The sequence below is a fragment of the Stenotrophomonas sp. STEN038 genome (genome assembly GCF_056759895.1).
Genome location: NZ_JBRRDW010000008.1, coordinates 57,672 through 115,342 on the forward strand (window position 1 = coordinate 57,672; position 57,671 = coordinate 115,342).

Sequence of the window (57,671 nt, forward strand, 5' to 3'; positions counted from 1 at the left end):
CCGCCCGGAGCCGGTGGCGCGCATCGACCTGCAGGCGTTGCGGCTGGCATGGTTCGACCATGTACTGAAAGGCGCCGCCAAACCCGCGTTACTCAGCGATCGGGTCAACTGGCAGGTAATGGGCAGCAACCGCTGGCGGCATGCGGCAACGCTGGATGCCATGCCAACGCGGCAACAGCGCCTCTACCTGGTGCCGGGAAGCGATAGCACTCAACAGCTGGCCGCGGAAGCTGCACCGGTACGCAGCAGCCTGCAGCGCGTCGATTTTCGCGACCGCAGCGATGCGGGTTGGCAAGCGCCACGCGACGTCATCAACCGGACGCTTGACCCGCATGCCGGGCTGGTCTTCCGCGGTGAGCCGCTGATGCGGGAAACCGAACTGGCAGGCGCGTTCAGCGGCATGCTCGATTTCAGCCTCAACAAGCGCGATGCCGATGTGGCGCTTGCCATCTACGAGCTCACCGCCGATGGCCGGTATCTCGATCTCGCGTACTGGCTGCAGCGGCTCAGCCATGCGCAGGACCCGAGCCAACGCCAGCTTCTGAAACCCTCGCAACGTCATCGCGTACGCATCAGTGATAGCCGCCTGATCGGCCGCAGACTCGCTGCGGGGAGTCGCGTGGTGGTCACCTTGGGAGTGATCAAACAACCGGACCGGCAGCTCAACCTCGGCAGTGGCAAGGATCCCAGTGACGAAACGCTGGCCGATGCCGGTGCGCCACTGGAGATACGCTGGTATGGCAGCAGCCATATCGACCTGCCCGTTCGTGATTGAATATCAACGCTGTCAGCAAGCGCCGCGCGAAAAGTGCGGACATTCGCAGCAATTGCCACAGATGTTCAGATGATTCCTGTAGCCAAAGCGCAGGAGTGGGTCCCGACGATTGCTGAATGAGCTCAGCCAGGGCTGGTCCATTCCAGACCTGCAACCGGCCTCTACATTCTCTTGCCCATCGCCGGGCTAGAATCGGCCGGTAACCCACAATGAGATTTGCCATGCTGGATCAGGATGCCCTGCTGGCCCCGATTGACGGACACGCTGCGACCGGTGAAGACCTGTCGTTCTCTGTCGAGTTCGATCGGATCATCGAAAACCGTCGCGCCGACGACCCTACCCTGGATCAAGGGGCGTGGCAGACCGACATCAAGTACGCCGACTGGGGCAGCGTGCTGCGCGACTGCAACCAGTTGCTGCAGACTCGTACCAAGGACCTGCGACTGGCCGGCTGGCTGTGCGAAGCGGCAACCCAACAGGATGGCTTCAACGGACTTGCTGCGGGCTTCCGGGTTACCGCAGGCCTGTGCGATCGCTATTGGGATGAGGTGCATCCCGTGGCGCACGACGGCGACTACGAAGAACGCATTGGCAACCTGAGCTGGTTGCTGACCAATACCTCGCAGTGGCTGCGTGCAATCCCTATTGCCGTCGCGCCGCAGGGTCGTTTCAGTCTGGCTGATTTCGAGCATGCGCATGCCAGCAACGGCGACCATTCCGATGGCCGCCCAAGCCTCGACGTTCTTGAAGCAGCGCGACGCAGCACGTCGCACGATGTCTATCGGCAACTGGTTGCCGCCCTGCCCGACTGCAGCCAGGCGCTGGATGAGCTGCAGGCCGCCGTCGATAGCCGCCTGGGCATGGATGGCCCCAGCTTCAGCGCGGTACGCGAACAGCTGGACCATCTGCAGCGCACGGTCCGGCGCTTTGCCCGCGAAGCCGGCATGTTGCTGGATGGCGAAGTGGATGATCCCGCTGATGATGTTGGCGACACGTTCAACGCGTCCACCGCTGCTACCGAGCCAACAGTGAACAGCGCCGCGCCACGTGGCCCAGCAGGTGCCCCGACCAGCCGCAAGGAAGCCTTGGCTCAGTTGCGTCAGGTGGCCGAGTTCTTCCGCCGCACCGAGCCGCACAGCCCTGTCGCCTATCTGGCCGAGAAGGCCGCAAGTTGGGGCGAGATGCCGCTGCATGTCTGGCTGAAGCGCGTCATCAAGGACCACACAACACTCGAGCAGATGGAAGAAATGCTCGATGTCAAAAACGAAAACGACGGGCTTTAAGCCCGTCGTTTCCTTTCATAACTGACAAAGCGCAGTTACTGGATCTTGAACTCGATACGACGGTTGCGCGCGCGGCCGTCATTGCTGGTGTTGTCCGCCACCGGCTCATCCGGCCCCTTGCCCAGCACATCCATATGCGTGCTGGGAATACCCTTGGACATCATGTAGCTCTTCACCGCCGCAGCACGCGCATGGCTCAAGGACAGATTGGATTCGCGTTGGCCGACGTTGTCGGTATGACCGATGATCAGGAAGCGGCTGTCCGGCATCTGCGCCATCTTGGCAACCATCTCGTCGAGGATGCTCATACCGAATGGCGTCAACCGGGCGCTGCCGCTCTGGAACTCGATGATGCGGTTGGCCAGCGTCTGATCGAGAACACCCTGCTGTGAGCCTACCTTCAAGGCATTGCTGACCGTGTAGCTGGTGTTGCTGGCCAGACTGAGATCACTGGCCACCTGCTGACGCAGGGCTTCATTGGCCACCTCGCCGGTGACGCGCACAGATTGGCCGTTGACCTCGAGCTTGCCCGGCGACACGCGCTTGAGCCCAGGATTGATCATCCCGGCAACGTAGTCACCCCAATTTGGCGGCGTGGCGATGCTCTCGACTTGGATGCGATCCACCACACGCTCTGCACCGTAAACCGCGCGCAGATTGTTGAGTAGCTTGGCCTTGGTGGCCTGATCCGACACCACGCCCTCAATCACCACGGGACGCTCGGCCGCAGCCGAGCTGGCCGCGGACGCGGCGGTCTGCGCGAACACAGGCGTGGCCACCAACATCAACGCGGCAATATAGCTAACTTTGAACAAATGCATCGTCAGGTTCCCAGGAAGGTCTCGCCAAACAGCCGACGCGCAGTGACCAATGCAAGGTCATCACGTTCGAGGAAGCTGCCGAAGCGGTTCAAGTTGTAGTCGCCGTGCAGGTAGTCATCCACCCACTCCGAATGCTGCAGGTGAATCAGATAGTCGCCAGCTTCGGACGGATCCAAGGCCGCGCGCAGTACCATGCGATCGGCGCCGTTGAAGCCGATCACCATGTTCGGCTTGGCATCGTTGCGGATCAGCACCGCCAGCTCGAAGTCACCCCGGCTGACGAAGCTGGACACCAGGTCCAGCCAGAACGCGGCCACCAGCGGCCGGTAGGCCGGGTCGCGCACCAGCGGCAGCACCAGTGCCTTGTCGATGTTCACTTCGCCACCGCTCAACACGGGCTGCAACAGCAGACCCAATGCCGGCAGCATCTGCCGCAACGAAACCTCACCATGCCCTGCCTCACGCAGGCGCTGTTCGAAGCTGGCGATGGTGGTGCCTTCGAGGAAGTCCTGGAAGCTGGCGTTGTAGTCGGCCGGATCGGTGCTGATGCTGAAGCGAGCATCAGCCAGCTGGCTCAGCGCCTGCGTTGCATCGGCATCTTCGTTGGCCTGCCGTGCCAAACGGGCAAGTCCCGACCATGCATTGGACAGTGCCAAGGGGCTGCGGCCGATGAACGGCAGTGGCTCAGGTGCCTCCAGCCGCAATGCGGACAGCAGCGGGAAGCGCCGTTCAGAGGCATCGCGACTGGCCAGAAAGTGGCCGCACACAAGCATCTTGCTACGCGAGCCGAGGAAGGCGTAATTAATCTCTGGTGCCTCGTCGTAACGCTGCTTCCAGTCCGGGCTTTGGCTCAACAGCTCCAAGGATTCGCCAGCCCAGCGATCAAGCCAGCCAAGCAATTGGTGATTGTCGGCAGCGCGCACGAAGTCACCGCGCGACGGGACTTTTCCGAAGTAGGAAACTCCGGCACTGACGACGCGGCTCATCGTGCGCCTCCCGCAGCCTGCTGTGGCGCCGCTGGCGCGCTCGCAGGCGCCTGCCCTTCCGGTACAACCGGAGCAGCAGCGGCAACCGGTGCACCACCAGCCACACGCTCTGGAAGCTGCAGACCGCGCTGCCAATCGGCGCCATCGGAACCCGTGCCAGCGCGCCGCACCACGCGCATTTCCACGGTCACGGCAACACCGCTGCCTTCCCAGGTGATACGGCTGGAATCATCAAGCCGTTCGTACTGGCCTTCGGACATCAGACGCTTGAAGCCATTTGAGCCCGGTGCATTGAACACCTCCACCGTGCGGCCATCACCCGTAACCGCCGAAATCTTCACGCCAGGAATCTGGCCTGCGTTCGGGTATTGCATGGTCGTCCACTGCGGTGGCGTGTTGCGATAGCGCAGCTGCTGGCCATCAATCTCGATGGTGTATTCCACCGCACCGGTTGCAGGCGACGGCAACAACTCAAAGATAGTCGTGTCCTGGGCAGCACCTGCACCCGCGCCACTTACCCAATTGCCATAGTTGGCGACCAGTTCGGAAGACAAGTTGATACCGATACCTGCCCAACGGCGTGCTTCAAGCAAAGGACCACGCTGGATGACCAAAGCCCCCATCGCATCCTTGTTGAAGGTGGCGATGCTCCCGCTGGCACCGAAGATGGCAGCGATGTCGCTGGCCGCAGCATCCACATCCGAGTTCAGGTTGAACGGATACTGCTGGCCGATGCGCGCCTTGAAGGGATCATAGACCTGGGCCTTCCAGGTCTTGTTGACCTCATCCTCGGTCGGCAACACCAGGGCTGCAAAGGTCTGCGTCAACGGACGCAACAACAACGGACGCAATGCCTCGCGCTGCTTCTCGTCCAGCCCGTTCAATACCTGCTCGTCGACCAGCGCCAAGGCGACGCTCAGCTCGGAGCCCTCATTACTGAAGGTGTCCTGCATCAGCTTGCGTGCACCAACGCCAACGTCGCCTTGCGACTTGATGGCGTTCAAGCGTGCCCGCAGCTTGCCCAACGTATCAAAGTAGGCCGCGATCACCGCCGGTTGATCACCGCGCGGCATGGTCAGCCGTGCGATGCCTTCAAACGCCTTGCCAATCGGTCCCACCGGCGCGGCAGCGGCGGCCGCCGCCGGGTCCTTGCGCAGGATTGTGCGCTGGAACCAGGCCACGAAGCCCTTGCCGGACTTGCTCGAACGCGCCTGTGCAGGCGGGTTGTCCCAGATGGTTTCCTCGTTGATCTTCTCGAGCAAAGTACGCAGCGGCGAGTTACTGGCATCACCAAGGCGGTTGATGCGCGCCGTGGCCTCGTCGAAGGTATTGAACTCGGCAACACTCAAGCCGGCAACGAACTTGCCCCACTCGCGTGCGTATTCCTGCTTGTACATCGTGACCAGCTCACGCGACACGTGTTCCGGGCTGCCGGCCAGCGACAGGTCGCTTTGCTCGGTCGTACCCAGCACCCAGTCGGTGGTGCTCAGCTGGGTATTGGCCGCTTCCTTGATCGCGTCCTGCACATAGTCTTCCCAGGCCTTGCGGCTGAAGGCGCCGGAGATGGCATAGCTGCCGTTGATCAGGCGCGCATTGCGCTCTTCGCCCACCAGGCCATCCACCGTCACCGTGCCAAAGCGCGCGCCAGCACGCGCCTTGATCTGCGCGAACACGCGCTCCATCGCCGGCTGTCCCTTCATCACCTGCGACAAGGCCTGGCGTGAATCGGTAACCAGCGTCACCTTGTTCTGCACCTGCGGCCAGCCCGGTTTACCGGCCTGCGCCACATAGAAGGTCATCAGCTTTTCGGCGGCCCGCACCATTTCCTCGCGGCTCATCTGGCCACGGTTGGCTTCGAGCCAGTTGCGCCAGAACAGCGTCAGTTGCTGCGACAGATGTGCGCCTTCCACGTACTTGGGATTGCCCAGCATCAAGTAGGTCTTGAGCGCGTTGTAGGCGTCGTTGGTGCTGGTCGGCGATGCGTTCTGGTACAGCGTCTCGCTCTCCGCAGCGCCTGCGTTGGCCTGGCCGAGCTTGTCGCGTTCGGCAACCACTTGCCCAAGATAGTTCTCGAGGTTGGAAACGGTGGGCGCCAGCATTACCTGCTGCATGCCGTGGTTGTACTCACGCAGCAGCTTCTCGCGGATCGCGTCGCCCTGGTACAGACCGAGGCTGGTGGTGATTCCGCCTTCCTTCTTGTAGCGGTCCAGCTGTTCCATGCGGTCCTGCAACAGCAGCAGCGCATCGACGCGGGACTTCAGATCCATGCGGTCCTTCTGCACGCGCACGGCCTGGTCCAGATCCTTGGTGGCATTGGCTACCAGCTGCGCATTGGTGGTGTAGGACCAGGTCCACAGGCCAAGCCCAAGCGCGAGCACACCGACGGCGCCCAGAAACACGCCGTAGCGCAGGCGATTCTGGTGCGGACTTGCGTACTGCCGCACCAGATCGCGGTCAGCAAAGATCACCTTGCGGAACAGGTCCTTCAGGAAGAAGGCGGTCTGCCCGCTTGGTGCCTCGTCCACGTTCGAACCGCGTTGCAGGCCAAACTGCCTGCCCACGCGCTCGGACGCGTGATGCACTGAGCGCCCCTCCTGCAGCGCACTGCTGAAGTAGAAGCCACGGAACACCGGCTTGAACTGATAGGGATTGTCTTCGAACAGCGTGGCGATGAAGGTCCGCAGCGCAGGTTTGATGCCAACAAACTCCAGCGGCAAGGACAACAGGCCCGGCGATACCTCGCGTCCGCGCTGCATCGCCATGTGGGTCAGGCTCATTTCCTTGATGCCGTCGGCCAACTCGTCGAAATGCTTGTCGAAGGCCGTCAGTGAATCACCCTGCTGCTGCACATCCGCCGGCAATGTGGCGCCCCAGACGTTCTCGCGTTCGCCCGGATCCAGATTGCCAAAGAATTCGCTGAAACCGGCAATCAGGTCGGCCTTGGTGAACAACACATACACCGGCGCGAACACTTCCAGCTGCTCGGTGACTTCCTGCACACGCTGGCGCAGGTTCTTGGCCAGCTCCATCGCAAACTCGGGCTTGCTGCCAGATAGCTCGGCAATGCTCACCGCGATGATCACGCCATTTATGGGTGCGCGCGGACGGTTCTTCTTCAGCAGCCCGAGGAAGGTCAGCCACTCCATGCGGTCTTCGGTACTCACCGAATAACGACCGGCCGTATCCAGCACGATGCCGTTGGTGGTGAAGTACCAATCGCAGTTACGGGTACCACCGATGCCCTGGATGACGTTGCTGCGGTTGTCCTCGAACGGGAACTGCAGCCCGGAGTTGAGGATCGCCGTGCTCTTGCCCGCTGCGGGGTTGCCGATGATCACGTACCAAGGCAACTCATACAGCGCAGCTTTGCCTTTGAGCATTCCCATCCGCGAGGACTTGATCTGCTTCACCGCATCCAGCATGCGCTTGCGCAAGGCCTCGGTATCGGCACGCTGCGAGGGTTGCGCGTTGGCCACGGCCTTGTCGGCCTCGCCCTGCACCATCGCCTCCACACGCCGCGCCGCGCGCCGCGCCATGATCCGCTTGATGATCCAGACGATCAGCGCAATGACCAACAGCGCTGCAAGCACGATCGCCGCCCATATCCCGATCTGCCTGGCCTCGGCCTCACCGTATTTGGCCAGCCCAGCGGCGCCGATAAGACCAATCACCATCCACAAGCGATAGTCGCGCAGGTAGTAGCTGAAATTGCTCAAACTCATGCAAGGAATCCAGGGTTCAGGAGACTGCCGGCATTGCAACCGCCAGCGTCGGGGAAGGAAGCGGCTCTACGAGACCAAACAAACGTTGCTGCGCGTCGGCAACGCCCAGCAACACAACTGCCTCGGACTGGCGCTGCAACTGCGCTTGGGCCAAGGCCAACAAGGCGACCGGCAACACCGGGCCGAGCTCACCAGAGCACAATGCCAGGGCAAGGCTCTGTGAACTGAAATCAAGATCAGGGTTGATCGCAGCCGTGACTGCCGCTGTATCAACCAGCGATTCAGGGCGTTGATCGGAATCGTGCAGCACGAACTGCACCCGCGCCGCGTCGGCAAGCAAAGGCTGCAACCACTGCGTTGCCGCGCTGGCGAGCTGACGGCGGAGCTCTGCAGGACGCGTGCCGTGAACCGGCTCCAGACGCTCAAACTGCGGCCGCCAGAAACGAGCTGCGCCCTCACCTGCAAGCTGGCTGCTGGCCAGCAACACACCAGCGGCACCCTCGCCCGGCACGTGACCGTCGGCGTTTTGCGCGGTTGCAAGCAGGCCGCGCGCCAACCAGTTGTTGATGACTGCAGCGTCTATCGCCGAATAGCAGGAAGCGATCAAATGCCAGCGCGGTGTGCCCGAGCTCAAAGCATCCACAACCCGCTGCAGATGTGGCCACACATCGCCGGAACGCTCGAACACGCTGATGCGCACATCAAACCGTCGCGCATCCAACCCGGCCTGCAGCGCCTGCTCTTGCAGCCATGTCTGCGCCCAGTGACGCAAACCGTCCGACCAGGAAGGCGAAACGACGAGCTCTACGGTAAGGACATTCTCGACCCGATCTTCTTCGCGCCGGCGCAGACCAGCAATCACAACTTCTTCACCACCAACAATTGCCGGCATCGCGCCGTAAGCCACATCCAGCAACTGTTCGAGAACAGGCTGCAACAGCGCCATCGCGCGCCGCTCATGGGCAGCGGTATCAATCGTTCCTTCGCGTTCGGACAACACCGCCCACTCGTCAAGATCAACGACGGCACTCACACGAATCGGAAGATTGTTGGCGTCGCGGAAACGCGTGTCCAACTGCGGCCGCGGCAACGCCGAGGCGACGGCCAACACCGCGTTCGCATCGTTTCCCGCAGGCAGGTGAACGCTTCCTGCGGTGATTGCCACCGAGGAAACATGCGTACTGTTGGACTCGACTGCAGCTGCAGGTGCGGCCTCTTCGGCATTCGCGCTGGCTGCAACCGCCTTGTCAACGCCACGTGAAAGCATGCCGCGCAGCATGTAGCCCGCACCGCTCAACCCCACCGGCAATACGCCGAGGTAGGCCAGCATCTGCATGCCATTGGGGGTGGTGCCACTGCTACGCCAGTACATGATGGCCGCCGCCCAGGTGGCGACAAAAACCATCATTACGCTCCCCGCGTTCTTCAACCATCCTGCCATCAGTCGCTGTGCTCCATGCGCTGCTCCTGTACCGCGTGTTGCGCTCAGCCCAACCCAGTGCTGCTCTGTGTGGCCAGCAACGTGGCCCCACATGCAGTGCGATCTCCGTCACGTGCTACAGGCTGCCCGTCGATTACGACGGTAGCGTCACCACTGATGATTGAAGTTGCCCCGTGCACCGCGCAGACGGCGCGGTCCCCGATGCGGGAAACTGGTTTGCCATTCACGTCTGTCTGGGCAGTGCCAGACACCACGCTACCGCCATGACTTAACTTGTCGCCGACAACGATAAACGGTCGTGCCATGCATCACACTCCTTGATTCGCCGTGACCCGGTCTTTCCATCGCCCCTGTCCAACGGCGACCCGAGTCATCACCGGCGTACGATACCAGCACTTGTTCGCGCTTATAAGCCTTGGCGTCGCAGTTCATCACGCTTCGCGTTGCGCGCCACCTTGCATCGCGCCGTAGCCTCTACGTGCACATAGTCCTTGATGCTGCGCCAGTTGCCACCCCAATCCAGACCAGCCTGTTCAGCAAGCTCGCCGTACAGAAAATAACCGCGCCGGGTCCACGGATCTTCCATGTCCCATTGCAGACGTCCGTCACGAATTGGCGCACTGTCCACACCCAAACCGTACTGGTGACAGCTTTGCCAGGCACCGGCACGAGTCGCCTTGCCACCGGCCATCAACTCGGCCTGTCGCTCGGGGCTGCGATAGCCTTCGATCAACACCATCTCGTAACCATACTGACGACGCATGACTTCGTAGATAGCCAGAACGCGTTGCTGCAGATCCGGATCAATCTGGTTCCATTTGCGGTCAGCAGTGACTATCTCTGGACGCAGGCGGCGGATTTCTGTGGTCGTGAACACCTCCGGTGGCGGCGCAGGCGGCGGCGTCAGACGCTCGCCACGCAGCAGCTGCGCAACCATGGAGCCGGACTCGGCAAGATCATCACCGCGGAAATCAGACAGCACCACTGTCTGTCGTGACATCAGAATTATCACCGGAGGAATACACAGCAAGCCTATTGCGATGGCCAGCACGGGCCAGTGACGACGCAGCGTGCCACGTACACTCACAACCTCTTCACGAACCCCACTGCGCACACGCGCAGCACCTGCGCCAGCGCGATCGCCTGCACGTCCCGCCCTTTGTCGCACTGCAACCCAACGCGCCCGCAGACGCGCAAACACCGGACCCAGCGACTCAGGGAACAACAGGCCCCAGCAAAGCAACGCAACAAGCAGCAACAGCACAATGGCTACAACGACAATTACAGTCACCGGTCCTCCATGACGACAATGCAGGTTGACGCATCGAGAGGCTTACTCTACAAATGCGCGTATTCGTTTCGGCACTAGCCGACTCAAACCAAGGGCTGGAAGCACTTGAATAATGGCGGAATAAATCGGCCGAGTCTGCTCTCAGGGGGAGCGCAGAACAACGGCCCGGCACCGAACACGGGCCGCATTCTCGCAGACATGGAAGGTCGACAGGTTGCCGCATCATCGCGCGCCACCAAAGACCACTCCCCCCAAAGCCGGCGCGTCTGGTTGTGGGTTGGTGCGGGTTGCGCACTGCTGCTTGCATTCACAAGCGCAACACTGTGGTGGCTCTCAAACAGCACCACACAGGACGATTCCGAGTACTCGTTGAACCCTGACGCAGTTCCAGATTCGTCTGCAACTTCTGTCACCGGACACCCCGACGCACCCGCAGCTGCAGGCAGCAATGGCGCTGCGATGATTGTTGATGCACCGGACACCACGGGCGCAAACAGCCGCAATGCAGCCACGCCGGCGCAGGCGTTGCCTGCGACAGCAAGTACAAGTTCAAGTGCAACGGCTGCAACTCCTGCAAGAGAAGCGCGTGCGCAGCGCGCGCCAGCAGTTGCACGCACCGCTGCAGGCAGCAGGACGCAGGATGAAAACCTGCTCGGCACGCTGCTGGGCATCATCAAGGAAGAAGAAGGCAAGAAGAAGAAAGCTGCCGCAGCGCCACAGCCTCAGACCATGGATGATCTGATCGCGAAAATCGAAGCAGACGACAAGAAGCGGGCCGATGACGAACGCGTCGCGTTCGAGCAGGTGGCAACACGGAAGACTGCTTCAACCGAATCGACCATCCAGACCCAACTGCGTGCCTGCCCTGGTGCGAACACGACCAAGGGCCTGGAGTGCCGCGCGAAGATTTGCGCGGGCGTGCGTGGGAAGGATCCTGCTTGCCCGGCTATGTGACGAGGTGAGCATTCAGTTCATGCAAGCGCATTGCTTGCTTGTGAGATTCACTGCACCGCCATCAGTTCCTCATCGACGCTGGCACGGACAGGCTCTAGCCTGCCTCTGAGTTCATGCCAACGAGCCCGCTTAAGCGGGCTTCTTTCTTAAACGAAGAATGATCCATGTATCAACCATAGGCAGCCCGGTAGCCAGCCTGCCAAAGGCGGGCCTCGGTCGCCAACCAGGCAGCCGCAATCTACGTCAGCAGCGTGAAGACGCACTTGCCCCTGAAGTCACTCGGACATCTTCGGCAACGTCACATGTGCCTGTCGCCTGCCTCGCGAACGGGGGCCTTGAACTTGCTGCCAATCAAATGCTTGCTGGTTTCGGCCAACATCACTAGCTAAAACGGCCTCTGCAGCAAGAAATCAACTGGTTGCCTCCACAATGCTCCAGACGATCCAGACGCCGGATGCAACTCCGATCGCGGTACAGATCAACGGCCAGATCAATTCCACGAATCCCAGCTTGGTGTTGTTCCGCCAATCGCGCTGAAAGGGGTCATCCGCGTTTATCTCATTCACGGCCTCTACTTCCACTGGCCATACGGGGATGCGAGACGTGGTCATCGCAAGCCAGCGGGCTAGCGCTATGAACCCAAAAGGTAACGAGAAGATCAAATGCAGGAAGGGAAACCGCATGAAGCTTGCGAAGGCCCGAAAAACTCCGAACAGGAACCCTTCCTTACGATCGTGGATCGGCAGGAAGATAGGCACTTCCGCCGCCGCCAGCGCCGGCCCGTTCTCATATTCCATGTACTGCCGAATAAACTCCCAAAGTCGCATAAGGTCGTTCTCATCCGACATATACGCATAGCCGAGGGTATATGTCTCCAGGACCGTCTTCCCATCTTCAGAAAGGAGATGCATGCGCAAGTCGTTCGTCTTACCCAATGGCGGCGCCGTAGACTCGCCGATAAAGAAGAACAACTTATCCCAGTCTGCGCAAAATACGGTTCCGTTCTGCCGGAATACATAAACCTTCCGGTCTTTTCGATTTAAGCGCATCGGGTAATGAGTCCAGCGAAAACACTCGCTCCGCACGAGCCAATAGACCCCGGCTATTATAAAAACAGACACAGGAAGAATAAAAAGACCAAAAGCCCAAGGAATCCACTGCTCGCCTGCCTTAAACGGAGGTCCAAAGATAATTATATTCCACAAAAAATATCCAGACATGGGTATATAAGCGAGGCCTACCATCAGCCCAAGCCACGCATTGAAACCCTTCCCCGGATACCAACGGTCAACCAGCTCCAGGAACGTTGAGTTGACGCGTATGACCGACATTACGCTACAAGGGTCTTCGCTAGCCTTAACACTTCTGCTGAGTTGCTTCTTTCGTTCGCTATCGCAAAGCGGTCGATTTACGGGAAAGCGTAAGTTTCGCGCATCAATCCCAGCGTAGTCCACGTAAAACCCTCCAAGCTATCTCACCACCCACTAACCGCCCCCTCCTAAATCTTGAGCCGCCGCAGACTGGAGAAATCGGCTCGCCGCCTATTGAAACCATGGTGGTATACCGAGCACAGCAAACATCAAGAAAACAAGGATTGCTGAAAGCCCCCCCGTTACGAACCAGCGGCGATTCAGGTGGCCTAGTTTTCCGACGCTTGCCAAACGTTCCGCTTCTGTCGGCTGACGAACTCTGTATGATGACGAACTTTGCGGGAAATTCATGATATCGGCAACTTCACTTGGCCAAACGGGGCGAGGAGCAGTACGCGATATCCACAAGCCGGCTCGCTCGAACCAGAACATTGTTACCCCAACCAAACCGACATAGATTTTGGCAAACAACCCTTGGGCAACCCGGTGATTCTCATCCACCATGTCCCCATACAGGAACCTATCCATTCTCGCCAGATCCGCCCGAGAGTCGTCGACCGGCGGCATAGGGTCGATCTCAGGAAGTACAGTCGGATCACCGTCCATATACTGTTTAATAAACTCCCATAGTTGCCCGGGAACCTCAATACTCCGCTGAGGTTGTGCCAAGGGGATGTACCATCGAATTCGTCGAGTACTTTGGTCCATATCAACAATGGCCAATATGTAACCAGTACTGCCGCCAGCAGCGCTATACATTCTGGCTATCATATTAACTGGCTGAACATCGTCATAACAAAGCCGCACCCATCCAGACTTTTTATCAAGCCAGTAATAAAAACAACGAGCCTCCTTGAAAAGCACAACCGGCGGCGAAATGGTCGAACGCATAGAAACAAAAGACCAAGAAAAGAACGCGCAAGATAGTAAAACTGGAACAGCCAAAAATCCAAGCAAAATCCAAAATAGATCCGGATCCTTGTCAAATCCAATATTCAAAAATAGCCATAACGACATACTCAAAAAAGCCAGCCCAATAACCAACCCGAAAATGAACCCAAACCCCCTGTTCGATGCCTGCATCCCAGAGCTAAAAACGAGGCGCCTCTCGTCAATTGACTGAAACGCCTTTGCCGTTCTCATTTCATGCTTGGAGCCATCCAGTCCTTTAGGTAGCAAGAACCCCCAAAATCCGTCCTGGCGAGGAAGCTCCTTCATTCCGAAAATGAGATCGCGCGCGGCCTTCTTCATAAACTATTCCTTAACCGGAAAGCGTAGCTTTGTGAGCAAGGCAGGCAATTCTTCCTTGTCAGGATAGTAAGACAACTCCATACCAAAACCTACGACCTCTGTATAAGCGCCTGCAGTGTCTCCAAACCAACGACCAAGGGTGTTCATAAGCCCAACGGTTGCGCCCTTCCCAGACCCCAAGCGCCCAGTGATAACAACTACGCCGGTGTCATCTTTCTTAACCTCGGGCTGACCTTCACCACCAGTAAGCCTGATCTCTCTCTTAAAGCTTCGCGCCGTGTCTTCGCCATTCTTGAGTGTAAATTGCGATACCACCAACCTTTTTCCATCTGACGTGAACCCGTATAACACAACCAAGAGTTCGCTCCCTTTAGCGTACCTAGGAAGCGCGATTTCGTACATACCCAACGCCGCGTTGCCCGAACTCAGCCTTGAGAAGTCAGCCACCGCCACCATCGTGACGCGTTGCAGCTGATAGATTTCATCTTGCAGATCTCGAAAACTCTCGACAGCTGATTTTGCCGGGTTAGCAAATGGATTCTTCTTTAAGGTTTCGCCCGATATTCGCTTCTTTTTACCAAACACGCCGTTATCTAACCAGTATTCAACTGGGGATAGCTCCGTATCATCGGTACCGAACGCCTGAATACCCATGTAAATTGCGGCCCCCACCGCTGCTACTGCGAGCAAAATCCACCCCACCGGCCCCAGGGTTATACCAAGAACGGCGGCTGAAGCAGCACCGCCACTCAACGCCGCAAGCGCACTGACTGTGAATCCATACACCGCGACAGAACCAGCAACAGCCGCTAGGCCTGACCCAATTGACCAGAACGCTGAATCAATATCGCGCGAAGGAATTTTTGCTATTCCCTGCCAGATAGTGTATGCCCCATCAATAACTCCTGCAGCCAGACCAAGCCTAGCGGCTAACATACCAACAGGAACTAATTCTCTGGCAGATGTTCCCACTACTAATGTTTGCACCACTACTTTGAGCTCCAGCCCCGCCGAGGACGCGGCCAGGCTAGCAGCCAGCAACTTCACCCCATTCTCGCCGCGATTCTTTCCATCGACAAAGTCCCTCAGAGCTCCCCATATCGTGTTCGCCTGGAATAACAAAACAGCTGCACTCACCATAAAGTCCGCGTGAGCAGCCATGCGACCCATATGACTCTGTAGCGCCGGATTATCCGGGACCGAAGTAGAAGGAATTGAAATGTCAACCGTAGACAAACCAAACCTTTGCAATGCCACTGCGTCTAGTGCAACACCAGATTTAACCTTTCTAATTATCCAGAACGCTACTTCTGCAACTTCATCAGTGGTTGCCGGCTCAGAGAATAGAACTGCACCACCAACCGCTTGTGATAATGCCCATCCCTCCTGCCGCAGATTCCCGTGAGTACGCATGTACTCCGTGCCTGTCATCATAGGACCCATGGTCACAGCAGCAGCCGCATTCACTCGCACTGGTCCAGTGGATATCTCCATTATCCATTGCGAAATCCGCGCCCACGTCCCTCTAACAACAACCGGCTGTGGAATAATATCGTCTCGTGTCAGCCCCGCTTTTGTAATCTTCCTCAACAAAGAAGAATACTGATTAGGGTTACTAACCTGCAGCCTACCCATGACTCCGGTCGCGGTTTCGATGAGGGATGCGGTGGCCTGATTAGCAGCGCGGTGCAACCGAATTCCAACCCTGAGCTTATTTACGGCCTCTATTGCGCGCATTCTGCCGTCACCACCGACAAGAAACTCGCTCGCCATTGATTTTGCTAATCCAACAGAATCCAATTTATCCTTATCTGTGGGAGGCGCTGCCCCCATGAACCCTAGCAGCGCGAGATCACACGCTGACAGCGCTCTCGATAACCAATTATCTGGATCAGTATCAGATAGCCCCAGCACACTCTCCCAGACCTTGAGCCTTTCTTCGTCATTCACACCGGAACCTGACACACAAAGGGCCACCATTCGCTCATGATCTAGTGAGCTAATGTCATCTTTCATATCAAAATCGAAACGCTGCTGTACGTACCACGCAGCAGACTCTTTCCAATGGATATAGTCTTTTGAAACAAGCTTTGTCTGCGCAAGGTATCGCTTGAAATCCTCAGATTGCGCCAGCGCGACTCTCCAGCGATCTTCATCCACGTGCCTCAAATAGCGCTCAGGACCGTAATTTTCGTTCCACCAGGGTCCTGGATTGGCCTCTGCGTTGACTCGAATTCCTTCAATAACCTCTGCAATCGCCCGCTCGCGGGCCCGGACATCATCGACAAGCCCCGCCGCGTCTGCGGCGAGAGCAGAGATCCTATTCCTTGAATAGTTTATTTGGGCAGTCATGCCAACCGGATCATCCAGAACCAAAACAATTCCTGTTTTCCTATCCACTCCTGCAGATATGACATCAACACTAGTCTTCAGCGGCGAGGCTGCAGCACCGGGGAGCATCACGATAGAACTTACTGCACGTCGGTCATAGAGTGGCTCGAGCAACCATCTATTGATCTCTGACTGCACCGATCCGAGAGAATAATCAGCCACCAACCCCTTTAGATCGTTTGGCATTTGTACCGCCCGAGGAATATCACTACCTGCGCCCAAGACAGCAGCAGAGGCCGCAACAACCACATCTAGCGCAAACATCCTTTTATCGCGACAACCCTCTTCATTCTTCTGGTAACGGGCAAGCACCTCATCTGTCCACCGGTAGCGACTATAAGCAAGCCATACCTGCGGATCCTTCTTTGGATCTACGACTATCGCTTGAAGCGCTAGAGCATTGTGCTCAGAACGAGAGCAATTTTTCTCGGCTACTGGCTCCGGGGGAAGCAGTGAAGTTCCCACGCGCCTAAGTAATCCGGCTTTGTTTATCTCGTATCCATCCCAGCTATTGTCACTTTTAAGAACATAAAGATACCCCGGCGGCAATGAACGCAGAACGTACCAATGTTGGCCAACGTCTCCCCCTAAGAATCCGCGATCGAGTGCGCGCAGCCCCTCTGTTACCTCTGGAGAAGTCGAGGCGACCGTAAGAAATTCTCCAGGAAGAGGCCGAATGCTTACAGGTATGGCTGTGTATGTGACAGGAATGATAGCCAAACCTGTCTTTACACAATCCGGGCAAGTTTCCCCGTCACCATGACTTGACACAGATTTTGCGCGATTACGTGCTGATGAAATGTCATTGACTGCCATTATCGAACTCCATGTACAAATAATTTATACGCGCGCAATGGAAGACCAAAAATCATCTCCAAACAACTCCAGCGCATCTATTGCGGAGCGCTTGCAATCAAGTGCCTCAGTCATGCACGTATGAACATCGGCATTGTCTTCAAAATCAAAACCTATCAACAGGCAGTACAAGGCATACATAACTTTTTCATACTCCCCTTTGAGATGCCACTTCGCCACTGCCTGACGAAGCTTGAGCTCAATACGAACAATTTCAGCCTCAGCTGCTCCGCCCTTGAATGCTGTCAGCTCGAGGGCCTTGTTCAGATATCCGAAGTTCATCAAAATCTCGCCATCAATCAAACACTCGATTGATCCATCTGCGGAACTTGCATCGTCTATTAGAGCCGACTTAGCACCTTTGATGACTTGCACTCTGCCGTCAGGTGATATCCAACACCATTTAGTTGCCGGCCAAAATAAGCCCCCCACCTTATCAGCCGTCTTGAATACGCACAGGAGGTAGACAACCCGCGGGTCCCAAAAGCGGAACAAACGACGGGTCTTGTTCAACATCACAGTGGCTCGTCTAGCAAGTCCTGCGGCAAGACTATCCGGTGAGTGGTCCGTTACAACCCATGCGCAAACTGACCGCATCCCGCCCGCATTCCCGATTAGTTCAAGGACGCCCTGCTCGACCGAACTATCAACCAACGGATCACGCCCAGGCACGCCCAAGCGAACTATGTAAGGACAAAGGTGTCTGGGAATAAGCGACGCACTAATTGGCAGTGGAAATCGTTCACGCCGTCCCTCGCTCCTCTCCCACAAGGGATCACCAAGGACAGGATCAATCAGCAGGTATGTCGAACCGCCTCCGGATCCATCGGCTACACGCACGGCGTCAGCAACAGCGTCAATAACGGTTTGGATGCTCATCGTCTTAGACAATAGCCGCTCCACTAGCAGCAGCCTTTGCAATGTTGTACTCACAACCTCGAAAGCGCCCATTTTTTTGGGGGATTTCAGCCTTCACACTAGCCGGCCCCACCCAATCCCTCTGACTCGCCTTGAACTCAATCTTCCCGGGCGCGCCCAGCTCGATGTTGTCACCTTCAATCCGAATGTAAGCACCAGCCGCTGTAGCCAGCAGATGCTTGCTCGGCGCTGCCATTTCGATATTGGCTTCAGTGCTGGCAATGCGGACATTGGTCTTCGCAGCGATCGTGGCCTGGTTCTTGTGCGCGCGTGCGCTTACCTTGCCTTGTGCTGCGTGCAGGGCGATGCCGCGCTCCTGATTGGGGCTGTCTTTCCTGCCCTCGCTGCCCACGGTGTAGAGCACCAGACCTTGCGCGACTGCCAGGCTCAGCGAGCCCTGCGTCATCCAGTTCAATGCAACGCCACTGCTCAGCAAGGTGTGGGTACCGCTCACCCATGCTTGATCGGCCGGGGTCAGGCTCATTACGCCGGCTACGCCGCTGCCGAGCAGTACAGGCGCGCTCCAGCCGGGTGCTTCGCCGTCGCCGCCATTGATGCTGCCGGCATTGCTGCCGCTATGCGTTGCTTTCAGCTGTTCCTGCAGTTCGGTCAGGGTTTGATCGATGGGCAGTTCGGCTGGATCTTTGGGCAGCTGCGCAGTCTGATCAGTTGCGGAGTCGGCGAGACTTTTGAGCAGGTCGTGGCCTTGCTGCAACTGTGCGATGGCTTGTGGTGCTGCCATCTGCGGCGTGCCCTCCTCCGTTGTCAGCAGCAAGCCGCGACCGGCACGCAGGCTGCCGTGTGCTTGGGTTGAAAGCTCGACGCCGAAACCGCGCTCGCTTTCGCGCACGTTGTCGTCGCCGCCTTTCAGGTGGCCGAGGGTCAAGGTGGTGTCGTGCTGCGTTGTCGACAGCTGGGCGCGGCCCTGCCCCGGCGTGTCGTCGAACCGTAGCTGCTGGTAGCCGCCGGTGCCGCTTTGGCTTTCTGCCAGCGCCTGACTCTTGAAGCCGGTATACACGGCGGCGTGATCATTGCCTTCGAACCATGCGGCGGCGTTGCCGGTGGCGTTGGCGCCACCGCTGTTCAACTTGTTGTGCTGTGCGTCCTGTTGGCCGCGGCCGTTATAGAGCGCGCCAACAATCACGGGGCGGTCGATATCGCCTTCCAGGAACGCGACCAATACTTCCTGGCCGCGCCGCGGCAGCACTACGCCACCCCAGTTGTCTCCGGCCCACGGGGTCATGACGCGCACCCATGTCCAGGCGTTACCGCTGGCGGGCGCGTTGTCGTCGCCGGCCGGGTGCGCCAAGCCGTTGCTGGCATTGCCACCCCGCTGCCACGGGAACTGCACTTTGATGCGGTGGTCGCGGTCAGACAGCAAGGGATCGCCATCACTGACCACAACCGCACTCAAGGTGCCGGTTACGCTGGGGCGCGGGTGCAGGTGTACGCCATGCCCGTCTTCGGTCTGCGGTCGGTAGATGACCTCGGCCGGAATCACCGCGAATTGGTTGTCGTAGAAACCTGTGTCGATGTCGTTACGGCCTGCACCATTGCGGATGCCAGCCAATGCGGTTGGCAGCTCCAGGGCGCGCTGGTTGATCGGGCCAAGCGTCTGCTCGAGTGCATCGAATACATCAGCATCCAGGTTGTTGCGGGCCTGGTGTCGTACCGAGATACAGAGGAATGCAGCGTCCTCGGCCACCTGCGGGTGCCGTGACAAAGCGAGCTTGGCGCCCGGCGCAAGTGCACGCCATTGGCCGCTGCCTTCAATCAGATGCGAGCGCACGCGCAGTGCATCCAGATGCTGTTGCGCGCGACGTTGCCCGCGCGCATTGTCCTGCCAGCCATAAGGCCCGCTGGTGTCCTGGTCAACCACACCGAGGTCGGCACCCTGCTCTGCTTCGGCGCTTGCCTGGCGACGCTCAAGACTGCGGTAATCCCAGGTTGCCCGCTCCACCTTCGGCGTGCACCAGCTGCGGGCTTCCTGCCACTGCTGGATGGCATCGCTGCGTTCGCTTTCATTGCTGCGATGGAAACGCACGCTGCCGAGATCGGTAACGTCATGCGCGTGATCGGCCAATACCAGGGTGTGCTTGCCGAAAGCCGCTGCATCCGCGTCGCCTTCATGCTCGAACCAATAGAAGATGCCTTCTTCGGCCAGCAGGCGCTGTACGAACGCCAGATCGCTCTCCTGGTACTGGGTGGTCAGGCTGCGCTTGGCGTACTGGCCAGCATCGTTAAGCACCCAGCGCCACTCGGGCGCCAAGCTACCGTAGTCGGCGAAGATGTCCTCGATGATCTCGACCACGGTCTTGTCGTGGAAAACATAGCTGTCCACGCGCTGCGACAGAAATGCCAACCATGGCTGCAGGCGCAGGCGATAACGGGCGAGCCCGCCATTGCTGCCAATCCGTTCGGCGGCGGTGATGCGTCCGTGCAATGGCCGGTGATTGCCAACGGCCTGCTGCAGCTGGAGCAAGGCAGGCTTGCCGATCAGCGGCTGCAATTGCAGGCCGGCATCAACGGATAGCGCGGTGATCGTCCATTGAAAGCCGATACCGTCGATCTGCTCGACGCCATCCAGGGTTTCCGCAACAAGCACGTCGCCGCCCAACGCGGTATGCAGCCGCAGGAAGCGCTGTGTCTGTGCGGGCCCGGCCAGGGCTGCCAATACGTTGTTTACCAAATCCATGGTGTTGATCTGCCTTCATGGGCTGTAGTGCGCACTACGGCCCGGACTGAAAACTGCTGGATGCATCTGTTTGTTGCCATCCATTCCGGTACCCGCCAGCACCGGAATGGCGTTGTTACCGTTGCATCAAGCGACCTGCGCGATTTCCTCAAGGCGCAGACGCACGCCTTCGCTGACCTGCAGGCGATAGTCACGCCCACCAGCGGAAATAAGCACCTCACGCATATTGCTCACCAACTGCGGCTTGCCGACCGGCGCGCTATCCATGTGGATTCGCCAGGAGCCACGGCTGATCTGGCCAGCCACAATGCGTGCATCCTGGCGCGCTGCCGGCACTGCAGTTTCGAGCAGCTCGACGATGTGCTCCGGGCGCAGGCGATTCCATGCGCGCACGCGGTCGAGGTCGCGCCCCAGGCCCAGCTCGAGGCTGTCGCAGTGGTTCAGTGCTGCCTGGCGGTCAAATCCGAAAAATTCCATGCTGTTCTCCTTCTTCCGTAATCAAGAAACTTTGTACTTGAAATCGCCCTTCTTGCCGGCGCTGACTTTGATGCTGTTGATGCGGGTGCCTTCGGCCATGGCAGTCAACACGTTCTCCGCAATCTCCGGCAGCAAGGTGCCGTTGAGAATGTGATCGACATTGCGTGCGCCCGAGTCCACCTCGGTGCAGCGCGCCAGTACAGCTTCAACCAGACCTTCGTCCCAGCTGAAGCTGGCCTTGTGATTTGCGCTGACGCGGTCACGAATGCGGCCGAGCTTGAGGCTGATGATGCGCACCAGCACGTCATCGCTGATCGGGTAATACGGCACCACCTTCAAGCGACCAAGGAAGGCCGGCTTGAAGCTGCGCATCAGGATCGGCCGCAGGGCTTCGGCAAGTGCGTCTGCGGCGGGAATTTCTTCTGCCGGCTTGTTCAGGCAGGACTGCATGATCTGCGAGGAGCCGATGTTGGAGGTGAGGATGATCAAGGTATTGCGGAAGTCGATCTCGCGGCCTTCGGCATCATCCATCACGCCCTTGTCGAACACCTGGAAGAACATTTCCAGTACGTCCGGATGCGCCTTCTCCACTTCGTCCAGCAGCACCACGCTGTACAGGTTGCGGCGAACAGCTTCGGTCAGCACGCCGCCTTCGCCGTAACCCACGTAACCCGGCGGGGAACCCTTCAAGCCGGACACGCTATGCGCTTCCTGGTACTCACTCATATTGATGGTGATCAACTTGCGCTCACCGCCATAGAGAATGTCGGCCAAAGCCAGCGCGGTCTCGGTCTTGCCCACGCCGGAGGGCCCGACAAACATGAACACGCCGCGCGGCTTATTCGGGTCTTCCAACTTGGCGGTCGCGGTACGCACGCGCTGGGCGATGGCGTCGAGCGCGTGGTCCTGGCCGATGACCCGCTCTTCCAGCAGGCTGCCCAGCGAGCGGATGGTGCGGATCTCATCCTTGACCATGCGACCAAGCGGCACGCCGGTCCATGCCGACACGATCTCAGCGACGACGGTGCCATCCACCTGCAGCGGAACCATCGGGGTCTCGCCCTGCAGGTCACGCAGCTCCGCCTGCAACTTCGCCAGCTCTGCATGTTGTGGCGAGAGCTCACGCGTTGACTTGCTGCGCTTGCCAGTTGTTTTTGCGACAGCGACGTCGGCCTGCTCGTCTGCGGAGGAATCCGCATCACCCTCGCCCGCCAGGCCTTGTTCAAGCTGCTGGCGCAGCGCTGCAACCCGCCCGGCCAGTTCGCGCTCGACACTCAAACGCTGCTCATTGCTGGCAAGCACAGCCTGCGCTTCAATCTGCTGCGCCTTCAGTTCGGCAAGACGTTCCTCATGCAAGGTACTGCCGCCGGCAGTCTCACGCTGCAATGCGGCCAGCTCGGCCTCGAGCCGATCCAGGTGCTTGCGGGTGTCTTCGATGATCGCGGGCGTCGCACTCTGCCCAAGTGCGACCTTGGCGCAGGCGGTATCGAGCACGCTGACGGCCTTGTCCGGCAGCTGGCGGCCGCTGATGTAGCGGTGCGACAGGCGCACGGCTTCGGTCACGGCTTCATCAAGCACGCGGATGCCAAAGTGCGCCTCCATCAGGCTGACCATGCCGCGCAGCATGGCGGCGGCCAGCACTTCGCTGGGCTCTTCCACCTTCACTACCTGGAAACGACGCGCCAAGGCGGCGTCCTTTTCAAAGTACTTCTTGTACTCGCTCCAGGTGGTGGCGGCGATGGTCCTCAGCTCACCGCGTGCCAGGGCTGGCTTGAGCAGGTTGGCGGCGTCGTTCTGGCCAGCGGAGCCGCCGGCACCAATCATCGTGTGGGCTTCGTCGATGAACAGGATGATCGGGTGCGGGCTCTTCTTGACCTCGTCGATCACGTTCTTCAAGCGGTTCTCGAACTCGCCCTTGACGCTGGCACCGGCCTGCAACAAACCCATGTCCAAGGTGTGCAGCTCAACGCCTTGCAGCACGTCGGGCACATCCTTCTCGGCAATGCGACAGGCCAAGCCTTCGACGACGGCGGTTTTACCGACGCCTGCCTCACCGGTGAGGATGGGGTTGTTCTGGCGGCGGCGCATCAGGATGTCGATAACCTGACGGATCTCGGCATCACGGCCAATCACCGGGTCGATCTTGCCGTCACGCGCACGCTGGGTAAGGTTGGTGGTGAACTGGTCCAGCGCGGGGGTCTTGGACAGACCGCCCTTGGCCTCGCCCGGCACTGCATCCGCATCTTCGCCAGCACCTTCGCCCGTTGCCGAAGCATCGGCGAAGCGCACGGTCTGCGCTTCCTGCGAGCCCTCGGTCAGCTTGGCAAAATCGTGCTTCAGCTCTTCACGCTTGAAGCGCACGAACAATTTGGAGCCGCGGTAGGCCAGCTGCGCAAGATCAGGCTCGGTCAGCAGTGCCAACAGCAGGTGACCGCTGCGGATGCGGGTGGTCTCCGAATCCAGCGAAGCAATCAGCCAGGCGTGCTCGAACAGGGCCGGCAGATGCTGGGAGAACACGGGCGTGCGTGTATTGCCGGTCTTGAACTGGCCGATCTCGTCGCTGAGATCGCGCTCAAGTGATTCGGGCGATATGCCACTGCGCTGGGCAATCAGCACGAAGTCGCTCTTGGGCTGCTCCAACAAGGCGAGGAACAGATGTTCCAGATCCACCTCGTAGTTGCCACGCGCCATGCACAGATTGGCTGCGCGCTGGGTCGCCTGACGGCAGGTGTCGTCCAACTTGCTGATAAGTGTTTTGAGGTTGATGCTCATTCGGAACCACGCACTCCCTGCTGAAACCGTTCAATTACCGGCAGCGTCATCGCTGCCGGCGCCTCGTTATTGCAATGTATGGATGCCATAGGTGGTGTCGTCGCGCGCGCCGTCTTGCCCGCGTGTACACATATAACTGTCCCAACCCAAGCGCGCTCCAGTTCCCAGTGCGCTGCCTTGGACGTCCTCGGCACGCAGCACCAGCCGCACCTCGTACTCAAGCGTGCCGCCGGTGAGCAGCGACAGCCACTTGGCCAAGGCCAGGGCTGCAGTTCCGCCGGGCAGGAAATCATCAAATGCCTTCTTCGACAGCGGGCCGATGCGCAGGCGCAAGCGCAGATCGCGCTGCCAGACGCGGTCACCTGCCAACGCGCTGGCACCCAGCACGGCATTGGCTTGCCCCAGGCGGGTCGCCTGCCCTGCCGGTACGCGGTACCAGGCACCAACGAACTGCTGCACTTCGAGCGGCACCTGAAAGTAGTCCGAGAGCACGCGCTGCATCAGTGCTGCCGATACCGGCCGCTGCCGGATCGCGCCCGCGTAGTACGCCACTGCCTGATCGAAGATGTCGCCTTCGCCGTCATGCAGGCGGTCGCGCAGCTCGTGCATGCCCATGCCAAGCAGCGACAGCACCAATGGCAGGAAGCGCTCACGCCGGTCCAGTTCGTACTGCAGCGCCAATCGGTGCTTCTTCCACGCCGCGTAGTGCAGCGCTACGGCGCGGGTGGAGAAAATATCGAGGAAGGCACGTGCGGTTCGATCGCGCTCGTAGAGCTCGCGGATCTGCAGCGTTTCGGTGTAGTGCAGCGGCAATGCACCTGAAGTGCCGAGCAGGCCCATGAAATGGGGTGTCAGGTGTATTTCACCCAGCGTTTCAGCAGTCAGCGCCTGCTCGATGTCTTCACGCTCCTGCAGGCGATCGCCAGCCAGCGAGTACACCTCACCTTCGGCAGACAACTCGGTCGCCGGGAAGCCCAGGGACAGGCTGTTGCGGAAACGCACCCGCATTGGAATCGCCTGCCCCGATTTCACCCCTTGTCGCTCGAACACCTGCTCAAGCAGGCGCACCGCCTGGAAGAACTCGAAGCGGTGCGGCTCGGCCAGCAGCTGCTGGGCTACGCCAGGATCGATTCGCCGCTGCGCGCTTCGCATCGGACGATCTCCTCCCCGCTGTCGCCGGAAATCAGCACCAGTCGGGTAAAGCTGTTGGCATGCACATACAGTGCGAAGAAGTGATCCATCACCTGCGCGAATGCAGCCACGCCGGTGCCGACAAAATGGGCCTCATTGATGGTCAAGCGGATTTCAAGACCGCGTACGACAGATGCGAACTGGCGACCGGACATCCAGGTCGTCGCCGGCACCTGCTCCAGCGCAAGAATGCCATCGACCTGCCGCGCGGAGACATTGCTGCCAGACAGGTCATACAGACGCAGCATTTCTTTCAGCGCAGCCAAGCCGCTGCCACTCAGGGACAGCTGGTTAAGCGACAAATGCGAGATCAGGCGCCACTGCGCGCTGCGCCCGTGGCGGAAGCGCAGTGGTCGGGTTGGCTTGCGCAGCAGCGTGATGGCCTTGGCAGGGCTGCCACCTTCGATGCTCAAGTCGCCACCGGCCACGCCATAGGCGAGCTGATGCGGCAGATCACGGTTGCTGCAGGTCAGCTCCAGGCTGACCGTATCGGTTTGCGGCAGCACCGGGTTGAAAGACAGATCAACGAAGCTGATCTCCATCTCGAAGCCCGGGCTTTGCCTTGCGATGTCTTCGTCGTGGCGGGCGACCCAGTATTGCCCGGTACGATCCGGGTCTTCACCGTGATGCAGCGAATAGAAAGGACGGAACTCGTGGATCGCCTCGCCCTGTGGTGTCTGCCGGATGCGGTAGACCGAATCGATGGAATGCACTTCGAAGGCATAGGCGCGGCGTGCGTCCGCCAACACCGGGTAGTTCACCGTGCGATGGGTTACCCGGATCGGCTCACCGTTGATCTTGAACAAATTGACGATGGGCGTACAGCCCAGCCGCACGTTGTGCAGGCCGATATCTTCAAGCACCATTGCGTTGGCCCGTTCCTGCTGCCCAGCCGGCAGGATCAGGTGCAAGGTGAAGCGGCGGCTGGCGCCTGCGCTGGTGGCAGTCAAGTCCAGGTCAACAAAGCCGAACTTTTCCGGGTAGCCGAACAGTTCGGTCAGCAAGCGATACGCCGGGTGCGAGCGCGCCGGGAAATCGATCAAAGCTTCGCTGTCAGCGAAGCCAACCGGGCTGATCGGCACTGACTCAAGACGACGCCAGCGACCGTCGCCGTCGGACTCGACATAGGCGGCCTTTACGCCAAGCAGCAGTGCGTCGCGCAAAGCAGCGCGCACCGACGGCTCCCCGTCGAGGAACAGGCGCAGTTTATCGGTACCCAGCTGAGCGAAGCCAAGCTGATCTGAAAGCAGATTGAAGCTCAGTGAGATCTGTCCTCCACTACCGCCTGGCAATGCCGTTGCCATGGGCGCGTCTGCCACCGCCCGGTACGTCACAGCAGAGATACCGATGGGCGCCAGCACCACGTCGTAACTGGTACGGAAATCACAAGGGACGCCGCGAACTGCGCGACTCTGCAAGGAAGTGCCACGCGGAATCCGCACCGGTGCACTCAGCTTTGACGCCAAGCCGTCCATATCGAAATATGCGATCGAGCAGGCTGGGAACGGCCGCAGATAGTGCGGGTACAGCACATCCAGCAGCGCGTCGGTGAACTCGGGGTAGTCGTCGTCGATGCGCTTGGAGACGCGCGCACTCAACAGCGCGAAGGCCTCGATCAGGCGCTCGACGTGCGGGTCCTGGCTGCCATCGGCAGACAACTGCAGGCGGCCGGCGATCTTCGGGTAACGCTCGGCGAACTCGCGGCCATAACGACGCAGGTAGGCCAGTTCACGCTCATAGAAGGGCAGCAGATCCTGCATCAGAGCGCCTGCTGGGTGCGACGGGCGCGAGTAACCTGGTACTGCAGCGTGGACGGCTGCAGCATCGCGTCGAAACTTACCGGCTCGCGCGCAGGCTCGAGATCCAGCAGCGCATGAATGGTGAAATGCAGGCCACCGGCGAACTGGTTGCCGGCATCAAGCTGCACGCTGACGTTCTTCAAACGGCGCTCATGGCGGCCAACCGCCTGCTCCAACGAGCGGCAGATGGCGGAACGGTCATAGGCATTGGCAAGGCTCATTGCCGAGAAATCGGCAAGCCCGTAGGTCAGCAGCGACTGGCGGCAGTTTGGGAACTCCGCCATATCACTCTCCTGGAAAGCGGCGCGCGAATTCAGCAGCCCCTCCAGGTCACGCGCAATGGACTCCTTGTACTGCTCCAGCGATACGGACTTGAAGATCGGCCCGGCACCCGCACTGCGCGGATTATCGTCAAACAGCTTTTCCAACAGGCTGGGTTCGAGTCCCTTCATCGTTGTTTCCGGTAGCTGGGCATCCGTGCGAAAAGGCATCGATGCAACTGCAGGGCCGTTCCTGGCCTTGCCGGGATTGAGACTGCGATGGCGCTTGACGCGCCATCGCAGAACACATCATCAAACGGTGTAGTTCGGGATGTTCTTGGTTGCGCTCCACTGTGCCACGGTCTTGCCACCAACTCCGCCTTCCGGCTTCTGCTGCTGGTAAGTCCACTTGATTGCACCGAAGCTCAACTGAACCACTTCCTGCGGCATACCTTCCTTGTCAACCGTGGTGGTGACGCGGTGTACCAGCACGTTCAGCAGCTCGACCAGGTAGTAATTGATCGCGTTGCCGTCCTTGTCCGCACGCATGAACTCAACGCGTGCCTTCGGGAAGGTGGTGCCGTTTGCGGCGGCCTGGTTAAGGGCCGTGGAAGCGAGATCGATCGACTTGATGATTTCGATCGGCGACAGATTCACGCGGGCTGCCGTGGTACCACCAGAGGTGGAGGCAGTGGCCGAGCGAGGCTGCAGCAGATCCTGCGAGAAGGACTGGATTTCAATCCAATCCTTGTGCTTGTCGTCGTGCGACTCACCTTTGATGGTGTCAATTGAAAGAAAAGCATGTTGCATATCTGGTCTCCTAAATTCCGTTCTTCCGTGAGATTGTTTGCCGGGCGGGGGCCCGGCGATTGAGGGGGGCTTCGCCCTCTAGAAATGCGCGCCACCGCTAGGCAGGGACCGAAGTCCCCACCCGACGCTAAAGCAACATCAAAACGTTACGCCTTCTTTGCCGACGCCGGCAGTTCAGCAACAAGACGCAACGAAACAGACAGCTCATCGAGCTGGAAATGCGGCCTGATGAAGGCCACAGCGCGGTAGACACCGGGCTTGCCCGGAACTTCCGAAACCTGCACAGATGCTTCACGCAACGGGAACTGCGCCTTGGCTTCCTGGCTGGCGTTGTCGTCCAACAATACGTATTGGGCGATCCAGCGGTTCAGGAATTCCTCGACGTTACCCGCGGATGCGAAGCTACCGATCTTCTCGCGCATCATCGCCTTCAAGTAGTGAGCGATACGCGAAACCGCGAAAATGTACTGCAGCTGCGCAGACAGGATCGCGTTGGCATTGGCCGAATCGGTGTTGTACTTCTTCGGCTTCTGTGCCGACTGCGCACCAAAGAAGGCGGCGTAGTCGGTGTTTTTGCAGTGCACAAGCGGCATGAAGCCGAGGTCACTGAGTTCTTTTTCACGACGGTCGGTGATGGCAACCTCGGTCGGGCACTTCAGTGCCACTTCGCCATCATCGGTGCGGAAGGTGTGCGTCGGCAGGTCTTCGACCAGGCCGCCACCTTCAACGCCGCGAATCGCTGCGCACCAACCGTAGCTCTCAAATGCCTGGGTCAAGCGCGCACCGGCCGCATAGGCGGTATTGCACCACAGGAACTTGCTGTGATCGGCGGCTTCGATCTCTTCAACGAAATTGAACCCTTCAACCGTGGTGCCGTCCTTGGGGTTGTACGGCAAACGACCAAGGAAGCGCGGCAGCGTAAGGCCGACGTAGCGGCTGTCCTCGCTCTCGCGGAACGACTTCCACTTGGCGTACTCAACCGTGTCGAACACCTTGGCCAGATCCCGCGGCTTACCCAGGTCAGTGAACGACTCCAGGCCGAACATGCCTTCGCTGGCAGCAGACAGGAACGGTGCGTGTGCGGCGGCTGCCACGTGCGACATCTGTTCGATGAAGTACATGTCCTCCGGCTGACGACCAAGGAAGTAGTCACCGATCAAGGCTCCGAACGGCGCACCACCGAAGGTGCCGAACTCTTCCTCATAGACCTTCTTGAACAGCGCGCTCTGGTCGAAGTCGATAGCCGACTTGAAGTCCTTGACCAGGTCCTTCTTCGGCGAATTGAAGACCTTGATCTTCATGTTCGGGCCGGTAGAGGTCTGCGAGCACAGATAGTGCAAGCCACGCCAGCTACCTTCCAGCGCCTGGAACTCCTGGGCATGCATCACCGCGCTGAGCTGCTCGGAAATGATCCGGTCAATCTCGGCGATACGCGCGTCCAGGGTCAGGTTGAGGTTGTCAGACACCACGACCGTGCCATCCATCACTTCCTGCGCGAGCGCGGAGATGATGTCCTTGGCACGTTCATGCTCGGTGCGCGACTTGGCGACCTTGCTCTTCTCGACGATCTGGTCGAGCAGATCGATTTCTTCGGTAGCCGCGACCGGCGCGGACAGTTGACTGGCTTCAGACGCCATCGCTTATTCCTCCTTCGCCGCGCCGAGCTTCTTGAGCTGCTCGGTGTTGTTGAGCACGTCGGTCAACAGGTCTTCGAGCTTTTCATTGCCCGCCAACTTGTTGCGCAGATCAGCCAGCTTTGTCCGCGACTCGAGCAGCCGACGCAGCGGGTCTATCTGCTGCACCACCGATTCGGGACGGAAGTCCTCGATCGAGTTGAACTTCAACTCGACGCCGAACTCGCCACCGCTCTCACTGATCTTGTTGGGCACGCGATAGACCGCGCGCGGGCCGGCCGCTTCCATCACCTCGTCGAAATTGTCGAGGTCGACGTTGACGAACTTGCGGTCCTTGACCTTGGGCAGCGCATTTTCCGGCGTGCCACTGAAGTCACCCATCACACCGACCACAAACGGCAGCTCTTTCTGCTCGATCGCGTCGCCCTTTTCCACGTCATACGTAAGCTGCACGCGTGGCGGCCGGATCTTCTGCAACCGCTTTTGAACGCTGTCCTTCTTGGCCATGAGTGTCTCCTGACTGGTCCTGTTGATCCGGCTTAGTTGCCAATGTTCTGGAAGGGATCCGCGCCGCTGTCACGCGCCGGGCGCGCCGGTGCGGGCTGGGCGGCTGCAGGCTGAGCGGCACGACGGCTCGCTGCCGTCGAACGCGTCGCCTGTCGCGTCGCACGCGGCTTTGGCTTGCCGGTTTCAAGAATGGCGTCACCCATGGTGCTACGCAGCGTGGTCACCAACGTCTGCGCTTCACGCTGTGCGGTTTCCGACGCCAACGCACCGCGCCCACCCAGGCGCTGCAGCGATTCGTTGGCAATGCGGAAGCCAGCGACGGTCAGAACGCCGTCGGCAACAAGATCATCAGGATCCCGCTGCAATACTTCTTCAGCCGCAACGATTGCGCGTGCATAGCGATTCTGGTCGAACTGCAATTGCGCAATGCGCACCCACGGCTCCTTGCGTGTCGGATCGGCTTTCGCAGCAACCTCGAACGCACTGATCGCCGCATCCGCACCTGCCGTAGCGACCTGCGCCTCGGCATTTGCCAACGTTACATCGAAAGGAATTTCTGCTGCCTTCTTTGGTGTCGACGCACAGGCGCCCAACCCCGCGACCAGTGCCAACGCCAAAACCGAACGACGTGTTGCCGCCCCAAACACCTTCACATCCATAGTGATTCCTTCGTCGAAATAAGTTCCTAAAGGGAGCCGCATTTCCGCCGATACATCTTGCGGGAATCCAGTCCCAGCGGCGGCAGTGTACATTCGCAAATGCGCGTGGGTATAGTTATTTTCAAATTCGCGATGTGTTTGCCCTAGACATTTCCTTCACATCGTCGTGCTGCAGTTGCACCGACATGTCGTCACTCCCCCGCTGTTTTCTTGGCGTCCATCACTAAATGAATGCGTACATGAGCAAACTTCTGCGTGTGGTTTCCGTCACAACTTTCGCCCTTGTTAGCACCATTGGGTTAAGTGGCTGTGCGTCCGGCGGCAAATTGAGCAAGGCGATGGACAGTACACTGCAGGCCGTTGGGCTGCGTGAAAGCAAACCTGAAAAACCCCCTGTAATACCGCTGAAAATCTACGCTGGGACGAATCTCAATGCCGGCAATGACAAGCGCGCAAGTGCTGCCGTGCTGAAGATCTATCACCTGCGCAGTGCGCAACGGTTTGAACAAGCCACCTTCAATTCCTTTCTCGACCAGGCGGGTGAACAATCCGCGCTTGGGGCGGACCTTCTTTCTGTGAACGAAGTAGTACTGACACCGGGTGTACGCCAGGAATTGTCCGAACAACTTAGTGATGGCACCGCTGTCATTGGCGTCGTCGCCTTGTTCCGCTCGCCAGCAGAAGCACGATGGCGCATGGCGTTCGATGCACGCAACAAGACTCTTCCCAATGATGGGCTGACAATTGGTGTGCACGCGTGTGCACTAACAACCGATAGCCCCGCATTAAGCTCACGCATCTCTGGTGATCCAGGCAGTTTGGCCTCCATACGCTGTGCAGGCGCGCGCTGAACGACTGCGCGTTTTTGCTGTAACAACAACATTGAGGCGCGGGCATGCGCTAGTATCTGGCGCATTCGAACCACAAGATGTGATGCGAATCCGGATGTGAATGGAGTTTTCACATCAAGCTGCGAAGCTGCCGGTGCAGCAGCAATGCACCGAAAGGCAAAACGCCTGAAGCAACGCGCCAACGAAGTTTCCAAGGACTGAAATGTGGCTTACGTAAGCAGGATGTCGAAGGTCTTATGGGGTGAAGGCTTGTTCCTCCGCCCTCAGCACTTCCAGCGTCAAGATGCCTATCACGAGGCGCGCCTACAAGACCTGTCGCAGACATTGCACCCCTATGCATGGGGCGCACGTCGCGTGCGCTTTGATACGCATGCTCTGACAGGCGGTACGCTGCGCCCCCTAGATCTATCCGCGGTGTTTCCTGACGGCGAAAGCTACGATGCTCCGGTACACGACGGCTTGCCGGATGCCGTATCGCTGCAGGACCTTCCACCGGGAATACAGTCAACGATTGTGTATCTCGCATTACCGCTATTACGTGATGATGGTCGCAATTGTTCTGACGTCGAAGGCACAGCGCTCGCGCGCTATCGGCAGGCCAACCGGGTTTCGGATGATTTGTTCACCGATGCTGCCGAAGCTGAGTTGGCATATCTCAGCAAAGCGGTAAAGCTGCTCACCGACGACCAGCCCAAGGATGCATACACAACGGTTCCTGTTGCGCGTGTTCGCAGGACCTCGAGTGGCGGCTTCGAGTTGGACGACGAATTCATTCCGCCGTGCGCACAATTGCAGGCATCGCCGTTCCTGCATCGTGAACTGCGCTCCGTGCTGGATGCACTGCAGGCAAAGGTCGACGCGCTTTATGGCCTGCATCGGCAGACTTCGCAGAACATCATTGAATTCCGTTCGGGCGATATCGCATCGTTCTGGCTGCTGCATACGATCAACTCTTCATTCAGCGCACTGGCGCATCTGCTGCATCATCCGCAGCTGCACCCGGAGCGCCTGCATCAGGAGCTGCTGCGCATGGCAGGCGCCCTGCTGACCTTCTCCAACACCTACCAGCTCAATGACCTGCCGGTGTATCGCCACGATCAACCGGAGGCATCGTTCCGCAAGTTGCTGGAGATCGTGCGTGCCTTGCTGGAGACGGTGATCTCCACGCGCTACTTCAAGATCGCGCTGAATGAGATCAAGCCGTCCTATCACCTGGGCCGGCTCGACTCGCAGCGCATCGATGGCGAGGCTTCGTTCTATCTTTCCGTATCGGCATCGATGCCGGCACAGGATCTCATCCAGACCGTTCCGATCCGTTTCAAGATCGGCGCACCGGATGACGTCGAGAAGTGTGTGCTCTCCGCACTGCCCGGCGTGAAGCTCACACACGCGGCGCAGGTTCCTGCGGCAATTCCTGTACGACCGGGCAGCCACTATTTCGAGATTGATCCTCGCGGCGCGCTCTACGAGCGCATGCTCAAATCACAATCGCTGATGATCTACGTCCCGGCCGGCATTTCCGACCTGAAGCTGGAACTCGTTGCGGTGACCACCTGATGAACTCACATCTGCCTCCAACCCCTGGCCCGATGCCGTCACTGACCGGCAACGCAGCCATGGCCAGCAACACACCTATTTCGACAGCGCCGCAAAGCCTGCAGGATCTGATGTCGGACGGCTTCTACCTGCTGCTGTTGCTGAAGCGCGGCCAGCTTCCAAATGATGCCGAAGGCTTCGTGCAGACCGTGCAGAAGTTCCTCGACAGCGTCGAGCGCAATGCGATGCGTCTGGGTATTGCGGCCGAAGACGTGTACGCCTCCAAGTATGCATTCTGTGCAGCGGTTGACGAGGCCATCCTCTCGCAACCTTCGGCGCTGCATGAAGTATGGGAGCGCAACCCGCTGCAGTTGCGCATGTTTGGCGAGCATCTTGCCGGTGAACACTTCTTCGACAAGCTTGAGGAGCTGCGCCGCCAGGGTGGCCCGCGGCTGCCGTCGTTGGAGGTATACCACTACTGCCTGCTGATGGGTTTCGAGGGCAAATACCGCCTGGAAGGGACGGAGAAGCTTGGCTACCTCACCGCGCGGCTGGGCGACGAGATCGTCTACCTGAAAGGCAAGCGCCACGGTTTCGCGCCGCATGCACTGCCACCGGACAACATCAGAAACCAGCTGCGGCGAGTAATTCCGCTGTGGCTGCCCGCTGCAGTTGTCGGCTGCTTCGGCGTGCTTGCCTTCATTGGCCTGCGTACCTACATGGGTCACGACACCCGCCAACAGCTGGCTGCTTACAACAATGTCGTGCAGATGCCAGAACGCACTGCACACATCACGATCACTTTGCCATGAGCCTGTCGATATGGACGTCCCGAGCTCCTCGTTGTCTACCGCGCTCGCCGCGATTTCACATAGCAATCGGCTGATCAAGCTACAAGCACCGAACGAAGGGTTGGTGGTTGAACGTTTCGAGGGCGAAGAAGCCCTGTGCGGCGATATGCAATTGCAGATTGACTGCCTCAGCACCGACGCCTATCTGCAGACGGATAGCTGGCTGGAGCAAGCGCTGACCCTGCAGCTGCAGCTGCCCGATGGTTCACAGCGCCAATGGCATGGACTGTGCACCAACGTGGCGCAGCTCGGCAGCGACGGCGGCCTGGCCCGTTATCAGCTCACCCTGGAGCCTTGGACCGCGCTGCTGCGCCTGCGCCGCAACGCGGTCATCTTCCAGGAGCTGGATGTACGTGCGATCTGCGGGCAGATATTTGATGACTATCCGCAGGCAGCGTATCGCTTCGACGTCGAATCAAGCCTGCCGCAACGCGCCATCACCACCCAGTATCGCGAGACCGACTGGGATTTCGTCAATCGGTTGTTGGCGGAAAGCGGGCTTGCCTGGCGTATCGAGCAGACACAGGATGGCGACGGTGCCCATACTCTGGTCGTGTTCGATCCACAGGCCGAACTTCCCGATATCGGAACGGTCCGCTTCCATCGCATCGCGGCCAGCGAGTCCAGCGATGGCATCACCCATTTCGGCGAGCAGCGGCAGTTGGTGCCAAACAGCAGCACGGTTGCGAGTTGGCATAGCGACAAACTTACGGCCATTGCTGCACAGGCGAACGCTGAAACTGGCGACGTTCCATCGCTCGAAGTCTATGTGCAACCACGCGCCGGCCGCTTCAACGAATCGAGCTGGGCGCAAAGCGAGGCGCAGGCAAGGCTGGATGCGCTGCAGCTTGCACAGGTTCTTTACAGCGGCAGCAGCAGTGAACGGCGCATGGCTGCCGGTTCCCGTTTCGCGCTATCCCAGCATCCGCAACACGAAGGCAGCGAGTTCCAGCTGTTGGTCGTCGCCCATACCGCGGCCAACAATCTCGACAGCGGCATCGCCGAACTGCTTGGCAACAGCGCGCTTGAGCGCGGCAGCTATCGAAACCATTTTCTTGCCACCGATGCCAGCGCCCCGGTGCGTGCGCTGCCGCGCGATCGCCCTGCCCTGCACGGCCTGCAGACCGCACGCGTCGTCGGCGTCGCCGAAGCCGCTCTCAGTCCAAACCGCGAGCACCAGGTCCGCGTCCAGTTTTCGTGGCAGCGTGGCAGCACGCCCAATGCGGGTGGCCTCAGTGAAACAGGCAGTACACAAGCGGGACACGCCCCCGGCGACCACACCAGCGGCAGCTGGGTCTCGGTTGCCGAATGGGTTGCCGGCCCCAACTGGGGCACTGCATTCCTGCCGCGTATCGGCAGCGAGGTACTGGTTGAGTTCCTGCACGGCGACATCGACCAACCACGCATCACCGGCCAGCTATACAACGGCAACGTAGCACCGCCGTTTGGCGGCGGTATCGATGAGGACGCAAAGCATCCCGGCGTGCTCAGCGGCTTGCATACGCGCGCGCATGACGGCGGCGGCAGCCAGCAATGGATGATGGACGACACACCCGGGCAGTTGCGCACACGCCTGCACAGTTCACTGGCCGACAGTCGACTCGAGCTTGGTTACCTGGTCCAGCATGAGGACACGTCACGCGGTGCGCTGCGTGGCGAGGGCTTCGAGCTGGCAACACAGGGCTGGGGCAACGTACACGCCGCGCAGGGCTTGTTGCTTTCCGCCAGTACGCAAGAGCGCGCTGCTTCCACTGTGATGGACAACGCCGAGGTTGTTGCGCAGCTGAGAGGCGCAGAGCGTAGTCTTGAGCAGATGCAGCAGACGCTGCAGCAACAGCAGGTGCCCGGTCTCAAAGCCTGGCAACAGACCGGTCAGCTGCGCGAGCAGGTAGATCCAACGGCGGAAGGCAGCTTCAAGTCCGTGGTCAATGGCCAATCGCAGTTCAAGCCAAGCGACGGTCGCGCAACTGGTGATCAACCGGTCGAGCGTTTCGCCAAGCCCGTGCTGCTTGCCGAGGCGCCGAACCACATTGCATGGACCACGCCGGCGAGCGCGATTGCCTCCGCCGGGCAGAACCTGCAGCTCACGGTGCAGCAGGATCTGCATGCAAGCAGCGGCGAAACCATTGCTGCGGTTTCAGGCGGCCAGGTGTCGCTGTTCGCGCAAGCTGGCCCGGTACGCTTGATTGCCGCCAATGGCTCGGTCAGCCTGCAGGCCAACGATGGTGAGCTCGAGCTGCTGGCCGATCAAGCCATCACCGTTACCGCTACAGACCAGCGCATCGACGTGCTCGCCAAGAGCAAGGTCGTGCTGCAGGCCGGTAGCAGCGCGATCAAGCTCGAAGGCGGCGACATCACCTTCAGCTGCCCCGGTGAATTCAAGGTCAAGGCCGGCGAGCATCCGTTCAAGAGCGGCAGCAGTGCGTCGCCGCGACTGCCGCCTCTGCCTGCATTCAAGATCAAACCCGATCCAGCACGAAAGATCGAAAGCACTTTCGCCTACGACCAGCTGCGCAGCGCTGCCGAGAAGTCCACCACCATCGAATTCGTGATGATGATGGCACCGACGTTCGGCTTCGACATACCGGCCAGAACCTATATGAAGCTGCAGGAGGCATTGAAGAGCGGCAGCTTCCCGCCGCCCAAGCACGAGGTGCTCAGCGGCGGCCCCTACCCTGCCGACTACGACAACAAGAAGCGTCTCATCCGCGTACATGCCTCGGCGGCCGATCAGGCATCGACGTCGATCGAGGCCTCACGCGAATTGCTGGCCGTGCTCCTGCACGAGTTTGGCCACCACGTCGACAATGTGCTTCGCAACGACCTGGCGGAGAAAGATGCCAGTGGCAAGCCAGGCATCGCCGGCGACAGCGCGCATGAAGAAGGTACGAGCATGGCGTACAGGTTCGCCTTCTTCGATCTTGAAGGCAGCCATGAAACGACCTACGCCGACTACACCTCGCCCGAGTTCAGCGGCCCGCTGAAGGTCAACTATGCCGAAGTGCAGGCTGCACTGCGGCAGCAAGGTCCGGTTGCCGCGCAGGAAAATCAGTCACACGACGGCCGCTACGAAGGCTTCAGCGCAGGCGATGGCGAGAACCACGCCAAGAACCCGGGCCAGTCATTTGGCCACCGCTCGATCGAAGCCGTGCTGGGCAGGGTCGGCTTCAGCCGCCGGGACCTGGCGGCGATCTACTTCGGCAACTGGCTGCGCGACTATTCGCAGTTGCTCGATCCGAAGATCGTGCGCCCGCCGAACATGCCGAAAGACCTCGGCAAGTACATTTCCCGTGAGGCACTGACCAAGATCGTCGACATCCTTGCTGGCGGCGAATTCCACGAGCTGCGTTACCGCGACAAGGCCCATTACGAGGTCACGCCTGCGCGGCTTGGTGTCTATCGGCCCAGCGAGCATATCGACAACCCAAAGAACATAAAGCCCGATCCAGCCGACCCGAAAACCATCGACAAGGACTTCGAGCCCTGGGTCACGGCCAACAGCCCGCTGCTTGGTGTCGACAAGAACACATCGCTGAAGCGCTACATCAGCAGTTCCAGCGCCTTCATGGCTTCGGAACTGAGGCAGGCCATTTCCCTGGGCCGCACCGCCGACGGTATGCGTCACTTTGGCTCCGCGCTGCATGTGCTTGAGGACTATTTCGCCCACTCCAATTTCTGCGAACTCAGCCTGCGCAAGATTGGGCACAGCAACGTGCTGGTCTGGACGGGCAAGGCGGACTGCAAACACACGTACCCGGTGGTTACCGGCATGTTCGGTTCCACCGACGTGATTGCAAGCCTCGCCGAGCCTATCGCGCACAAACTGTTCAGCGTGGAGAGTTGGGAGTTCAAGGCCAGCAAGCCAGGTGATCGTTCGGACAGCGAAAGAATCATGCTCGTCCTGCTTTCCGAGCAGAGCGACCAGCGTTACTTCACTGCCTTCCAGAACTTCCTGACACTGCGCGACCGCATGCTCAGCATTCCTGGCCACGAGTACCTGGAACGCGCTGGCTGGATTGCCTCGGCACCGATGCGGCTGATACTGAACAGCTACAACCTTGTCTACCAGCAGCTGCTGCTGCTGATCGGCAACAGCGTCGACGACGCCCAGACCATGTTCGACTCAGACCCGAACAAGAACGGTTCGACCGACCCCAGCCACTCGCAGCTTGCCAAGGATCACGACGTGCATCCGCTGCACACGCTGGCCGCGAAGCTGGCCCAGCAGGCAGTGACCGAGGTTGGCAAGGCCATGATTGGCCGCTGGAACGGCAATGGGCTCTGTGATCCGGTGAAGATCGCGCAGGGCTACCTGGTGCATCCTTACGACAGCACCTGGCAATGTCCACATGTATCGGCCTGGGCCAAAGACCATGCTGCCAATATCCGCAGGGCTGCATCGGCGACCGAGATCGAGCACCTGCACGAAGAACATGGCAAAGATGCACTCGAGGGTATCCGCCGCGTTGGCCGCTACGGCACCGACAGCTGGGATTACATCACCAAGTTCTATGAAGATCTTTTCGGCGAGAAGAACCAGGTCAAAGGGAGCGGCAAGAAGTGAAAAAGCGCGTACTGGTCACCGCACTGCTCGGCTTGGCACTCATCGGCTGCGATGTCAGCTCATCGCATGCAGAGTCGTCGAAAGCCACAAGCGCCGCGCCGGCCAGCAGCGCGAAGCCTGTACTTGAAACCACGCCCACGGGCCTGACATACCAAGGCAAGGCACTGGAGCTTGGCGCACCGATGAGCGCATGGATCCAGGCACTGGGCCCAGACCATCGAAGCACGCAACCAAACCCCAGCCTGACAGTTCTGGTCTGGGACAAGCTCGGCATCCGCGTCTATCCCGATAACGCCAAAGAGCCCAACGCCAGCATCGTCACCATCGTCCTGAATCACATGGACAGCGAAGCAGCCGGCTTTGATGTTCCCGCGCCCGGCACCGAGCTGGAACCACGGAGCGTCTTCAATCAGCCACTGTCTTTGCAAGGGCTGCCGATCACCAACCGGACCACGGTACGCGAGCTGCGCACTGCCGGCGGCAATGCATGGGACGTCAGCTGCACCAAAGGTGTCGCCACCTGCTTCACCCACCGCACCGATCTTGCAGCGGATCAGCTGTCCATCGCCTTTGCGGTTGATGGACGGATCGAAGACAGCGTGATCTACACGGTTGAGCTGCAGAAGGCAGATAAGCGATAGGCATGCGGTAGGCGTTGGCAAAGCGCTGCGCAGTCGCCACTGCATCATGCTGACAGGACGTTCGTCGGCAGCTTGGGAACTGAACACCTTTTTACCAAGGTGGAGCTAGCGACCGGCCACGGAATCAGATGCACATGAACCCGCACCTTCTTCACCATCTCTGCCTCATCAATGATGCGGACAGTGACTCAAAGGCAGCAAGCGTCTACAGCCTCAATCCCAGAAGTCACTCTTGGTATACGACGTGATTTCTTCGAAACCCATGCCTTGCAAGCCAGCATCTTCACACGCTGCACGAAACAACTCATTGCAAACCAATGTGTGACCGAGATCCAAGCAAAGAAACGCCGCACTTCCAGGCACCTTTTTCTCATCGATAACAAAACGTTCGACCGACTCCAGAACCGGCGCATCCGGAAAATACTTTTGATACAAGACTTCGCCGGTCGCCAGGTCTTTCTCGAGCTCATAACGAGAACGTTCCAAATCGATCACAGACGCCCACGCGGACCATCGTAAATAGAAGTACTTCTTAACCGACGGTGCGCCATCGGAAAGCACTACATCCACTGGAACGGCATCAACGCCAACATCAAATTTCCGGCATATCTCGATGAACTGCTCCGACGCCATCCAGTTCAAGTCCCAGTAGTCGAAGTTCAGAAATTTGTGCTTGGCTTCGTAAACATACCCGACCTCAAATCCGGTGTTTGACAAATCCGGATCGAACGCATTCCACGCCCAAGGCTTGTTCAACTTTCCTTTCAAGACTACAGGGCATCCAGCGTTGTCAGGAATGTAGCGAACCATGTAAAGCATAATCAATCACCCCATCCTGCATGCATTTGATAGCGCGCGTGCCACTTTGCCGCTTTCAATATCGGCAAAAGCCCGCGACTGCACATTGCGAATACCTAACAAGAGCTGCATATCCGACAGCTTTCCACTGCTCCAAGCTGTATTCAGCTTATCAATCTTTGCGGTGATATCGGCGGTGTACATGTCGTGATTACTCCAGTGCCCCACCATACCTGTCTTTTTTGAAAGACTCTCAGAGCCCGGCATATGTATGCCATTTGCAGCGCCGTTTCTATCGAAGCCCATCGACTCCAGGTGATCAAACATGTCCTTGAAGGCGGGATTGTCCATCACCTCCTCAGGGATTAGATGATGCGCCTGCATGCCATCACCGACCCTGCCACCGATATTTCTGTCGAGCTCGGTACTTCCTCCCTTCAAGCCAAGCGGATCGGCCCACCTCAGCGTATTGACTGCGTACTCATATATGTTGATACCGCCGAGTATCCTGATGGGATCCTTCGAAACAAACGCGCATATGTCAGAGGAAAAGTACCTATGCCTGGCATACGCAAGCCCGGTCTCGTCATCGTGGTACTGCCCTTGCAGGCCAATTCGGTTGGCTACCCAGCCATGATAGGGGCCTGACGACCCGCAAGTACCAGAGCCTGCGGACCAAGCAATAGTTCCGAACCTGTCAATCAGGGCATGCGGAGCTCCGTTCGGGTCACATTGGTAGATGTAGACCCGGTGCAGCTCCTTCCCCACCAGAACCGACCCACTGTCTGGACGGGATCCCATTACCAAGGCTAGGGGCGCGGGTTTCGAGTCCTCGACTCTGCCAATACGATGCGGCGTCGCCAAAGATATCCCCATCGAACGCGACAGGCCCACCCCCACAGAGGGACCAAGCTCCTTGGCTCTCTCCCCCAGAACAACCCCACCCAATCGACCAAGCGATGATTGATCTATCGATGGACCGATCTGCGCTCGTTGTTCCAATGATGTTGACGAATCGACAGCGGCAATTTCGCGGATGGTGCCCGCCGTGATCTCGCCCTGATCAACTGGTGCGAGCCCATCGTTGGCCGCTCTTCCAGGTTCAATCAGGGCCAGCGGAACAAACGATTTGGCGCAGTAAACATACTCCCGCACGCGGTCATGCAACCTGGAGAGCCGCTGCTGTCGCGCCCTTACCTCCACCAGACTTGCAACATTTCCGACCCAGATCGGTGCGACCTCATCTTCATCGTTGGCCTGCTGGACTTCGCCCAGCAACGCGTCACCATCCCAGAAGAACCAGGTTGTGCAGGACTGATTCCGCTTGAATACGCGTCGCCCAAGGGGATCGTATCCATAGTCGGTCGTTACGCGATCCTTTGTACTTTCCGCAAGCCGATGATTCGCATCCCAGACAAGAGTGAGATCATCCGATCCACCTTGCGGACTCCCCCTGCGCACCAGGTCGCCGCCCCTATCGAACACATAGTGCACTCCCTGATAGGTCCCCTCCCGCGTCCATGTTCCTTGAGCGTCGCTTTCACCACCCATGATCCTGCGCGCTTGCACCTGTTTGATCTCTGTTCGCAGACGATCACCCGCTGGGTCAGTGAAAAAGCGCTCTATCTTGCCCTTTGGATCAGTGTGCTGCAGCAACCGTCCAATGACGTCGTACCGATACTCGTCCACGCCCTGGTCACTGTCATTGCGCCGTACCAGGTTGCCGCTCTGATCGTAGTTGTAACTTGTTTCAAGCAGCGGCGCCGCGTCCTTCAGGATGGACTGGGAGGTCATCAGGTTGCGACTGTTGTAGCTGAAGTTGCGCAGCAGATGCGGGCCTAGTACTTCCTGCGTAATCCGACCCAACGCATCGCGCTGCATCAGGATTGGCGACTCATCATTGATCGCTATCGACACCGCCTGATCGAGAAGATCGTAGGCAATCGCCACACAGTTGCCGGCGGAAGTCCGGCGCGACACGCGATTTCCAACCTCATCGTATCCATAGCTGACCTTGAAGCCGTCCTGCAGCTCCTCCAGCATTTGCCCGGTAGGATCGTAGCGTCGCCTTATACTCCTCGCCGGATTCCGCAGTTCAGTCAAGCGTCCGATCTTGTCGTAGCCGAAATGCTCCTGCACCTGCCTTCCTGGATGCCTTACATCGGGCATTGTCTTGCGGACGATGCGCCCCAGCTTGTCGTTTGAGAAAGAGATTCGCTGTCCAAGCGCATCCACCACGCTTTTGAGGCGCCCCGCCGCATCGTAGTCATAGCGGCGTTCCTGACCCCAATAATCGACCTCGTTGACGATACGTCCAAGCGCGTCGCGTACCAGCTGATAGGACTCTCCGCGCTGGTTGATCACCGCGATCAGTTGTTGCTCGCTATCGTAACGGTACTGCACGCTATGGCCATCAGGCTGCATGCGGCTAGACACCTGCCCGACACCCACATACTCCAGACGAGTCTCCGTACCCGCCTCGTCGACGTACCGGATCAACTGGTCTTCAGCATCGTACTCGCATCGAATGCTGGTTCCTTCTGGAGCTCGGACAACCAACAGGCGGCCCTTTTTGTCGTATTCGTAATGATTGGTCTGCCCTAGCGCATCTACCTGTTCCAAAAGATTGCCGAGAGGGTCGCTTGCATAGCGCGCTTCGGCGCCTAGCGCATCAATCACAGCGCAGACCAGACCGTGCCGATCGTAACGCAACCGTGTCATCGCCTGCCGGGCATTCTGCTGGGCTAGAAGTTGACCTTCCGGGCTGTACTCGAAGTTTGTTCTCGCACCGAGTGGATCCACCTGTACCACCAGCTTGAACTTATCGTCGAATTCCTGCTGCCAAGTCGCTCCGTCTGGGGTACGCAGAACAACCAGGTTGTCCAGCGGATCATAGTCAAATTGAAAGCTGCTTCCGTCTGCCCGTGTCAGGCAGCACAAGTTGCCGTGTGCATCGTAAGCAAACCCAGTACGCAGCCCTTCCGGATCCCTGACCGCGACCGTACGGCCGAAATCGTCGTACTCAAAGAAGGTGACGCCGTCCAGAGGATCTATTTCGCACAGCGGCAACTGGTTCTCATCGAACTTGATCACACTCAGGTGGCCGAGCGAATCAGTCACGCGCGTCTCGCGCAGCAGTGCGTCGTACTCGAAATGGTAGTCGTACAGGCCGCCATCACCCCAGGAGTGCACTACCCGCCCCTGCGCATCGAACGCGTAGTAGAACGACAGCCCGACCCGGTCCGTGTGCTGCACCAATCGATGCTGTTGATAGGCAAATGTGCGCGCAGCACCCAAAGCATCCAGCGCTGCAACCAGATCACCTTCATTGCTATAGCGGTAGCCCACCAGCGGATGCACCAGCCCGGTTGCCGGGTCGTGCAGCGCCATCCGCTCGATGCGGCCGTGACGCGCATCCACGTCGATGAAGCGGCCCTGTAAGCCGTCGACGCCGCTTTCAACGATACGTACCAGATGGCCATCATTGCGCTCGAAGCGCCAGTAGTTGCCACTGGCGTCCTCGATGCGTTCCAACGCCAGCAGGCCATGTGCTGGTAACGCAGCAACTCCGCTCGGCAGGTCCCCGCCGAACACATAGTGCAGCCCGCCCTTGAACCGCACCCGCAGCTGACCGTGCCGGCGCAGTAGGCGCGCACCATCCACAAAGTCGAGTATCGCTGCCGCTTCACCATCAACCGGTGGCAGCTCGGGGAAGAACGCCACCTGCCCCGGCCCCGACATCCACACCGAGCCGTCGGCCAGCACTTCCAACGTGATATCGGCAGGTGTCTGCCAGCCGATACCACAGGCGCCGCCGCGTCCGGTCTGGGCGGAGCTGTAGCTGCGCTGCCATGCGAACGGCAGACGGCCTGGGATTTCAAAATCCCGGTGACTGACCACAACGCTGCCGTCGCGGATATCAACCGGTTCGGCGCGCAGTATCCTGCACTTCAACGTTCCAGACGGCAGATGGCCCCACTTACCTTGACGCCAAGCCTTGAAGGCATCCATCTTGCCCTGGAAGAATTTGCTCTTTCGCAGCTTGCCCAACCCGGCAAACGCGGCGCGGAAGGCCATCGCTGTCCACGAGATCGTTGGCGGCCCGCCGATGGTCACGCTGCTGGGAATGGCCACGTTCAAACCGGTCGGCAAGGACATCGCGCGCAGCGGCTTCTTCGGCTTCTTGACCCGGAAGGGGTTGATCATCCCGGCCAGGTTGCAGTCCAGCACCGGCATCGCCAGCCTGGAGAACGGCTCGCCATCCGCAGATACGGTGCGGCTGCCCATGAAGATTTCTTCGCCGTCAAACTGCGGCCCCATCGGCGCCGCCAATGGCGGCGCCCAAACGCCGAGCGGAATATGCACGTCCAGCCCGCCAGTTCCGGCGGTGGCGCGATGCACACCATTGACCTTGATCGTCGAGCCGATAAACGGAATGTAGTCGAAGGGATCCAGCACCAAGCCGATATGCGGCGTTGGCAGCGGGCTTGGCGGCACCGCATACATGTGGATGTCGATGCCCAACTGCGGATCGAGGTGTTTGGCGGCGATGCTCATGGCAACACTCCTTGTCGCTCAGATCGCGCGCAGCAACGCACGCAGGAAGGCTTTGACTTCGTCGCGATAGTCGGCGCTGATCCAGGCCACCACGATGATCCCGACCACGATAGCCACCGCCATCACTGCTGTTTTTCTGCTTGGCGTCATGCCAGTGCTGCTCCTGCCGTTGTTGATGCGTCACGTGTCACAGCCGATGGCTGCAGTAGTGTTGATGGATCGGGCAGTGGCTGCATCGCCGGCGGCTCACTCCATACGGGTATCTCGTGGTCCAGCGGGTGTTCGAGCGTCGGAATACCGTTCCAATGGGGATCGAGGAAGTCGCGGCCCACGGCGACGATCTTGCGGAAGAACTCATCACCGGCCTGGATCAAGCGCTCACGTTCCTGCTGGGCGCGATGGAATCCCTGCTCCAACGCTGCGTCCAACTGCACCTCGATGGCGTCGAGCGCAGCGCGTGCGGGCCGCGGGCCCAGCGCCATGGCGTTGCTCTCGGCATCAACAAACACCTTGGTGCTGGCCTGAACATAGTCTGCCGAAACCTCCTGCAGCTTCTCGCAGCGTCGTGCGTCCTGCAGCAACAGCAGATCCCACAATGCCTGCGGCAAGGTCGTCGTCTTGCGGTCTGCTGGCGACAGCGGCTTTGCGATGCGAATCGCTTCCAGTAGCTCGGTGCGCGCGACCTCTTTGTTACCCGCCTGCAACTGGCACCAACCGGCCATGCGCTGCCCTTCCAGCTGGAACATGGGGTTGGGGATACTGGCGGCCGACGCCGATGCCTGCAGATAGGTCTGTGCGGCGCGTTCTGGCTGCTTCGCAGTCAACCAGCAACCGGCTTCGCCGAACCAACTCTGCATCACCAGATCCGCGCCTGCGGCATTGCCGCCTGAGCGGGCACTCTCAGCAGCGCTGCGGGCAGCGCGGTAAGCATTGATGGCATTGGCGTGGTCGCCGTGCTTGAGCCAACTGCCCGCCACCATCATCTGCACGACCGATTGCTGGTCGTGCCAGCCGCTGCGTGATGCCAGCGCCTGCGCGCGATCGGCGCGGGCTAGCACCTGTGCGGGGCTACCGCGTTCGATCAGCAGCATCAGGTCAGCAAGCAACTGACGGTACAGCACCTCTGGGCCGCGTCCACTCGCCTGCGCGGCGGTGTCACGGGCAATGGCGAACATATCGACGTCGCCGCCGATCAAGGCAGCCGTGTCACCGTGTTTCTCCAGCAGTGGCTGCCAACGCGGATCTTCCTGGGTGTCGACCAACACCAATCGCAGTCGCTTGCCAAAGCCAGCGCTGAGCGCCGCCGAGACCCAACGTTCAAAGCCGTCACCCGGGGCATGGCGTTCTGGTTCCAACACCGCCGCCATCAAGCGCATATGGTCGCCATGATGTTCAACAAAGCTCTCAAGCACTTCGACCACGCCTGCAGCTGAATCCGGGTGGGTTTCATTGGGGCCGCGCCAGCCGAGTGACACGCCTTGCTCGCGCAGTTCATCCTGACTGCCGAGGTAGCGCTCCAACAAGTCCTGCTTGATCTGCCGGCTGTAGCGGAAGCCGAGCTCGTAGCGCGTATCGATACGCAGGAAATAGTCCGGCGTATTGCGTCCTTCGTCGTACCGCTGCATCTCGAAGAAAGCAGCAAGCAGGCGGCTGGCGTTGGCCGGCAAACGCCATATCAGCAATCGCCTGGATGGATCGGAACTGGCCTGTAACCAGGCTTCGCGCAAGGTATCGAGGCCGCGCAACATGGGTGTGTCCTGCACGCTGAATCTCCGTTCTGCTTAGCAGTTGAGCTTGATCTCGCTACCGTTGACCGAAACGCCACTGGCGTTGATCACCACCTCAGAACCACCGGCACTGATCCTGATCTCACCGGCGGTAATCTCGATGGCGGATGATTCGCCCACTGCAGCGATCAGCTTGGCTGCGGACGACAAGGTCATGTCGCCAGTCGAGAACTGCGAATGGGTTTCAGTGACACCCTGCTCGAACGTTCCCTCCACACCGATGGTGCGCGAGCCCTTGTTGGTATCCTCCACCGCGCCGGTCACGCCGCGCTTGTCCAGGCCAGTAATCGTGGTCTCTCGCCCCGCCAGGTATTGCTCGGTGACTTTTCCCTGCACCTGCTCCCACGAGGTCGAGGTAATGGTTTGCTTCCACGTGCCAGTGCGCTGGCTGATGTAGTTGCCGGTCAACGTCGTGGTAAAAGGACCGGTGATGGTTTCGGTATAGCCCGCAGCGAGAATCGTCTTGGTCTGACCGGTGTGATAGGTCTCGGCGACTGCGCCGGTGACATCGGTAGTGCGAGTGCCGGTTACGGTCGAGGTATCAGTGCCGGTAACCGTGATGCCGCGATTGCCGGTGATACCGATGGTCTGGTTGCCGCCCACCGTCATGCCGTGGTCAACCGTCACATTCGTGGTTTTGTTGTTGAGAATGCTCGCGGTCTGGTCATTGAGCACGGTGGTGACCATGTCGCGCTGCGCGCGCATGTTCAACAGCTCACCACCCGCACCATCATGCATGGTGACTTCGTTCCAACCACCGCCCTTGACCGTTTTCGACTTCAGGCCGCTGACTTCCATGCCGAACGGCGGCATGTTCTGCTCGTTGTAGACACGGCCGGTGATGATCGGACGATCCGGATCGCCATCAAGAAAATCGACGATGACTTCCTGGCCGATACGTGGCGGCGACACGCCGCCCATGTCGGCGCCCGCCCAAGGGCTGGAGCTACGGATCCAGCATGAGGCGTTCTCACGTCGATCCAGCTTCCTGTCCCAGTGGAACTGCACCTTCACCCGGCCATAGGCATCGGCATGCAGCTCTTCCCCAGGCGGGCCGACCACCGTTGCGGTCTGCGGCCCCGGCATGCGTGGCCACGGTGTCTGCCGCAAGGGGCGGTAGGGAATACGCCGACGCAATACCTGCGCCTGCATCTCAACGCTGGGCAACTCCGCACTGGAGAAGTCGCTGGCGAAGTTGTTGTGGCCCTCGCGCTGCATCGACACCACGAAGAACTCACGGTCTGCCTCATCGCGACCAATGAAATCAGGATGCCGCTCGAGACTGAAGCAGGCGCCTGCCCCAAGTTCCCCCGCATTACCGGCGCACTCGAACAATTTGGTCGGCCAGCTGACCTCCTCATTACGCACGGCCGCCAGCGCTTCTCCAACGCGACTGTTCGCAAAGCGCGCTGCCCCGTCATAACGGTATTGCTCCAGTGGCGGCAATAAACCCATCGGCACCTGATTGCCCTGGTTTCCGTCGAGTTGTTGCTTGGGCTGCTTGAAATCGAAACTGCGCAACGTCTGCGCGCTCGGCCCTACCCTGCGCCGCGCACCCCAGCGATGCAGGCCGGTACGCGCCAAGGTGCCTTGATCGGACACATACGCGATCGCAGCTGGTTCGCCGTGTACGACACTGAGCGTGGAGTCATCGCTGATGATCAGCGTATGCCCTTCGTCATCGTGCACGAAGCTGTAATACAGGCCCGCGTCTTCCAGCAGGCGACTGACGAAGGCAAAGTCGGATTCGTTGTACTGCACACAGTACGACAAGGGCGGCAGCTTGCCGGCATTGAGATCGTAGCGGTAGCGCGCCAGCTGCTCGTAGCCGGCAAACACTTCTTCGATGATCTGCAGGACATTCTTGTCCTGGAAGATGCGGCAATTGCTGGTGTAATCGAGGAAGGCGAACCACGGCGCCACCTCGGCGCGGTAGCTGTTGAACTGCGCCTGTTGCCCGGTGCTGGCGAACTCGCGTACATAGCCGTGCACGCTACGGCCACCAAACTCATCGCCAAGCAGCAGACGTAGCGGTTGCCCAACCAGCTGCTTCAGCTCCAGCCTTGGCTGGGTAGACAGCAACTCGACGTGATAGAGGAATGGTGCGGAGACCGATTCATTGCCGTCAAAACGCTTGACCAGAAAGGTCTCTGGAGAAAGCGCGGTTTCCACTCGAACCAGGCGGCGGTCTTGATGCAGGCGTTGCAAGCCGCCTGCTGCTGAAAGTGATTCTGCAAACATCGGGCGTTCCGTCGTCCCATGCGTTGTGGAGAACCCGACTGTGCCATCGCTTTATGTAACGCGCCAGTTTTCTGACACCCATATCGGGTCATTGAATGCTGAATTCGTAGGAATGTATTGGCCGAAGATGGGTTTCATCACGCAGTCCTCACGCAATCAAAGCAAGGTCTGGCGGTGAACTGCGCAGATTCTGTTGCCGGTGGCTTGCAGACGGTGTTCGTTGTCTGGGCATTCGAGACAGGTCTTTAGCGATGTAGATCACACAAAGCTGTGCAGGCGGGTACCGTTGTCTGGATAAGCACAGCGCGTACGGGGGAAAGGAACCAGAATTCCTTCAGGCATTCTGCCTGTGTTCCCAGGTGCGCTGCCCGCACCCGGGGTGCGTGCTACGAGTGCTGATGGATCGGGGGTGAAGCCCCTGCCGAGCATGGCTCGGCACTACAGGAGATGCGCTCGGTGCGCTTTCTCTGCTACGTGCTGGGACGTAGCGGAACGCTACGAGTGCTTATGGATTTGCGGTGAAGCCCCTGCCGAGCATGGCTCGGCACTACAAGGGGGGCGCCAGCGTCAGGTCAAACGGATGCGCAGTGCTCGACTATCAGCTGGATGGCTTTGCCGCCGCGGTAGTCGTCGCTTACCAGTCGGTAGGCGAGCTGTACATGCGGTGCGGGTGCGGTGCCCGTCCAGCCGCTGAAATGGATCGCATTGATCCGCGCCGTGCTGCCGGTCTGACGCAATACGAACTTCAGATGACGCTCCTTGAGCACGCGCCATTCAAGCACTTCGAAAGCACCGTCAAACAAAGGTTCGGCGAAGCCCTGTCCCCACGGGCCGGCAAGACGCAGTGCTTCGGCATGCTGGAAATCCAGTTCGGCAGGCAACAACTCGCCATCGCTGAGCAACTGCTGTTGCAGCAGTGCTGGGTCCAGGCTGCGTTGCACCTGCTGCTCGAACGCTGCCTTGAATGCATGCAGATTTGCCAATGGCAAACTCAGCCCCGCAGCCATCGCGTGACCACCGAACTTCTCCATCAATCCTGGATGATTGGCGTTGATCGCGGCCAAGGCATCGCGGATGTGGAAGCCGCTGATCGAACGCGCCGAGCCACGCAATGCATCGCCACCGGGTTCAGCCGGTGCAAAGGCAATCACCGGCCGATGCAGGCGATCCTTCATTTTCGATGCAACCAGGCCCACGACGCCCGGATGCCACTCCGCATCGAACAAACACGCCGCAACCGGTCGCTGCATGTCGTCATCCAGCACTGCGCGAGCAACCGCACGTTCGGCGTCGTCGGTCATGATCTGCTGCACGGCGCGGCGCTCGGCATTGATCTCTTCGAGCAGCGTGGCGATATGTCGCGCCTGTGCGGGATCTTCGGTCAGCAACAGCTCGATGCCCAGCGCCATGTCTTCCAGACGTCCTGCCGCATTCAAACGCGGCGCAACGGCGTAACCGATGTCGCTGGCGCTGAGCCGACGCGGGTCACGTCCGCTCACCTCGATCAAGGCCTGCAGGCCGACGCTGGCCTTGCCGGCGCGTAGTCGCCGCAAACCTGCGGAAACCAGGGCGCGATTATTCTCATCCAGTGCCACCAGATCGGCGACAGTGCCGACGGCAACCAGGTCCAGCAGCGTCAGCAGATCAGGCTCCGGCTGCGTTCCGAAGGCAGATTGCTCGCGCAGATGACGGCGCAGTGCCATCAGCACATAGAAAATAACCCCGACACCGGCCAGCGCTTTGCTGGGGAATGCGTCACCATCCACGTTCGGGTCGACGATCGCATCCGCCGGCGGCAGCTGTTCACCTGGAAGATGGTGATCGGTGACCAGCACCTGCCAACCCAAGGCCTTCGCGGCACGCACGCCAGCATGACAGGCGATGCCGTGATCGACGGTGACCAGCAGATCCGGCTTCAACGCGGCAAGTTCTTCGACCAGGGACGGCGACAGACCATAGCCGTGCACCATCCGGTTCGGCACGGCATGCACCACATCGCGTGCGCCAAGCATGCGCAGGCCGCGCACCCCTACCGCGCAGGCAGTGGCGCCGTCGCAGTCGAAATCACCGACGATAAGAATGCGCTTGTCGTTGGCGATTGCAGCGGCCAGCAACTGCACCGCAGCCTGCATACCACCCAGCAGATCAGGCGCGTGCAACTGGGCAAGCCGGGGCTGTGCCTGCTCTGGCGTGGCAGCACCGCGTGCGGCATAGATACGGCGCAGCAGCGGCAGGGTCTCATCGTTCCAGCCGTCGACCGCGACCATGTCGCGACGAACGATCCTCAAACTGTCACTCATCAGCAAGCGTCATGATCGGTTTCTTCCACAGGAGCCAACGCTGCCCGCGGGTGATGCGATAGCCGGTGCCATCTTCGAAATCCAACTGCAGCTCGCTGAGCTCGCCCCGCTTGAGTGCATCGAGCAAGGGGGCGATTGCATCCCGTGCAAGCTGCTGCAGCGAACGCAGCTGACGCAGATCGACCAGTGCATCCACGCTCTGCTCGCCGCCCAGGCGCACGCCGGCCATCGCGGCCAAGCCCTGCACCAGGGCATCGCGGCTGCGTACCTGTGCGTGCGCGGTGTGTACCGATATCGGAAGGCTGCCTGCGCCCCAGAACCACAGCGAATTGACCGCACGCTGGCCTTGGGTCACGCGTTGTTCATTCCATGGATGCTGGTGCAGGACCACCTGCGCTTCGGTCAGCAAAGCGCGCCAACGGCGTCCGTTCTCACCGTTGGGCAGATGCGAAAACAAGTCGTCGCCGAGCACCACATCCGGTTCTGCGAACTCGGGCAGCGGCGTATCGGCCGGCAGACGCAGGTACCAACGCGAGGGAGTGGGTGCATCCAGCTGGTAACCGAAACCTGCGAACAAGGGTTGCAGCGCAGGCAACAAGGCATCCACGTCAGCCTGTTCCAGGCGCAGCGTCTCGGCGGCCGCCATCAAACGCGCGCCCTGCATGTCCGGCACGATATTGGCTGGATCGGCGCGCAGCCAGAAGCCGCCAGCGGCATCGCCGGCATCGGTCTGGCGGGTCAAGGCGGCGGCCGACCAGTCGGCCGGCTGCACGCTGAAATGACGGCGCAGCTGCGCCGATTCACCGGCCGTACCGAGCGAACGCTCGGCACGACCCAGTGCCGCAGCCACCTGCGCCGGCAGTTCGCCTGCCGGAAAACGGCTGCGCGCTGGCAGCAGCAGTGTGGCCTTGGCCATCGTCAGTCGAGGTATTCGACGCTGACGATTTCGTACTCGCGCTGGCCGGCCGGCGCGTCGATGGCGATGGCATCGCCTTCGTTCTTGCCGATCAGGGCGCGTGCCACCGGCGAGGAAATGGCAATCAAGCCCAGCTTGATGTCCGCTTCCAGGTCACCGACGATCTGGTAACGCTTCTCTTCGTCGCTCTCGACGTCAGCCAAGGTCACCGTTGCGCCGAACACCACCTTGCTGCCGGCGTTGAGCTTGCTGATGTCGATCACTTCCGAATGCGACAACTCACCTTCCAGCTGCTTGATGCGGCCTTCGATGAAACCCTGCTCTTCGCGCGCGGCGTGGTACTCGGCGTTTTCCTTCAGGTCACCGTGCTCGCGCGCTTCGGCGATGGCGGCGATGACCTTGGGGCGCTTTTCCGACTTCAGGTGATCCAGTTCCTCACGCAGGCGTTTGGCGCCCTTCATCGTGATGGGGGCTCTCATGCATTCAACTCCTTGTGCAGTTCCTGCAGCGACAACACCGGACCGGTGCCACGGAACTCCAGCGACTGCACCAGCGCCTTGGCGCCAGCAACGGTGGTGGAGTACGTGATGCGGTTCTGCAGTGCCTCGCGGCGGATCGAGAACGAGTCGTTGATCGCAGCACGGCCTTCGGTCGTGTTGACGATGTAGACGATCTCGCCATTCTTGATGCTGTCCACGATGTGCGGACGGCCTTCAACTACCTTGTTGACGACGTCACAGGTATAGCCATGCTGCTGCAACCACGCGGCCGTGCCACGGGTAGCAACCAGCGAATATCCACGTTCGACCAGGCCCTGCACCGCCGGCATCACGCGCTGCTTGTCAGCGTCGCGCACCGAGATGAAGACCTTGCCGACCGGCGGGGTCTTGATGCTGCCGGCTTCCTGCGCGCGTGCGAAGGCGGCGCTGAAGCTGCGGCCCACGCCCATCACTTCGCCGGTGGAACGCATCTCCGGCCCGAGGATCGGATCGACGCCCTGGAACTTGGCGAACGGGAAGATGGCTTCCTTCACCGAGTAATAGCCCGGCACGATTTCCTTGGTAGCGCCCTGCTCGGCCAGCGTCTTGCCGGCCATGCAGCGGGCGGCGATCTTGGCCAGCGCCATGCCGGTTGCCTTGGACACGAACGGCACGGTGCGCGAAGCACGCGGATTCACTTCCAGCAGATAGATCACGTCCTTGCCATCGGCATCGGTCTGCACCGCGAACTGGGTGTTCATCAGGCCGACAACCTGCAGTGCCTTGGCCAGCTCGGTAACCTGGCGACGCAGTTCGGCCTGGGTTTCAGCCGACAGCGAGTACGGCGGCAGCGAGCAGGACGAGTCGCCGGAGTGCACGCCGGCTTCTTCGATGTGTTCCATCACGCCACCGATCAAGACCTTGCCGTCCTTGTCGCAGATGATGTCGACGTCGGCTTCGACCGCAGCGTCGAGGAAGTGGTCGAGCAGCACCGGCGAATCGTTGGACACCTTGACCGCGTCGCGCACGTAGCGGGCCAGGTCGGATTCGCTGTAGACGATTTCCATCGCACGGCCACCGAGCACGTAGCTCGGGCGCACCACCAGCGGGTAGCCAATTTCGCGGGCCAGCAGCAGCGCTTCCTGGTCATTGCGGGCAATGCGGTTCGGCGGCTGCTTCAGGCCAAGCTTCTCGACCAGCTGCTGGAAACGCTCACGGTCTTCGGCCAGGTCGATGGAGTCCGGCGAGGTGCCGATCACCGGCACACCATTGGCTTCCAGTGCACGCGCCAGCTTCAGCGGGGTCTGGCCGCCGTACTGCACGATCACGCCCTTGGGCTGTTCCAGCTCGACGATCTCCAGCACGTCTTCCAGCGTCAGCGGCTCGAAGTACAGGCGGTCGGAGGTGTCGTAGTCGGTCGAAACGGTTTCCGGGTTGCAGTTGACCATGATGGTTTCGAAACCATCCTCGCGCAGGGCGAGCGCGGCGTGCACGCAGCAGTAGTCGAACTCGATGCCCTGGCCAATGCGGTTCGGGCCACCGCCCAGGATCATGATCTTGTCGCGATTGCTCGGCGCGGCCTCGCACTCGTCCTCGTAGGTCGAGTACAGGTAGGCGGTGCCGGTGGCGAATTCGCCAGCGCAGGAGTCAACGCGCTTGTAGACCGGACGCACCTTGTGGGCGCGGCGCAGTGCACGGATGGCGGCTTCGTTGGTGCCGGTCAGCTGTGCCAGGCGTGCATCGGAGAAACCGGCGCGCTTGAGCTTGCGCAGGCGCGCAGCGTCCAGCGCGTCGATGCCTTCGGCATGCACCTGCTTTTCATCGGCAATAATTTCTTCGATCTGGTCGAGGAACCACGGGTCGATATGCGACAGGCCGTAGATTTCTTCCACGCTCATGCCGGTACGGAAGGCATCACCCACGTAGAACAGACGCTCCGGGCCCGGGGCCTTGAGCTCGCGCTTCATGGTGGCGACGTCGTCTTCATTGCCCAGGTCCAGCTCGGTCGGGTCGAGGCCGACCTTGCCGGTTTCCAGGCCACGCAGCGCCTTCTGCAGCGATTCCTTGAAGGTGCGGCCCATCGCCATCACCTCGCCCACCGACTTCATCTGGGTGGTCAGGCGCGCGTCGGCGGCCGGGAACTTCTCGAAGGCGAAGCGCGGAATCTTGGTGACGACGTAATCGATGGACGGCTCGAACGAGGCCGGGGTCAGGCCGCCGGTGATTTCGTTCTTCAATTCGTCCAGGGTGTAGCCGACCGCCAGCTTGGCGGCGACCTTGGCGATCGGGAAGCCGGTGGCCTTGGAAGCCAGCGCCGAGGAACGCGACACGCGCGGGTTCATCTCGATCACCACCACGCGGCCGGTGGTCGGGCTGATGCCGAACTGCACGTTCGAACCGCCGGTATCCACGCCGATCTTGCGCAGCACGGCGATGGAGGCATCGCGCAGGCGCTGGTATTCCTTGTCGGTCAGGGTCTGTGCCGGTGCCACGGTGATCGAGTCACCGGTGTGCACGCCCATCGGGTCGAGGTTCTCGATCGAGCAGACGATGATGCAGTTGTCCGCGGTGTCGCGGACCACTTCCATTTCGAATTCCTTCCAGCCCAGCACCGATTCTTCGACCAGCACTTCGGTGGTCGGCGACAGCTCCAGGCCGCGGCCAACGATCTCGATCAGCTCTTCGCGGTTGTAGGCGATGCCGCCGCCGCTGCCGCCGAGGGTGAAGGACGGACGGATGATGGTCGGATAGCCAACGCGGGTCTGGATTTCCAGCGCCTCTTCCAGCGTATGGGCGACGGCGGCGGTCGGGCATTCCAGACCGATCTCGCCCATCGCCACGCGGAACAGCTCGCGGTCTTCGGCCATGCGGATGGCTTCGCGCTTGGCACCGATCAGCTCGACGTTGTACTTCTCCAGCACGCCGTGGTCAGCCAGGTCCAGCGCGCAGTTCAGCGCGGTCTGGCCACCCATGGTCGGCAGCAGCGCGTCGGGGCGCTCCTTGTCGATGATCTTCTCGACCGTCTGCCAGTTGATCGGCTCGATGTAGACGGCATCGGCCATCTCCGGGTCGGTCATGATCGTGGCCGGGTTGGAGTTCACCAACACCACGCGGTAACCCTCGTCACGCAGCGCCTTGCACGCCTGCGCGCCGGAGTAGTCGAACTCACAGGCTTGGCCGATGACGATCGGGCCAGCGCCGATGATCAGGATGGTTTTTAGGTCGGTGCGCTTTGGCATTTTCTTCTCTAAGTCAGTACAGCGTGTCTGGGGGAAGTGATCGCACGCTGTCGATCAGGAAAACTCTTCTGGATCAATCGTGACACCGCATTGGCTCTGGATGCGCTCGCTCAGGCGCAGCGGCAGGCCATCGGGCATGGCACCCAGCTCCGCAAGCACGGCGCCCAAGGCTTCATAGGAGCCGCTGGCCATGAACTCGCCTACCTGCTTGCGCTCCAGTTCGCTGGGCTCACCCTCGAACTCGGCGGGCAACGCCGTGCCGTACATCATCTGGCGCTGGGTCGCGACCATGCGCTTGCCGCCCTGGCTCGAGTAGAACGCCTGCCAGCGCTTGAGGTGCTGCTGGCCGTCGTTGCCAAGATTGGCGACCAGGCGATCCACCAGTGCTTCATTCAGCACCTCGCCGATCGGCGTGGCCAGGCACTCGCGTTGTGCTGCCGGAATCTGCGGGAAGAGCGTGACATTGGCCAACATGGACGTGGCCGCATCATTGCCCATGCGCTCAAAGCCGGTCAGCGGCAGCAGATCGCGGATCTCCTGTGCGGTCACTGGCGCCGCGCTGGCCACCGAGGTGGCCAGCAGCGCCGGCAACATCAGCCAGCGCGCCTTGCTCACGCCTTGGCCCCTTCCATCAGGGTGATGAAGCGGTCGAACAACGGTGCCACGTCACGCGGGCCCGGCGAGGCTTCCGGGTGACCCTGGAAGGAGAACGCCGGCGCATCGGTCAGCGCGATGCCCTGGATGGTCTGGTCGAACAGCGAGCGGTGGGTGACCCGCACATTGGCCGGCAGCACGCTTTCGTCGATGGCGAAGCCGTGGTTCTGCGAGGTGATCATCACCCGGCCGTCGTCGATGTCCTGCACCGGGTGGTTGGCACCGTGGTGACCGTGGCCCATCTTCATGGTCTTGGCGCCTGCAGCCAGGCCCAGCAGCTGGTGGCCCAGGCAGATACCGAAAGTCGGAACCTTCTGCTCGACGAAGGTCTTGATCGCGCTGATGGCGTAGTCACAGGGTTCCGGATCACCCGGGCCGTTGGAAAGGAACACGCCGTCCGGCTTGAGTGCCAGTACCTCGGCAGCCGGAGTCTGTGCCGGCACCACGGTCAGCTCGCAGCCGCGCTCGGCCAGCATGCGCAGGATGTTGGTCTTCACGCCAAAGTCGTAGGCCACAACCTTGAACTTCGGTTCGGCGCGTACGAATTCGTTACGGTCCAGGTCCAGCTGGCCGTCGGTCCAGCCGTAGGACGTGTCGGTGCTGACTACCTTGGCCAGATCCATGCCCTTCAGGCCGGGGAATTTGCGGGCGGCTTCCAGCGCCTTTTCGACATCGATGTCGGGGCCAGCCATCAGCGCGCCGTTCTGGGCGCCGCGCTCACGCAGGATGCGGGTCAGCTTGCGGGTGTCGATGCCGGAGATGGCCACCACACCGCGCTGGATCAACCAATCCTGCAGCGATACCTGGTTACGCCAGTTTCTTGGGCGGCGCGGCACATCGCGCACGATCAGGCCCGATGCCCATACCTTGGAAGCTTCGTCGTCCTGGTCGTTCATACCGGTGTTGCCGATATGCGGGTACGTCAGGGTGATCATCTGCCGGGCGTAGGACGGATCGGTCAGCATTTCCTGGTAACCGGTCATGGCGGTGTTGAACACCACCTCACCCACGGATAGGCCGGGCGCGCCTACGGATTCGCCCTCGAATACGGTGCCGTCTTCGAGCACGAGAATTGCGGCTTGGGTCACGGGAATCTCACTTTGGCTACCGGGGGACTCCGAAGCCACGCCTGCGTTCACGGTCAAAAACCGGTTGCAAAAAAGCGCGGACGGCGGTCTGGGAACCGGTCCGGCTAACGTGTTTCGGCGAGCCGGAATTGTAAAGGCAAGGGGACACCAACGCCAGCGCCCCGTTTGCCTTCCTTCAGCTGTTCAGACGTGACAAAAGCCACGTTCCGGGAGAATTCGCTGCGAATTCAGCTTTCTCAGGCCTGCGTGGATGCGCCGACCAGGTCACGCACACGGTACTGCCCCGGGCCGCGATGGCGCAGCTGCT

Annotated in this window: 40 protein-coding genes (2 of these 40 cut by a window edge); 8 read left to right on the forward strand and 32 right to left on the reverse strand. The window is 60.1% G+C overall.

Annotation, left to right across the window (positions count from 1 at the left end; genetic code table 11):
- Both ACVOLS_RS05100 and tssA read left to right on the forward strand, forming a co-directional pair.
- Positions 1–775, forward strand: partial view of a CocE/NonD family hydrolase gene (locus ACVOLS_RS05100; RefSeq protein ID WP_481544739.1) — the 3' portion only. 1,325 nt of this gene lie to the left of the window's left edge; the window shows 775 of its 2,100 coding nt (coding positions 1,326–2,100); the start codon falls outside the window, past its left edge; its stop codon occupies positions 773–775.
- Positions 776–996: 221 nt separating this feature from the next.
- A complete protein-coding gene (gene tssA / locus ACVOLS_RS05105; RefSeq protein ID WP_481544776.1) occupies positions 997–2,058 on the forward strand; it encodes a type VI secretion system protein TssA in 1,062 nt (353 codons plus the stop codon).
- A gap of 35 nt (positions 2,059–2,093) precedes the next feature.
- On the opposite strand, the gene ACVOLS_RS05110 is transcribed toward tssA, so the two are convergent.
- From ACVOLS_RS05110 to ACVOLS_RS05135, 6 genes are all read right to left on the reverse strand, one after another.
- A complete protein-coding gene (locus tag ACVOLS_RS05110; RefSeq protein WP_481544740.1) occupies positions 2,094–2,879 on the reverse strand; it encodes an OmpA family protein in 786 nt (261 codons plus the stop codon).
- Positions 2,880–2,881: 2 nt separating this feature from the next.
- Positions 2,882–3,865, reverse strand: coding sequence for a type VI secretion system-associated protein TagF (tagF, locus tag ACVOLS_RS05115; RefSeq protein WP_481514726.1), 984 nt, complete (start codon positions 3,863–3,865; stop codon positions 2,882–2,884).
- Positions 3,862–7,587 (reverse strand): type VI secretion system membrane subunit TssM, encoded by a 3,726-nt coding sequence (gene tssM, locus ACVOLS_RS05120; protein WP_481544741.1) that lies wholly within the window; start codon positions 7,585–7,587, stop codon positions 3,862–3,864. Before tssM ends, tagF begins: the two co-directional genes overlap by 4 nt.
- A 16-nt stretch (positions 7,588–7,603) precedes the next feature.
- Positions 7,604–8,992 carry a hypothetical protein gene (locus ACVOLS_RS05125; protein ID WP_481544742.1) on the reverse strand — a complete coding sequence of 463 codons (1,389 nt, stop codon included), beginning with the start codon at positions 8,990–8,992 and terminating at the stop codon, positions 7,604–7,606.
- Between the two features lie 80 nt (positions 8,993–9,072).
- Positions 9,073–9,333: a PAAR domain-containing protein gene (locus ACVOLS_RS05130; protein ID WP_481544743.1), complete on the reverse strand. Its 261-nt coding sequence runs from the start codon at positions 9,331–9,333 to the stop codon at positions 9,073–9,075.
- A 101-nt stretch (positions 9,334–9,434) separates the two neighbouring features.
- Positions 9,435–10,028, reverse strand: coding sequence for a M15 family metallopeptidase (locus ACVOLS_RS05135; RefSeq protein WP_303749870.1), 594 nt, complete (start codon positions 10,026–10,028; stop codon positions 9,435–9,437).
- A gap of 750 nt (positions 10,029–10,778) precedes the next feature.
- On the opposite strand from ACVOLS_RS05135, the gene ACVOLS_RS05140 reads away from it, so the two are divergent.
- Positions 10,779–11,273: a hypothetical protein gene (locus ACVOLS_RS05140; protein ID WP_481544744.1), complete on the forward strand. Its 495-nt coding sequence runs from the start codon at positions 10,779–10,781 to the stop codon at positions 11,271–11,273.
- Positions 11,274–11,683: 410 nt separating this feature from the next.
- Here ACVOLS_RS05140 and ACVOLS_RS05145 read toward each other — a convergent pair whose 3' ends face one another.
- The 14 genes from ACVOLS_RS05145 to ACVOLS_RS05210 form a co-directional block, all read right to left on the reverse strand.
- Positions 11,684–12,493, reverse strand: coding sequence for a DUF6708 domain-containing protein (locus ACVOLS_RS05145; protein ID WP_481544745.1), 810 nt, complete (start codon positions 12,491–12,493; stop codon positions 11,684–11,686).
- Between the two features lie 321 nt (positions 12,494–12,814).
- Positions 12,815–13,894: a hypothetical protein gene (locus ACVOLS_RS05150; RefSeq protein WP_481544746.1), complete on the reverse strand. Its 1,080-nt coding sequence runs from the start codon at positions 13,892–13,894 to the stop codon at positions 12,815–12,817.
- A 3-nt stretch (positions 13,895–13,897) separates the two neighbouring features.
- Positions 13,898–17,101: a toxin VasX gene (locus ACVOLS_RS05155; RefSeq protein ID WP_481544747.1), complete on the reverse strand. Its 3,204-nt coding sequence runs from the start codon at positions 17,099–17,101 to the stop codon at positions 13,898–13,900.
- Between the two features lie 24 nt (positions 17,102–17,125).
- Positions 17,126–18,091, reverse strand: coding sequence for a DUF4123 domain-containing protein (locus ACVOLS_RS05160; RefSeq protein WP_481544748.1), 966 nt, complete (start codon positions 18,089–18,091; stop codon positions 17,126–17,128).
- On the reverse strand, positions 18,024–20,753 hold the full coding sequence (locus ACVOLS_RS05165; protein ID WP_481544749.1) for a type VI secretion system Vgr family protein: 2,730 nt from the start codon (positions 20,751–20,753) through the stop codon (positions 18,024–18,026). Before ACVOLS_RS05165 ends, ACVOLS_RS05160 begins: the two co-directional genes overlap by 68 nt.
- 126 nt (positions 20,754–20,879) lie before the next feature.
- Positions 20,880–21,230, reverse strand: coding sequence for a hypothetical protein (locus ACVOLS_RS05170; RefSeq protein WP_303749862.1), 351 nt, complete (start codon positions 21,228–21,230; stop codon positions 20,880–20,882).
- Positions 21,231–21,251: 21 nt separating this feature from the next.
- The gene (gene tssH, locus ACVOLS_RS05175) at positions 21,252–24,002 is read right to left on the reverse strand and encodes a type VI secretion system ATPase TssH (protein ID WP_481544750.1); all 2,751 of its coding nucleotides are present in this window, start codon (positions 24,000–24,002) and stop codon (positions 21,252–21,254) included.
- Positions 24,003–24,068: 66 nt separating this feature from the next.
- Positions 24,069–25,154 carry a type VI secretion system baseplate subunit TssG gene (tssG, locus tag ACVOLS_RS05180; RefSeq protein WP_481544751.1) on the reverse strand — a complete coding sequence of 362 codons (1,086 nt, stop codon included), beginning with the start codon at positions 25,152–25,154 and terminating at the stop codon, positions 24,069–24,071.
- Positions 25,118–26,953 carry a type VI secretion system baseplate subunit TssF gene (tssF, locus tag ACVOLS_RS05185; protein WP_481544752.1) on the reverse strand — a complete coding sequence of 612 codons (1,836 nt, stop codon included), beginning with the start codon at positions 26,951–26,953 and terminating at the stop codon, positions 25,118–25,120. The genes tssG and tssF overlap by 37 nt, the downstream gene beginning before the upstream one ends.
- On the reverse strand, positions 26,953–27,444 hold the full coding sequence (tssE, locus tag ACVOLS_RS05190) for a type VI secretion system baseplate subunit TssE (protein ID WP_057628615.1): 492 nt from the start codon (positions 27,442–27,444) through the stop codon (positions 26,953–26,955). The genes tssF and tssE overlap by 1 nt, the downstream gene beginning before the upstream one ends.
- Before the next feature lie 120 nt (positions 27,445–27,564).
- Positions 27,565–28,062 (reverse strand): Hcp family type VI secretion system effector, encoded by a 498-nt coding sequence (locus ACVOLS_RS05195; RefSeq protein ID WP_057628616.1) that lies wholly within the window; start codon positions 28,060–28,062, stop codon positions 27,565–27,567.
- A gap of 146 nt (positions 28,063–28,208) precedes the next feature.
- Positions 28,209–29,699, reverse strand: a complete 1,491-nt coding sequence (gene tssC, locus ACVOLS_RS05200) for a type VI secretion system contractile sheath large subunit (RefSeq protein WP_481514707.1) — start codon at positions 29,697–29,699, stop codon at positions 28,209–28,211.
- Positions 29,700–29,702: 3 nt separating this feature from the next.
- The gene (gene tssB / locus ACVOLS_RS05205; RefSeq protein WP_481534787.1) at positions 29,703–30,203 is read right to left on the reverse strand and encodes a type VI secretion system contractile sheath small subunit; all 501 of its coding nucleotides are present in this window, start codon (positions 30,201–30,203) and stop codon (positions 29,703–29,705) included.
- A 32-nt stretch (positions 30,204–30,235) separates the two neighbouring features.
- On the reverse strand, positions 30,236–30,862 hold the full coding sequence (locus ACVOLS_RS05210) for a tetratricopeptide repeat protein (protein WP_481534786.1): 627 nt from the start codon (positions 30,860–30,862) through the stop codon (positions 30,236–30,238).
- A gap of 239 nt (positions 30,863–31,101) precedes the next feature.
- Here ACVOLS_RS05210 and tssJ point away from each other — a divergent pair, with 239 nt between their 5' ends.
- From tssJ to ACVOLS_RS05235, 5 genes are all read left to right on the forward strand, one after another.
- Positions 31,102–31,713, forward strand: a complete 612-nt coding sequence (tssJ, locus tag ACVOLS_RS05215; protein WP_481544753.1) for a type VI secretion system lipoprotein TssJ — start codon at positions 31,102–31,104, stop codon at positions 31,711–31,713.
- Between the two features lie 222 nt (positions 31,714–31,935).
- A complete protein-coding gene (gene tssK / locus ACVOLS_RS05220; protein ID WP_481534841.1) occupies positions 31,936–33,270 on the forward strand; it encodes a type VI secretion system baseplate subunit TssK in 1,335 nt (444 codons plus the stop codon).
- The gene (gene icmH, locus ACVOLS_RS05225) at positions 33,270–34,061 is read left to right on the forward strand and encodes a type IVB secretion system protein IcmH/DotU (protein ID WP_481534784.1); all 792 of its coding nucleotides are present in this window, start codon (positions 33,270–33,272) and stop codon (positions 34,059–34,061) included. The genes tssK and icmH overlap by 1 nt, the downstream gene beginning before the upstream one ends.
- 10 nt (positions 34,062–34,071) lie before the next feature.
- A complete protein-coding gene (gene tssI / locus ACVOLS_RS05230) occupies positions 34,072–38,664 on the forward strand; it encodes a type VI secretion system tip protein TssI/VgrG (protein WP_481544754.1) in 4,593 nt (1,530 codons plus the stop codon).
- 32 nt (positions 38,665–38,696) lie between these two features.
- Complete coding sequence (locus tag ACVOLS_RS05235; protein WP_481544755.1) at positions 38,697–39,305, forward strand: DUF7738 domain-containing protein; 609 nt, start codon at positions 38,697–38,699, stop codon at positions 39,303–39,305.
- A gap of 213 nt (positions 39,306–39,518) precedes the next feature.
- On the opposite strand, the gene ACVOLS_RS05240 is transcribed toward ACVOLS_RS05235, so the two are convergent.
- The 12 genes from ACVOLS_RS05240 to dapB all read right to left on the reverse strand — a co-directional run.
- A complete protein-coding gene (locus ACVOLS_RS05240) occupies positions 39,519–40,124 on the reverse strand; it encodes an imm11 family protein (protein WP_481544777.1) in 606 nt (201 codons plus the stop codon).
- Between the two features lie 6 nt (positions 40,125–40,130).
- Positions 40,131–44,660: an RHS repeat-associated core domain-containing protein gene (locus ACVOLS_RS05245; RefSeq protein ID WP_481544756.1), complete on the reverse strand. Its 4,530-nt coding sequence runs from the start codon at positions 44,658–44,660 to the stop codon at positions 40,131–40,133.
- An 18-nt stretch (positions 44,661–44,678) separates the two neighbouring features.
- Complete coding sequence (locus ACVOLS_RS05250) at positions 44,679–44,810, reverse strand: hypothetical protein (RefSeq protein ID WP_303749847.1); 132 nt, start codon at positions 44,808–44,810, stop codon at positions 44,679–44,681.
- The gene (locus tag ACVOLS_RS05255) at positions 44,807–46,408 is read right to left on the reverse strand and encodes a hypothetical protein (protein ID WP_481544757.1); all 1,602 of its coding nucleotides are present in this window, start codon (positions 46,406–46,408) and stop codon (positions 44,807–44,809) included. Before ACVOLS_RS05255 ends, ACVOLS_RS05250 begins: the two co-directional genes overlap by 4 nt.
- Positions 46,409–46,441: 33 nt before the next feature.
- Positions 46,442–48,688 carry a type VI secretion system Vgr family protein gene (locus ACVOLS_RS05260; RefSeq protein WP_481544758.1) on the reverse strand — a complete coding sequence of 749 codons (2,247 nt, stop codon included), beginning with the start codon at positions 48,686–48,688 and terminating at the stop codon, positions 46,442–46,444.
- 572 nt (positions 48,689–49,260) lie between these two features.
- A complete protein-coding gene (gene recJ, locus ACVOLS_RS05265) occupies positions 49,261–50,988 on the reverse strand; it encodes a single-stranded-DNA-specific exonuclease RecJ (protein WP_481544759.1) in 1,728 nt (575 codons plus the stop codon).
- Positions 50,981–51,904 (reverse strand): phosphoglycerate mutase, encoded by a 924-nt coding sequence (locus tag ACVOLS_RS05270; protein ID WP_481544760.1) that lies wholly within the window; start codon positions 51,902–51,904, stop codon positions 50,981–50,983. Before ACVOLS_RS05270 ends, recJ begins: the two co-directional genes overlap by 8 nt.
- Positions 51,905–51,906: 2 nt before the next feature.
- A complete protein-coding gene (gene greA, locus ACVOLS_RS05275; protein WP_481511364.1) occupies positions 51,907–52,371 on the reverse strand; it encodes a transcription elongation factor GreA in 465 nt (154 codons plus the stop codon).
- An 8-nt stretch (positions 52,372–52,379) separates the two neighbouring features.
- Positions 52,380–55,622 (reverse strand): carbamoyl-phosphate synthase large subunit, encoded by a 3,243-nt coding sequence (gene carB / locus ACVOLS_RS05280; RefSeq protein WP_481544761.1) that lies wholly within the window; start codon positions 55,620–55,622, stop codon positions 52,380–52,382.
- 54 nt (positions 55,623–55,676) lie between these two features.
- The gene (locus ACVOLS_RS05285; RefSeq protein WP_481544762.1) at positions 55,677–56,237 is read right to left on the reverse strand and encodes a DUF2059 domain-containing protein; all 561 of its coding nucleotides are present in this window, start codon (positions 56,235–56,237) and stop codon (positions 55,677–55,679) included.
- Positions 56,234–57,364: a glutamine-hydrolyzing carbamoyl-phosphate synthase small subunit gene (gene carA / locus ACVOLS_RS05290; RefSeq protein ID WP_481544763.1), complete on the reverse strand. Its 1,131-nt coding sequence runs from the start codon at positions 57,362–57,364 to the stop codon at positions 56,234–56,236. The genes ACVOLS_RS05285 and carA overlap by 4 nt, the downstream gene beginning before the upstream one ends.
- A 236-nt stretch (positions 57,365–57,600) precedes the next feature.
- On the reverse strand, positions 57,601–57,671 hold the final stretch of the coding sequence (gene dapB / locus ACVOLS_RS05295) for a 4-hydroxy-tetrahydrodipicolinate reductase (protein WP_481544764.1). It continues 661 nt past the right edge of the window; 71 of the gene's 732 nt are visible here — the last part of the coding sequence; its start codon lies off the right edge, out of view — the gene reads right to left on this strand; its stop codon occupies positions 57,601–57,603.

Bases quoted from the DNA above. Each gene is read 5' to 3' on its own strand.
- tssA (WP_481544776.1), top strand. From the start codon at position 997: ATGCTGGATCAGGATGCCCTGCTGGCCCCGATTGACGGACACGCTGCG.
- ACVOLS_RS05110 (WP_481544740.1), bottom strand. From the start codon at position 2,879: ATGCATTTGTTCAAAGTTAGCTATATTGCCGCGTTGATGTTGGTGGCC.
- tagF (WP_481514726.1), bottom strand. From the start codon at position 3,865: ATGAGCCGCGTCGTCAGTGCCGGAGTTTCCTACTTCGGAAAAGTCCCG.
- tssM (WP_481544741.1), bottom strand. From the start codon at position 7,587: ATGAGTTTGAGCAATTTCAGCTACTACCTGCGCGACTATCGCTTGTGG.
- ACVOLS_RS05125 (WP_481544742.1), bottom strand. From the start codon at position 8,992: ATGGTTTTTGTCGCCACCTGGGCGGCGGCCATCATGTACTGGCGTAGC.
- ACVOLS_RS05130 (WP_481544743.1), bottom strand. From the start codon at position 9,333: ATGGCACGACCGTTTATCGTTGTCGGCGACAAGTTAAGTCATGGCGGT.
- ACVOLS_RS05135 (WP_303749870.1), bottom strand. From the start codon at position 10,028: ATGTCACGACAGACAGTGGTGCTGTCTGATTTCCGCGGTGATGATCTT.
- ACVOLS_RS05140 (WP_481544744.1), top strand. From the start codon at position 10,779: ATGATTGTTGATGCACCGGACACCACGGGCGCAAACAGCCGCAATGCA.
- ACVOLS_RS05145 (WP_481544745.1), bottom strand. From the start codon at position 12,493: ATGTCTGGATATTTTTTGTGGAATATAATTATCTTTGGACCTCCGTTT.
- ACVOLS_RS05150 (WP_481544746.1), bottom strand. From the start codon at position 13,894: ATGAAGAAGGCCGCGCGCGATCTCATTTTCGGAATGAAGGAGCTTCCT.
- ACVOLS_RS05155 (WP_481544747.1), bottom strand. From the start codon at position 17,101: ATGGCAGTCAATGACATTTCATCAGCACGTAATCGCGCAAAATCTGTG.
- ACVOLS_RS05160 (WP_481544748.1), bottom strand. From the start codon at position 18,091: ATGGGCGCTTTCGAGGTTGTGAGTACAACATTGCAAAGGCTGCTGCTA.
- ACVOLS_RS05165 (WP_481544749.1), bottom strand. From the start codon at position 20,753: ATGGATTTGGTAAACAACGTATTGGCAGCCCTGGCCGGGCCCGCACAG.
- ACVOLS_RS05170 (WP_303749862.1), bottom strand. From the start codon at position 21,230: ATGGAATTTTTCGGATTTGACCGCCAGGCAGCACTGAACCACTGCGAC.
- tssH (WP_481544750.1), bottom strand. From the start codon at position 24,002: ATGAGCATCAACCTCAAAACACTTATCAGCAAGTTGGACGACACCTGC.
- tssG (WP_481544751.1), bottom strand. From the start codon at position 25,154: ATGCGAAGCGCGCAGCGGCGAATCGATCCTGGCGTAGCCCAGCAGCTG.
- tssF (WP_481544752.1), bottom strand. From the start codon at position 26,953: ATGCAGGATCTGCTGCCCTTCTATGAGCGTGAACTGGCCTACCTGCGT.
- tssE (WP_057628615.1), bottom strand. From the start codon at position 27,444: ATGAAGGGACTCGAACCCAGCCTGTTGGAAAAGCTGTTTGACGATAAT.
- ACVOLS_RS05195 (WP_057628616.1), bottom strand. From the start codon at position 28,062: ATGCAACATGCTTTTCTTTCAATTGACACCATCAAAGGTGAGTCGCAC.
- tssC (WP_481514707.1), bottom strand. From the start codon at position 29,699: ATGGCGTCTGAAGCCAGTCAACTGTCCGCGCCGGTCGCGGCTACCGAA.
- tssB (WP_481534787.1), bottom strand. From the start codon at position 30,203: ATGGCCAAGAAGGACAGCGTTCAAAAGCGGTTGCAGAAGATCCGGCCG.
- ACVOLS_RS05210 (WP_481534786.1), bottom strand. From the start codon at position 30,862: ATGGATGTGAAGGTGTTTGGGGCGGCAACACGTCGTTCGGTTTTGGCG.
- tssJ (WP_481544753.1), top strand. From the start codon at position 31,102: ATGAGCAAACTTCTGCGTGTGGTTTCCGTCACAACTTTCGCCCTTGTT.
- tssK (WP_481534841.1), top strand. From the start codon at position 31,936: ATGTCGAAGGTCTTATGGGGTGAAGGCTTGTTCCTCCGCCCTCAGCAC.
- icmH (WP_481534784.1), top strand. From the start codon at position 33,270: ATGAACTCACATCTGCCTCCAACCCCTGGCCCGATGCCGTCACTGACC.
- tssI (WP_481544754.1), top strand. From the start codon at position 34,072: ATGGACGTCCCGAGCTCCTCGTTGTCTACCGCGCTCGCCGCGATTTCA.
- ACVOLS_RS05240 (WP_481544777.1), bottom strand. From the start codon at position 40,124: ATGCTTTACATGGTTCGCTACATTCCTGACAACGCTGGATGCCCTGTA.
- ACVOLS_RS05245 (WP_481544756.1), bottom strand. From the start codon at position 44,660: ATGAGCATCGCCGCCAAACACCTCGATCCGCAGTTGGGCATCGACATC.
- ACVOLS_RS05250 (WP_303749847.1), bottom strand. From the start codon at position 44,810: ATGACGCCAAGCAGAAAAACAGCAGTGATGGCGGTGGCTATCGTGGTC.
- ACVOLS_RS05255 (WP_481544757.1), bottom strand. From the start codon at position 46,408: ATGTTGCGCGGCCTCGATACCTTGCGCGAAGCCTGGTTACAGGCCAGT.
- ACVOLS_RS05260 (WP_481544758.1), bottom strand. From the start codon at position 48,688: ATGTTTGCAGAATCACTTTCAGCAGCAGGCGGCTTGCAACGCCTGCAT.
- recJ (WP_481544759.1), bottom strand. From the start codon at position 50,988: ATGAGTGACAGTTTGAGGATCGTTCGTCGCGACATGGTCGCGGTCGAC.
- ACVOLS_RS05270 (WP_481544760.1), bottom strand. From the start codon at position 51,904: ATGGCCAAGGCCACACTGCTGCTGCCAGCGCGCAGCCGTTTTCCGGCA.
- carB (WP_481544761.1), bottom strand. From the start codon at position 55,622: ATGCCAAAGCGCACCGACCTAAAAACCATCCTGATCATCGGCGCTGGC.